The organism is Vibrio aquaticus, from assembly GCF_003970385.1.
Lineage (GTDB): Bacteria > Pseudomonadota > Gammaproteobacteria > Enterobacterales > Vibrionaceae > Vibrio > Vibrio aquaticus.
Genome location: NZ_RXZH01000002.1, coordinates 346,029 through 403,699, shown reverse-complemented (window position 1 = coordinate 403,699; position 57,671 = coordinate 346,029). Strand labels below are relative to the sequence as shown.

The following is a 57,671-nucleotide window of genomic DNA, read 5'->3' as shown; positions in this document are numbered from 1 at the left end:
TATCAACTCCATCATGCCCGCATTCATTTTGCTGAAATCCAGAATATCGTTAATGATGTGACGTAGCAGGTCACCGGAATGTGTCAGGTTGGTGAGCAAAGTGCGTTGTTCTTCATCCAATATGGTGGCTTGCAAAAGTTCGGCACTGCCTAATAAACCGTTCAGTGGTGTACGAAGCTCATGGTTGATCATCGCGACGAACTCTTTGGTAGAGCGCTCCGACTCTTCTGCACGAGACCGTGCTTCTTGGTTATTAGTTAATATAATCTGACGACTTATGGCGTTACAGAGTAACTCTCCGACCAACAGCATTTGGCTGACAACAAACTCATCACTGATTTCAACATCGTCTTTTAAGACGGATAACTCGCCGACGACTTGGTGGTCGACTTCAATCGGCAATCTAAGCAGATCTTCTTCCCATAGCGGATAGGGTTTGACCTGCTCGCTGACTGCAACAGCATCGTCACCGAACTGATAACTCATGACGGTAGAGATTAAACCTTTCTCAATCGTGAGGTTGGCTTTGGATAAAGCAAAAGAAGATTCTAACCGTTCTAACAAACTGGAAATTAAGCCATCATCGAGTGGACGACTTAAGAAGGCACGGCCAAAATGGATCAGCGCTTCATTAATTTGCTGTTCAAATTGAAGCTTGTGTAAATCTTTATGGGTTTGTTGTTTGAGCTGAGAGAGCACGAGTTCCAAATGTTGGTTGACTTCGTAGAGTTGAAGACTTTTCTGCTCCAGCAGGCGTTCTGCCTCTTTTCTCGAAGCGATCTCGCGCGCTAGCTTACGTTCTAAGGGAGACTCACCCGACATCGATTACCCTACCACGTTAACTTTAAATCGTACTTGGTTCCCGCCATCGTTCATGCAGCTCATTTCAATGGCCAGCTGCTCATTGAAAAAGTCGGCGCACCCTTCAAGCAATCCGAGACAAACATGAGACATACATCGCGCGCTATGATAATCAAACACTAGCTCACCTTCAGTTTCTGAAATAAAGTCAAATCTTGGCGGATTGGCTTCCGAGTAGAGTTTTTTGACCTCGATATGGATGTAGTCTTCAACCAAACGAATGAACTGAAAACTCGTTTTACATCCTTGTAAGCTATTATTAGATGGTAAGGAGTTGTATAAATTACTAAAAACGGACTGGCCGAAGACGCGTTGAAGGTCTTCTGGAGAAATACCGGTAGTCTTACTAAGCTGGACAATAAGCTTAACCAGATTGCGGTGGTCGTAACTTCCCACGGCAGTATAGACACCACTATCACCAGCTTCGAGCAAAACATTGTCTAATGTTTCTAAGCCAAATTTTTGCTCAACCAGATCCATAAACTCGGTAAAAATGATGCCTTTCATAGGTGACGCCATCCTTGCGTTAAATGATGTAGTAGAAAGCATGAGCCATATTCTGGGCTTTTTCAAATAGAAACAGGAGCTAACGTGTTGTCAGAGTTAAATAAAAATCACCTCATTCAACGATTTCAGCTGCATCAGACGGTTGGTTACCATCAAGAGGCATTGCGGCGCGTCTCACACTTGGATCATTCGAAACTACGTAAGGCCTCTGTTTTGATCGGTTTTGTCGAACGTGACCACGGGCTTTGCGTCATCTTCACCAAGCGCGCTCGCCATCTAAAACACCATCCAGGACAAGTCAGCTTCCCCGGCGGTAAATATGAAACAAGCGATATCGATTTGTCAGATACTGCCTTAAGAGAAACTCATGAAGAAATTGGGATCGGACGCGAGCACATCACGATATTTGGTCAAATGCCCGAGCTCGTGACCATCAGCCAATTCACGGTCACCCCGTACCTGGCTTTTGTCGATCCCACCTACACCGCTCAAATTGATGCCAATGAAGTAGATGAAGTCTTTGAAGTCCCAATAAGAATCCTGTTAGACAGACAGCAATTACACAGTCAACGATTTCGGATTAATAATTTTTCACATCGGGTCTTCGGCATGTCATATCAACACCACTTTATCTGGGGAATGACCGCCCAAATCATCGACTCGATGCAGAAACATATTATGCATCAATGTTAATAAAAATGACGAATGTACAATTTCCATTCACATTAGCTAAATTACTTATCAATAAGGCAAACGTTTTCTTTTGAAGTGCTCTAAATAATTTCATTGTTAAATTAGATAAACTAATGCCACGCATTAGCATAAATCACCAGTGGCACGGTATTTTCGTGACCAAAAACTCCTTTTTGACATATCATGTTATAAGTCATATCAATTCATGATTTAGATCTATTTTTTGTGCAAGATTTTTATGCAAAATTGCACCTGACTTATTTCCTGTTCCCAAAAATGAGTATCACAAAATGAATACTACAACTTCTGCGGCTTCGTCCGCACAAAATCCTAGTAAGTTCTCTTACAAGGACTTCACTTGGTGTCTGTCACTTTTCGGTACTGCCGTAGGCGCTGGCGTACTTTTCCTTCCAATTAAAGCAGGTGCAGGTGGTTTCTGGCCATTAGTTATCCTTGCTCTAATTGCAGCACCAATGACATGGTTCGCTCACAAATCTCTAGCTCGTTTCGTTCTTTCTGCTAAGAACCCAGACGCAGACATCACAGATACTGTTGAAGAACACTTTGGTAAGACTGGCGCAAACATCATCACTTTTGCTTACTTCTTCGCTATCTACCCAATCGTTCTTATCTACGGTGTTGGTATCACTAACACGGTTGACTCGTTCCTAGTGAACCAAATGGGTATGGAATCAATTCCTCGCTGGCTACTTTCTGGTGCGTTAATCGCTGCTATGACTGCTGGTGTTGTATTTGGTAAAGAACTAATGCTTAAAGCAACATCCGCACTGGTTTACCCACTGGTTGCAATCCTGCTAGCGCTTTCTTTCTACCTAATCCCAGATTGGAACAGCTCAATGATGTCAGTTGCACCTGATTGGTCAGCAATGCCATCTGTTGTGTGGCTAGCAATCCCAATCATCGTGTTCTCTTTCAACCACAGCCCGGTTATCTCTCAGTTCTCTAAAGAGCAACGTCGTGTTTACGGTGATGACGCAGTTAAGAAAACTGACGCGATCACTGGTGGCGCAGCAATGATGCTAATGGGCTTCGTAATGTTCTTCGTATTCTCTGTAGTGCTTTCACTGTCTCCAGAGCAGCTAGCAATGGCGAAAGAGCAAAACATCTCTGTTCTTTCTTACCTAGCGAACGTTCACGAATCTCCACTTATCTCTTACATGGGTCCTCTAGTGGCTTTCGCAGCGATCACTTCAAGCTACTTTGGTCACTTCCTAGGTGCTCACGAAGGTCTAGTTGGTCTTGTTAAATCTCGCTCTGGTGCATCAGTAGGCAAGATTGAAAAAGCCTCTCTAATCTTCATCGTGGTAACAACTTGGATTGTCGCTATCGTTAACCCAAGCATCCTTGGCATGATTGAAACAATGGGTGCTCCAATGATTGCAGCTATCCTGTTCCTAATGCCTGTATTCGCGATGCAGAAAGTACCAGCAATGGCTAAGTACAAAACTTCAGCACCTGTGCAAGTTTTCACAGCTCTTTGTGGTATTGCGGCAATTACTTCTGTAATCTACGGCGCTCTTTAATCTAGACACTTTTATAAAGTCTGATTAATCCAAGAATATAACGATAATAATAAGCCTCCCTCTCCCCTTGGGAGGCTTTCTTTTGAGGTAATCGATATGATTAGTGTTTTTGACATCTATAAAATCGGTGTTGGTCCTTCTAGTTCTCACACAGTAGGCCCAATGAAAGCGGGTAAAGAGTTTATTGATGATTTACGCTCAATGGGAAAATTGCGCGACATCACTAAAATCACCGTTGACGTATATGGATCACTATCACTGACAGGGAAAGGTCACCACACAGATATCGCAATCATCATGGGTCTTGCTGGCAATACGCCTGAGAAAGTCGATATCGATTCTATTCCGGGCTTCATTGCTCGCGTAGAAGAAACTGAGCGCCTTCCTGTTGGCATGCACTGTCACACAGTATCGTTCCCGAAAGATGGTGGTATGAACTTCCATACGACTAACCTTGAGCTGCACGAAAACGGCATGCAGATCCACGCTTGGATCGGCGACGAAAACGCGTACTCAAAAACCTATTACTCTATCGGCGGTGGTTTCATCGTTGATGAAGAGCACTTCGGCAAAGAAGAAGAGAACCCAATTAAATCTCCTTACGAATTCACAACAGCTGAAGAGCTAGTGAACCAGTGTAAAGAGAATGGTCTTTCTATCAGCACGCTAGTAATGAAAAACCAAGCGGCGCTGCACTCTGACGAAGAGTCTCGCACTTACTTTGCAAACATCTGGAAGACAATGCGTGAGTGTATGGACCGCGGCATGAATACTGAAGGTATTCTTCCTGGGCCACTACGTGTACCACGTCGTGCTGCAGCACTTCGCCAGCAACTGCTTACTTCAGAGAAAACCACTAACGATCCAATGTCTGTGGTTGATTGGGTAAACATGTTCGCTTTCGCGGTAAACGAAGAAAACGCAGCAGGTGGCCGCGTAGTTACTGCACCAACGAACGGTGCGTGTGGCATTATCCCTGCGGTACTGGCTTACTACGACAAGTTTATCCAAACGGTAACAGAGAAAGATTACATCCGTTACTTCGCCGCTTCAGGCGCGATCGGTGGTCTCTACAAGCGTAACGCTTCTATCTCTGGCGCTGAAGTTGGCTGTCAGGGTGAAGTTGGCGTGGCATGTTCTATGGCGGCAGCGGGCCTTGCTGAGCTTATGGGTGGTAGCCCTGAGCAAGTATGTATGGCGGCTGAAATCGCAATGGAGCACAACCTAGGTCTAACTTGTGACCCTGTTGCTGGTCAGGTACAGGTTCCATGTATCGAACGTAACGGTATTGCTGCTGTAAAAGCGATTAACTCGACTCGTATGGCGCTACGTCGTTCTTCGGCTCCTACTGTTTCTCTAGATAAGGTTATCGAAACCATGCTAGAGACAGGTAAAGACATGAACGCGAAATACCGTGAGACTTCTCAAGGTGGTCTAGCCGTTAAAGTTATCTGCTAAACATTACCGTATAAAAAAGCCCGAGTCCTGTTTCAGTACTCGGGCTTTTTATTATCTGTTAGAAAACTGAATTAGATAACTTGCGACGCCAACAAGAACCCGCCAAAAGCCAGACCAAACATCATCATAATGTTGCCGCCTTCTGCAGCATAACGCTCGACTAGGGTATTAGCGAGGCGAACCTTGTACACCATCGCCAGTGGTACAAACACAGCTAGAAAAACCAAGATAATACCAGCATAAGCTAGCACCGATAGGAACTGGTCAGCGGCAAGAATAGCGCCTAGCAGCGGCAGTATAAACGTAAGAACGTAGGTCACGAGGCGGTTTTGCTTAAACATATCTTTGTTTTGGTTGAACAGAGACATCGCCACACCAAAGAATGACGTTAACAAAGCTAAACCCGTGAACAAAGATAAGAACCCGCTGACCCATGGAGCATCGTGTTCAAAGCCAGACATCAACTCAGACACACTTGAGAACTGCGTAAGCTTATCTGCCGGTAGGTTACCGACCACCGCAAACAGCCAGCATAAGTAACACGCCAGCGGAATAAGCGAACCAATGATAACCATGTTGCGAAGCTGCTTATCACTGGCTTCCGTGTTGTAGGACACAAGGCTTGGGATAACGACCATAAAACCAAAGCTCGTGAACAGAACCGCACTGGTTTTAATTAAACCAACATGATCAGGATTACCAACTTGGCCTAGGTTCTCAAATGAGAAGGTAGGAAGCAGCACCGTCAGCGTCATCAGCAGGCTAACAAGCATCACAAAAAACAGAAGCCTGTTGAGCTTATCAATCACTCCCGTACCGCAAGCGACAATCGCACCAGATAGCAATGTGAAAGCAATTTGGCTTTGCATGAAGGTCAATGAAATCCCCATCGCACTTGCCGCTTGAACCAAGAGATCCGCGGCACCTAAGATGTAGGCCATCAATAGGCAGATAAGCAATGCGTACAACAAACCATTCGTCAGCAGTTGACCGCCCTTCCCTAACGTTTTTCTCGCAATCGAGTTAAGACCTAAACCGCCACCAGATTTAATCGTTGCTTCTAATAGGAGTAATGCGGAGTAAGTGGTGCCAAACCAGATCATTAGCATCAGCATTGTGCCGTACATCAAGCCAAACTGAGCCAGAACCATAGGAATTGCAAGCATGCCAGCACCCAAAGCGGTGCCCGAAATAATAAGGGCGCTACCCAATAATTTTGTGTTCATTTTCTTTAAAACCGTAATATTTGAAATAATTTAGACGTGCGAAAGCACAAACGTATTTGTTCTAGTTGGAATCAATACGAAAAATAAAATCGAGAAAATGAACGTGGCTGAAGAGAAGCCGAGCGAAGATACGGGGAGGATAAGAGAGTCGTTGAGGTTTCACATTGTGTAGAAACGGCTTGGTGTGGCGACCCTTCCGTTGGCTCCAAGATTGGAGAAGTAATTTTGAAAAGCATTAAGGTGTCCTAATACATCAGACAATCCTTTGGACATTCACAACACATCCTGTGTTATGTCATCTCAGGTTGAGATATAACCATATTATCGACTGGGCGAACGATTGCAACGCCCTATTTTCTATATGGCTATATTTTGGCCAAATGCTCATCCCTTTATTCGAATGTCTCAGTTGTGACTCGGCCTTTAATCTCGTTACCGGCATCTCGGATCAAATCAATTGGCGACATAATGACGCCCTTAACCGCACCTTGCGTCGCTTGCTTCGCGATCTCTTGGCTTTTATCCATAATCTGATCTGTTTTGACCGCTAGGTTATCGGCTTTAACCAAAATCGGCGGAATGTCTTCTCTTAGGGCCTGAGACTCTGCAACGATCTGAGGAACAGTCTGCTCACGATAGCCTTTGCTTTCGGTGATGACCGCAGGAATCACCGTTTCGCGGTACTGCTTGGTTTCCTTCAAGACAGATGGAATAACCTGCTCTCGATACAAGCTGACCTCTGAGACGATGGACGGAATTTTCTGATCAATCGAGGCGGCGGTTTTATTGGTATCGTTGACCGCGGCAGTCACACCATTCACACTTTCAATCACACTCGGCAATAAGGTTTCGAACGTATCCACGACTTCAAGCCACTCTTCAATCTGAAGGTTGGTTGAAAGCTCACTGACATCATTGAGAACCTGCGGATAGGTTTCTATCACTTCGCCAACTTTATTGGTCATGGAGTGAATCGCAAACCCTAAATAGAAAATTGAGATGGCGAGTAGCAGTTGAATTGCTGAACCGATCTTTGCAGCCATGAGTATCCCTTGTTGAAGCTTATCCTTTATTCGATCATAGCGTAATTTGGGCACAAAAAAAGCGAAGATAACTTCGCTTTTTTCTTTCAGGGACAGAGTGTTACTCTTCGCCTTTGTAAATACAGCCTGCTGTACACGTCTCTTTGATTTCAACTTTACTTAACAATGGCAAGCTTGGCTTCAGTTCGTTCCAAATCCACTTCGCTAGCACTTCACTTGTTGGGTTTTCTAGACCTTTAATATCGTTCAAGTAATAGTGGTCCAAACGATCATAGATTGGTTTAAACGCCGCTTTAATTTCTGAAAAATCGATAACCCAGCCTGTATGCGGATCAACTTCGCCTTCTACGTAAAGACGAACGAGAAAAGAGTGTCCGTGTAAACGACCACATTTATGGCCTTCTGGTACATGCGGCAAGTGGTGCGCAGCTTCGAACATAAACTCTTTGTATAATTCTGTTTTCATCTTGGATCTCAGGCTTTTTGTGTAGACAGGCGATTCTAGAGAATTACACCAATAGTGACAAGGCTCACTGAACAGTTGTTGTACAAGTCAACGTTTGCGTTACAAGATTTTCCGTAACACGACAAAAAAACGTCATGGCGCCAAAAACCCCGTTACAGCAAATCTACATCACATTTACATTCACACCACAGATACCGCAATCACATTCCTTAATCCCCCTCCTTTATTTATGGTTTTATATATCAAATGATATGCCTGTCTATTCTTATAAGAAGATATTAATCCAATAATGCGCCTATCTATAACAACGAAACTATTAATAACACTCGTCAGCGTTTTCAGTTTGGTACTCATTGCATCAACCACCTATCAATACTGGCAACAGCGCAACTTGATCAACTCAGTGCTCAGCGAGCAACTTCACGATAAAGCGAGCAACTATTTTGATAGCTTAAACATGATGATGCTGACCGGCACAATGGCTCAGAAAGAGACATTGCGTCAAAAAGCACTGGCTCAAGATGGCATCGAGCAAGTTCGCGTTTTGCGCGCTGAAGCCGTCAGTAGATTGTATGGCCCAGGCCAAGATAACCAAGCACCGCAAGATGACATTGATAAACGCGCGCTGGCTGGTGAGTTGGTCATCGAACCCATCACATCAGACTGGGGAACCGGCATTGTTGTCGCGCTGCCGATGAAATCGAGCGAAAACTACCGTGGGACTAACTGTGTTTCTTGCCACATGGCAAGTGAAGGTGAAGTGTTAGGCGCAATTCGTTTGGAATACAATCTGTCACACATCAGCAGCATGATCAGTCAGCGCACGATGATTGCCATCACGATCATGGGAACCCTCGGCTTTATTGGCTTAGTGCTCACGCTGCTATTGATCCGTAAGTTTATTGTGCGCCCAATCCAAACCACCTCTGGATTTATGCAAAGCGTCAGCGAAACGAAAGACCTCTCGTTAAGGCTCACCAACAAGCAAGAGGATGAAATTGGTCAATTATCTGGTGCGATTAACTCGTTTATGAACACGGTTAACGCAAGCTTGGTTCAAGTACAAACTACCTCGCATAACGTAGCAAGCAGTGCAGCAGAGCTTACCCGTGTTGCTCAAGTGACTGACGCTGCCGCCAGCAACCAACAACAAGAAACCTCGGACGTACAAGACAACATTGAGCAGATGCAGGCGCAGCAACTGCAAGTGGAACAAGCAACCGAAGACGCCTCTTCACTGATCACGCACACCACCACCATCGCAGAGCAAAGCGCCACTCAAGCGCACAATGCGAGTAGCGAAATCAAAAACCTCGTAACTGATATTGAGTCAGTAAAAGAGAGCATTGTTGAGCTTAACGATCAAACCAGCGAAGTCTCTTCAATTTTAGAGGTCATTAAAGGCGTTGCTGAGCAAACCAACCTACTCGCGCTCAATGCCGCTATTGAAGCTGCACGAGCTGGTGAACAAGGGCGAGGTTTTGCCGTGGTGGCCGATGAAGTACGCCAGTTGGCCAGTCGAACCGCCGAAGCAACAGGAAGCATAGAGTCAATCATCGCTCAGTTCCAAAAAGACAGTGAAGCCTCATTGCGCTCTGTTGATGGCGTTTGCGATACCGCACATGAACGTTCAAACAATATCGAGGCGCTCTCTTTAGCGATGTCTGATGTGGTGCAAGAAATGCAGCAAGCGCTTTCACACGCCAACAGTATTCAGCAGCAAACCAGTAACAACGCTCATTTAAGTCAGCAAGTTCAAAACAAGGTCCAAGTCATCACTCAACACGCAAACGATACGACTGAGTCCGCAAGCCAAACTCGCGATATCAGTATGAATCTCGAGCAATTGTCTGAACATTTAGAAGCGCTTCTGGCTCAATTTGCCCTTTCAGGTAAGAAATAGGCGAAATAGGCGCAAATTTGTTGGTCTAATTGAGAATAAAGGTTGAAGCCTAAGATTTGAAAGGTAATATGTTCCGATGAATCTGTAGAATTCAATCCAACCCAATGTTTGCTCATGGTTAATTGTTAGCCGACACAACATTGGGTTGAATTTTTACCTCAATGGAGAATATTTCAAACATGACTTACGCGCCTGTATCAGACGTTTTGAAGGGTAAGCTAGCAGTAGACAGTGAAGTAACTGTTCGCGGCTGGATCCGTTCGCGTCGTGATTCCAAAGCTGGAATCTCTTTCCTTGCCATTTACGACGGCTCTTGTTTCGACCCGATTCAGGCCGTGGTCCCTAATAATCTTAATAATTACGAAGACGAAGTATTAAAGCTAACGACTGGCTGCTCTGTTGAAGTAACAGGTAAGATTGTTGAGTCTCCTGCGAAAGGTCAAGACTTCGAACTCGCAGCAACTGACGTTAAAGTTGTTGGCTGGGTTGAAGATGCCGAAAGTTACCCAATGGCGAAAACTCGTCACTCTATCGAATACCTTCGTGAAGTTGCTCACCTACGCCCGCGTACAAACGTAATCGGCGCAGTAGCACGTGTTCGTAACTGTCTATCTCAGGCAATTCACCGTTTCTACCACGAGCAAGGTTTCTTCTGGGTATCGGCTCCACTTATTACTGCTTCTGATGCTGAAGGTGCAGGTGAAATGTTCCGCGTTTCTACGCTAGACATGGAAAACCTACCTCGCACAGACAAAGGCGAAGTGGATTACAACGAAGATTTCTTCGGTAAAGAGACCTTCCTAACGGTATCTGGTCAGCTTAATGGCGAAGCTTACGCTTGTGCACTAAGCAAAGTTTACACGTTCGGTCCTACTTTCCGTGCTGAAAACTCAAACACAAGCCGCCACCTAGCAGAATTCTGGATGGTTGAACCTGAAGTAGCGTTCGCCGATCTAGAAGATATCGCTAAGCTTTCTGAAGACATGCTTAAGTTTGTATTCAAAGCGGTACTTGAAGAGTGTCGTGACGACCTAGAGTTCTTCGCTCAGCGCATCGACAAAGAAGCAATCACTCGCCTAGAGCAGTTTGTAACTTCTGACTTCGCGCAAGTTGACTACACTGACGCTATCCAAATCCTTCTAGATTCTGGTCGTGAGTTCGAATTCCCTGTTGAATGGGGTATCGATATGTCTTCTGAGCACGAGCGTTTCCTTGCTGAAGAGCACTTCAAAGCGCCTGTAATCGTTAAGAACTACCCGAAAGACATCAAAGCATTCTACATGCGTGCGAACGATGACGGTAAAACGGTAGCGGCAATGGACGTACTCGCACCAGGCATCGGCGAAATCATCGGTGGTTCTCAACGTGAAGAGCGTTTAGACATCCTTGACGAGCGTATGCGTGAAGTAGGCATCGACCCAGAGCACATGAACTGGTACCGCGACCTACGTAAATACGGCACAGTGCCTCACTCTGGCTTCGGTCTAGGTTTCGAGCGTCTAGTGTCTTACGTAACAGGCATGGGTAACGTTCGTGACGTGATTCCATTCCCACGTACACCACGTTCTGCAAACTTCTAAATAGAAGTTACGAATAGCAAAAAGCCTCCAATTTTGGAGGCTTTTTTGTATCCGAAGTGCCTTTTGGTATCAGCAAACTCTACCCTTATTCTATCTCGTTGGTTTTCGCTGCATAGCGAATACTCATCCAACAGAGTGCTAACATCACGAAAGGTATCGCCGCTGCGGTGTACTCTGTCCAAGCGAGTCCTGCAAATGATTTGGCCAAGATCAAATGGCCTACGATCAGTAAAAGCGCGCATACAATTGCAATGCCTATCAAACGGAACTCGTGTTTAGTTCTTTGCTTTTCCATACCCTATCCCTTTTCAATGTGAATCTAGGTATTCAAGCATGAAATAACTGACCAATAGCATTACAGTTAGGCTGAAAAATCACCGAACAGTTAGGTTATCTCCTTCTTACTCAGCCACTTACTGATTTGATTTAACGCCATTCGAATCTCTGGTTCAAAGGCAAAAGAAACGTTCAACCTAATACAGTGCTGATATTGCTGTTGTGAGCTAAACAGTCTTCCATAACCGATTGAGACGCCGTTCTTCTGCAAGTGTTCATACAGCTCGTAGCTATCTATGTTCTTCGCTAACTGCAGCCACAAGAAGTAGCCACCGTGCGGATCATTGACGGTGCATTGAGGAGGGAAAGTCTCGCGGATATAGGTCAAATACTCTTGCTGCCTCTGCTGCATTAACTTTCGCAGTTTACGTAAGTGATTATCGTAGCTTTCGAATTGAAGATAATGGGCAATACCTTGCTGAACCGGGGAGCTGCCCGATAGTGTCGAAATCAGTTGCTGCTTTTGAAGCTGCTTGCTGTACTGGCCGTTCACCACCCAACCAATCCGATAGCCCGGGCAGAGTGACTTGGAAAACGAGCCACAGGTTAACACTCGATCTTCAGTGTCCCAAAACTTCAATGGCTTGGGTTTGTCATCACCGAAATAGAGCTCAGAATAGACATCATCTTCAATTAAAGTGACATCGTAATGATTGGCAAGCTCAACCAGCTTCTGTTTTTCCGTATCCGTTAATGTGGTACCAGTAGGGTTTTGAAAATTTGGCATCAGCCAACTCGCCCTAGCCCCCTGTTGAAAAGCCTTTTCTAACGCCACTAAATCAATGCCGTTTAAAGGTTCGATAGCCACAGGAACAACGGAAAGCTGAAGCCTTTTGGCTGCTTGTAACGCACCATAAAAAGCCGGGGCTTCGATTGCTATTGTCTCTTGCGGAGAAGTGGAAACTTGTAAGCTCAAGTTGAGCCCTTCCATGGCACCTGAGGTAATCACAATATCATCGGCCGTGACGTTTACCCCCTGATTCAAATAACGTTGAGCGATCAAACGGCGCAGGTCTTCATTGCCAGGAGGCATATCTTGAATGATAGATTGAGACGACATCTTGCGTCCGGCGCTGGCTAAATGGCGCGTCAAACTGTCAAAAGGGAAAAGAGAGGGATCGGGCAACGCTGAGCCAAATGCCGTGTCTGCTTTCATGTTCACCTGCAAAAACTCATACAGCTCATCATTATAGGCAGGTCGGATTGTCGGTTGTTCGGCTACCTCTACCCTGTCCATTCTCGGCGTTACAAAATAGCCAGATTGAGGCTTAGCCACCAGCCAACCTTCAGACTCAAGCAGTTGATAAGCTTGTAGCACTGTCGCCGCACTCACTGCGTAGTTTTGACTCGCCTTGCGCACTGATGGAATTTTCTCCCCTGAACGCCAAGTGTTACTCAGGATTTGTTGTTTAATATCGTCAGCCAACGTTTGATAGCGATTCATACTTCCCTCTCATCAATCACGGCAAACATATCATAACCCGTGCCAAATTCAGCGCCAGAGCACGAAACTCCTATAGATTCTCTTTAACGAACTCTGTTTGTTGAGTTCTGTCACATTAATTATTTAATGCTTTGTTACATTTATCCTTCTTTAGTGAACTCAATAACCTTACTAAATGGATAATTATAATGACTAAGTACAACGAAACTGATATTCAGTACAAAGGCGAAAGTAACGGCGTTCACAGCTGGACCTCACCTTCAGGCCAACCTTACTACTGGCACCCTGACTGGCTGCATATTGCTGAAGACGCAACTGGCTCTCATCCTCATCAAGATCTTGAACTGCCAGAGGGCGAGCAAGCAACTGAAAAACATGCCGTAAAAGCAATTCTGTCTCACTTAAACCAATGGGCGAAAGCTAAGCTTAACGCTAACCCTGATATCGAGACTCAAGCTCGTGAGTCTGAAATCAACTTAAAGAAATAACCTACTTTCGCAATCAGTAGTTAAGTTGCGCGCCACTGTACGCGCAACTTTTTCACGTTTACCCCTCATACATTCCACCCTATTAACCTTTTGACTAATCCCACAGTAGTACTAATGTTGTAAAAATGTACCCATATGGGAAATTTAAAGATATGATTTCAGGTCTTTTATAAACGACAGATATGGATATCTAGAAAGACTATGATGGAAACAGTGACGACATAAAGGCTAGATGATGGTGAACTCGAATTATAATGGGCCACTCACGCTTAAGTTGTATGCAATTGCAGCTCTGATTTTTGGTACCTATGGTGGGCGTGTATGCCCAATGCTTGAAACACTTTCTGCATGGGAAATATTGTTTCATGTCGGCGTTACCTTCTCTGCAGTTTTCTTGGTTCGACACTTTTTGTTAAACAACCATTCTTTCGTTCAAGAAAACCGACTAGCTCGTTTGGATGCGACACTATTTTTCTTCGCCAGTCTCCCGTTAGCCTTGTTTTACAACCTACAGTATGACTTCACTCTCGACAGCAATCTTAAGGTTCTGTTTGGGATGACGTTATTTGGCTTCTTCACTGGCTTAATCTTGCAGCTCTGCGCCAAATTGAATCAACTTAGTCAGTTATCAACCTCTCAACAGTACGAATTTGAATTGAGCGGTCAAAGACAATCGATGGTTCAGCAGATGATTTTACTCGTCAGCTTGCTACTGATCACGCTCACCTCGATGCTGACCATGATTGCAGTAAAAGATATCTTTTGGCTCGAACACAACCCTATGTATGTCCTCGATGGCACTGGTAAAATCAGTATCATCAAAGAGTTCATCTACATCTCGATTGTTCTTGGCGGTTATGCGGTGACCATTATGGTGCTTTGGTCTAAAGTCATGCGCAAAATCCTCCAGATCCAAGAAGCCTCTCTCATTGCCGTCACTCAAGGTGATACAAGCGCAAGAGTGCCGGTCTTCGAGCACAACGAATTAGGCTCTATGGCATCACTGACTAACCAAATGCTGAGCAGCCTTGAAAACAGTCAAGAAGAAGTCAAAACCACCCGTGACGTAGCGATTGTTAGCCTGTCAGCGCTGGCTGAGTCTCGTGACAATGAAACGGGGGCTCATATACTACGGACTCAAGAATACGTCCGTGCTTTGGCGCAACATTTAAGCCAGTTCAACCAATATCAACCCTTGTTAACGCCTGACTACATTGAACTCTTGTATAAGTCAGCACCTCTTCACGACGTAGGGAAAGTCGGGATTCCTGACAATATTTTGCTCAAACCCGGAAAATTGACCGATGCTGAATTTGAGGTCATGAAAGGTCACCCTCAAATTGGTGCAACAGCACTTTCTATGGCAGAGAAGCAATTGGGCAGTAACTCTTTCCTTCAATTGGCGAAAGAAATTTCACTCACTCACCACGAAAAGTGGGATGGCCGAGGTTATCCAAACCAGTTAAAAGGTGAAGAAATCCCTCTTTCAGGGCGTTTAATGGCGATAGCAGATGTTTATGACGCACTTATTTCCGAACGCGTGTATAAAAAAGCGTTCAGCCATGAAAAAGCAAAAGCCATTATTCTTGACGGTAACGGTAGTCATTTTGATCCAGCGCTTGTTGACGCTTTTCTAGCCATTGAAGACGAATTTGTTGCAATTGCTGATAAATATCGCGGTATGGAAGCCAAAGAAAATCAGCAAGAAATAGAGCTTCTCGAACAAGCGGCTCGAACCTAACCGACTTGTCGCAATACTCAACCCATTGAGCTATCCCCTAGTCTACTTTGCTAAGGGATAGTTGCATTAAATGGCGTGATTTTTTCACTGGGATAGCTAAAGCTTTATATTTCACCACTTTCTTCCCTCTGGCTGTTGTCTCAGCCTGATTAGACAGGTATAAATAACTCAGTTATATATCTTCCCCTTCGATTAACACGGATGACGATTATGTTTGAAAAAGTAGTTGCTGCTCCTGCGGACCCTATTCTTGGCCTTACTGAAGAGTTTAAAAAAGACACTCGCTCAGAAAAAATCAACCTAGGCGTTGGTATTTACAAAAATGAACAAGGTGAAACACCGGTTCTTGCAACGGTTAAGAAAGCCGAAGCTGCATTGGTTGAAACGGAAAAAACCAAATCATACTTAACAATCGAAGGTACTGCAGAGTACGCATTAGCTGTTCAAAAACTGCTATTTGGTGAAGACTCTGAAATCGTTGCGCAGCAACGTGGTAAAACAGCTCAAGCCCCGGGTGGTACGGGCGCACTTCGCGTCGCAGGTGAGTTCATCAAACGTCAACTAGGCGATGCTAAAATTTGGATCAGTAACCCAACGTGGGCTAACCACAATGGTGTATTCACCGCAGCGGGTATCGAAACGGCTCAGTACAGCTATTACAATGCTGAAACGAAAGACAAAGACTTTGCCTCTATGGTTGCTGATCTGTCTAAAGCAGCAGAAGGTGATATCGTTCTTCTACACGGCTGTTGTCACAACCCTACCGGTATCGACCCAACAGCTGAAGAGTGGGAAACACTGGCTAAGCTCATTGCAGAGAAGAAACTGCTTCCTCTATTCGACTTCGCTTACCAAGGCTTTGCAAAAGGCGTTGAAGAAGACGCTCAAGGCCTACGTATCTTTGCTAAATACAACAAAGAAATCCTAGTAGCGAGCTCGTTCTCTAAGAACTTCGGTCTGTACAATGAGCGTGTTGGTGCCTTCACTCTTGTTGCAGAATCAAGCGAAGTAGCAAACACGGCGTTTTCACAAGTTAAAGCGATCATCCGTTCTATCTACTCTAACCCACCAGCTCACGGTAGTGCTGTTGTAACGCAGATCTTAAACAATGCTGAACTTCGTGCAGAATGGGAAGCGGAAGTTGCCGAGATGCGTGACCGCATTCAAGAGATGCGTGAACTGTTCGTTCGCACACTGAAAGAGCAAGGCGTAGACGCTGACTTTAGCTTCATCGAACGCCAAAACGGTATGTTCTCATTCTCTGGTCTAAGCAAAGAGCAGGTTAACCGTCTTAAAGACGAGTTTGCTATCTACATTGTAGGTTCAGGCCGTATCAGTGTTGCTGGCATGACTAAAGCGAACATGCTGCCACTGTGTAAAGGTATTGCAGCTGTTCTGTAATAGTTAACGTTAATAACGAAAAAGAGCCTGTAAATAAACCAAATGCCAGACAGTTAAAAAGTGACTGGCATTTTTTAATCGTTATTCTACTTCACCAAATGATAGGCTTATTGACCCCAAACTATCAACTGACATCAACTTCCCAGTCAGAGTCAATTTGCGCTGTGGTATATGTCCAATCATATTGACTGATTAAGCGCTTGGTCAATTCTAGACCGAGCCCAAAACCAAGGTATTCTTGCTCAGATTACGGTTTACAATCGAAAGCTCCTTGCCTTTCTGGACAATTCCTACTTCCCCATTTTGAGTATGATGAGATACGTTCATATCAGACTTGTTATCACGAAATGACATAAGCCTTCAGGAAGTTCGAGCCTTGAATCGTCTGTATTCACTTTATGTCGTCTCCACTTGCTGTGTAAGCCCACCAGCGTGAACTTGTTTAGACTTACCTTCTTGGCTGGTTCAACCAAAGCAGGGTCTCTGTGAGATCGGTCATGGTGAAACCCGCACGTTCGATTCGATCTAGTACCACGAGTTGTTTTTCCGACGGAATGCCTTTTGAGATCATCTTACACAGCAATTCCGAGTTGTTTCGGGTGACAGCTATCGGCGTTCTTAACTCATGGCTAGCATATCCAAGAAAACTCATCTCTCGTTCTAAGCTTTCTTGTACAGACCAGAGTCTTGATTGAATCAGTTAAGCCAAGGAATTTCTGTCTTTTCTAAATCGTTTTGCGATTTTTCTTGGATTCTTGTGCATTTTCAAGTTTAGCTTGTGCACTTGCTAATGGCGTCTCACGCAGCACTAATGGAAAGTTCGGTTCAGCTGTGAAACCAGAATGTTTCCATTCTGAATGCGCTTGCTCTTCTCAAGATTCTCTTGATATTGGGCCACTGTTGCTCGCGTAGACGCGGTGCTTATTTTTGCATTGTCTAACTCTTCAAGTGTACTTAGATCCACTTGATCATTCTCTAGCACCAAGGTTTTATTGTTTTCCAGAATGGCTAAGCGGCGCTGCTCAACCCTCTAGTGTTTACATATTGTCGATCTCCTACTTTTGCTCACGTATTAGCGCCAAAGAAATTGTTAAGAAGTCTAAAAAACGTTGTGTTTATTATTTACACCAAAAAGCAATGGACATTGACATGGGAATACATTAATAATATGCAATACTGTAAGATTTAAAATATGAGGAATATACAGTGAGTGCGTTGATTTCTCAGTACCCCTCGGTATTGACACAAGCTATCCCTACCGTAGGGGCCAAAAAAACGGATGTTTCACCCTTAATTGAAGCAGAGTCTCTGTTTATAGAAGCTGATGGGCACTTGAATGTAGAGCCTAAAAATATCGAGACGCATATAAGTTCACTATCTAAGGCTCACCAATCTCAAACTGACGGACTGGTGTCTATGATGTCTGTTATGAAGAGTCAATCACAACCATCTGGTGGCATGGGTATTATGAGTACTCCATCGCAACAACCAAGTGGCATGAGTATCTTAAGTTCTCCGTCGCAAACATCCGGTGGCATGGGTATTATGAGTAGTACAACCCTCGCCGAGTACGATATAGCAAAAAAATTAGCTGATAGCGTAATGGACCAATCTCAATTAGTGTCTGATATATCTGCGTGGACTCAAGGGGGAAGTGCAGTGATCAATCCCATGTTGGATATAATGCTAGATGATCTGCTGGCCACGCCGTCTCTAACACAGACTGAATACGAAGATATAATGCAACTAATGATCTTAGATATGGCACACAACGAGGCGGCCTGGGGGCTCGATATCGGTGGTATGCTAGGTCTAACTGATGCGCAATTGGAAAAATACACGGGAAACATTACTGAAAACTTTGGTAGCGGGGCTCATGCTAAGTATCAAGGTATTGGATCTGAGTCACCTGAAGATATCATTAATTGGTTTCTCGATGACCTCGTCCACACACTATCAAGTGAGGTGGGTGGAAAAATAGCAGTTGACAGTGTTACAGCTCAGGTTATAGATTTTTTTTCGAGTTCAACAGCGAATTCTAATGCGCTAAGAGTCGCTGGAACAAATTACTTGGACACATCGGGTGACGTTAACCTTAGCATACCAAACGTTAGCTTTTCTGAGCAAGGTGCAGCCGTAGAAAAAATATCTCCGGTACATAAGTTGTATATTCTCGCAGGCGCAGCAGCTGAAGGGATATCTGAAGATGAATGGTCGGGCCTACTCACAAATGATGCAGCATATATTGAAAACTTACTCAGTGTCGCTGACGGCGAGTTAGATGCTTATATTGTTGCAAAATTTCCGCATGGTGGCTCATCTTCACCAGGCTGGTCGTTTGATACAGGGGGCCAACTAGATTTCAACCAAGGAGCGAATGCTGGTATCAAAAGTAGTCATCTTGTTTTACATTTTGAAAACTTCCCATCTCGTGAGCTCACTGAAGACGAAATAGCTGAATTGAACCGAGTCGGTGATGCAACAAAAGTAATACAACAAACATTAAAATATTGGTTACAAATTATGAAGGATCAGAGGCTAGCTTCTTCAAGAAATATCTAAGGCCAAAGGCCAGTATAATAAGCTTATGTTGGTTTTTACATTAACACTTCAAATGATAATATTAAAACATTAGTTATTATGAAGAAAGAATAACGATAAGTAGACCCATATCATAGCGGTAGAGTTGTACCAAACTGCCTATAGGCATGGGAATTTAGTAGCACGTTTTAAATATGAGGAAGTAATATGAGTTTAGTGGATCAGGTTCTATCTGTCGTACTTACTAGAAGCAGTTCGAAAGAAAACCCTACAAGCCATAAATTGAGTGAAAATATCGATAAAATAAAACAAAAGATAGCTGACAACGACAAGGAAATATTAAAACTTGGGGAAAAGCTCAAGGCTCAGGACAAACTAATACAGAGACTTGAAGGGAACGATACACATAGAGTTTGCTTAGATCCAAAAACAAGAGCCAAACGAATTAAGTTCAATCAAACTGGATATGACATAACACATTCGAAACTACAAAAGCTTCTTGAGAAAGATGATAAATATCAAACGCAGTTGAAAAAATTGCCCCTGTAAATAATTCTGTGTAACTGCCTGGGTTACATGTATTCAGTGAGTCGGTCTTCGAACATAATCATAAATCGGTTTAGAGCTTGTCGCCAGTTTCTAATTGGCATCGTCCACTTCTTGGAAGCATCTCGGATAGCCAGGTAGATCACCTTTCTAGCTGATTCATCCGTTGGGAAGAGTTTGCGCTTCTTAATCGCTTTTCTAATAACGCTGTTGAGAGATTCAATGGCGTTAGTCGTGTAAATTGCTCGGCGAATATCCTCTGGGTAATTAAACAAGGTGTTGAGGTTGTCCCAATGTGCCGTCCAGGACCGGCTGATCTGAGGATACTTACTGTCCCATCGGTCAGAGAACTGCTCTAGAGCCAGCAGAGCTTCATCTTCTGTGGCTGATTGGTAGATTTTCTTCAGGTCAGTTGTCACCGCTTTGTAGTCTTTCCAAGGGACGTACTTAACTGAGTTTCGCACCATGTGGACGATACAGAGCTGTATTTGCGTCTCTGGGAATGCGGTGTTGATAGAGTCAGGAAAGCCTTTTAACCCATCAACGCAAGCGATAAGGATGTCTTTTACCCCACGGTTTTGAAGCTCAGTCAGCACGTTAAGCCAGAACTTGGCACCTTCCGTTTCAGAGAGCCACATACCGAGCAGTTCTTTTTGGCCTTCCATGTTCACGCCCAATGCAAGGTAGACAGCTTTGTTGATGACTTGCTTATCTTGACGCATCTTAACCACGATACAATCGAGATAGACGATAGGGTAAATTTCGTCGAGAGGTCTCGACTGCAATTCAATTACTTGCTCAAGCACCGAGTCGATTACTTTTGATATTAGCGTAGGAGAGACATCGGCATCATACATTTCCTTGAACGTTGCAACGATTTCACGTGTGGTCATGCCTTTCGCGTACAAGCTCAATATCTTGTCGTCCATGGATTGAAATCGAGTTTGGTGCTTGCGTACGAGTTGAGGTTCAAAGCTGGCTTCACGGTCGCGAGGGACGTCGATATCGACTTCTCCATCATCGGTGATGATTGACTTACCCGAGTAGCCATTGCGGGAGTTGGAGCTGGTTCTGGATTGGTGTTTTTGATATCCAAGGTGCTCATCGAGTTCAGCGTTTAACGCCGTTTCAACGGTCACCTTGGTTAACATTTTTCGGAAGTCATCAAGATCAGATTCAGTCTTAATTGACTTTGCTGCTTCACGAGCAAAAGCTTCGAGTGCTTTCTTATCCATATTGTCCATCCTTAGCCTTTAAGGCTTAAGTTTAGACAGTTACACAGAATTCAGGACACTCTCAGATTATTTACAGAGTCAAATACCGCCATTATCAGGACTTCTAAGCCTTATTTAGGATTCTTTAAAACTGTAATCCATGTTTATACTATGCGTGCCTGGGGATATCGGCGCCTCAGATAGGCCTTTACAACGGTCAATGACGTTTCTATATTTTCCTTCAAATTCTCGAAGCTCGTTCATTTGGCTACTAGAGAGTTCAGACTCACGACTGGCCATTAATAGTTGAACATCAGCCAAATTGTATTCATATGTAGCCTGCATAGTCTTAGTTTTTTGCACTTGTGTCAGCTGCTTGTCCATTACTTGCAGTGCTCTGTTTATAGGCAAAATATTTTCAACAGAATTAAGAGCAGCCCTAGCTTTTGCCGCATTTTCCGTACCAGGATCAACCTTAAAGGAATTTCGTACTGTTTTAATATTTGTCCTTAACAGATCAACCGAATCCATTAAATCCTTTTTATTATTTATCTCTTTAGGTGTGGTTAAAGAAATATTACTAATTGTTCCACTCATTTTTGTACTCCTACGAAGGTATTATAAATTACTGTTCAATCTCATTTACACCATCAATTGCTACTACGAACTCCCCATCTAAGTTTAATAGCGTTCCTTCAGCGACCAATTGATTACCGCTTTTAAGCTGAACACTAGATTGAGAGAAATTTTCAATATTTTTAATTTCACCTGATTGTAAATTATTTAGCTCATTTAAAGATAGTTTGCAGTTTGCAATAACAATATCAATATCAATATCAATATCAACATCAATGTCCATATTTACCCCGGTTGTGATAGTGAAATAATAGTACGACGTATTTCCTTGACTTCTTCTTGTGTCGAGGTAATTGTGGTCATTTCATTTTTAAATTCTTGTTGATAAGTATCTATATCAACTTGAATCTTGTCAGATAAAGCAGTCATTGATGCATTCATCTGTTGTAGCTGAGCATAATTAGGCGTTTCTTCTCCAGCTGTAATTTCAGTATAGTCCGCAGAAGGATCGTCTAATGCAGTGCGAATTTGTACTGTAAGCTGATTCAATATAGCTTCAATTGCACCCCCATCAGTCAAGTCAACTCTCTCACCATTGTCACTCGGGTCTGTACTTGGCAGTGCAAGAACCATAAGTTCGCCCCACAGCTTATTAATTTCAGCAATAGCTGAAGATAAAGTAACAATCTGTTGTGATAAGTCTTCCGCTACTAAGGACCGTACATTTTTATGCTCAGATAATACATCATCAATCATTGTCAATGGACAGTTGTTAACTGAACCGAAAAGTACGTTACTCATTATTCACTCTCACCTATATCATAATTATAAACTCTATTAATCTTACCAGATTTAAAAACTATTTTATCATCTAGTATCTCTTGGATAGTTCCAAATAACGGTACCTCACTTCCTATCCAATACTTTCTTTTATCATCGAAAATATATGATTCAGAAGTACTTGAATAAAAAATAGAATAAAAGAACGCTTCTCTATCGATATGCTCAATAAAATTGTGAGATTCTTTTAATTTCTTGCCATTTAAACTCACACCCTTAAACTCAATTACGTCAGAGGCAGCTTGATAATCAGAAACCAACCATGTGTCGCCTACTAACTTAAACGTTATACCTCTGGAACCAAGCGCCTCCATTACTATATTCTCCGCCCGGTTATCATTAACTATAATTTGAGTAAAGTCAGCGAGCTCAACCTTCTCATATTCCACGTTTTCATTATCGAAACTCGAGATAACAGAAATATAAAGATTTTTAATTCGATCATGGCTACTTTTTGACACTTCACTCATAGCTTTAGCAGGCTCAGATAAATAAAGAAACGCTTCTGATGACGGTAATTTTAGAACTCCATCAGAAAAATATCCTCCATTGAACAAACTGAAAGAAGATGCCAACTTTTCTGACCTCTTACTAAGCAAATAGTTATTCACTTGAAAGTGAGTAAGAACAGTTAAACTCATAAAGATGCAAAAAAAAGGCATCATAGCCTTAAATTTACTCACACTTTCCTTAGGATTTCTATCACCTGAAAAGTATACGAAAAATTTCAAACCATGGGCATTATAAATAAAGTTTGACTTTATCTTCTTAGCCTTGTTTTTTTTCTTCAATCCATAAAGATTAATAACGCCGGACTCAATCTTAAACTCCAGGTTAGTGTCATTGGCTAGAATTTCTGGTAAGAGGAGGACGTTGTCATTCTCTGATGACTCTTTACCCGACAGCGTCAAATATTCATCAATTGGAAGCTGCAAATTATTAAACTTCCCACCGATAAACTCAATAAACCACATCACATAACACTTCATCAATTAGATTAGTAAATATATTTTGACTTTTATCGATTTCCTTCATTAAAACCCGCACATCCACTGTATTTGGTATAGATCGAATAAAATAAATTGTATTTCCATTTAATGTAGATAAGTAACCATCTTTCGTCATGGAGAAATCGCCATTAAGCTGCAGAGCTTTCTTCTCGTCTATATGTTCCTCCAAAGGCTCCTTTGGCTCACAGATTAACAAGATTTGGTCTTTCTCATGTACTTTGTTTCCATCTTCGACTGAACAACTGACTTTATCATAATGACATTTTAGTACATTTCCATTTGTATAATTCGAATCTCCCATATTCATGAGCCTTGATATTTCGTATATTAACAAGCTATATCTAGAATTATTATTCACTTTTTACCAACTCCACTCTTATGATGAAACGACGCTGATTAACACGCTCCTCTGGAGAGCTTAGTTTATTTTCTACCGTACCAATTGACGACATTTTCACTCTATCTAGTCCATTTTCCTGCAGGAATTCATGTATTGTATTAGCACGCTCAGAAGCGAGAGTCTTGTTCTTTTTATATGGACCAGATGAATCAGCAACACCATAAATTTCAATTCTGCTAATAGGAAAGCTTACTAACTCCTTTGCTATACCACGTAAAACTTCAATTTTTTCAGGAATCAAAGCTGTTTCATTAACTACAAAAAGGTCACTAAATGAAAGCTCAAATCCGCCATTTACATCAGAGCCAACTTCATAATTATGATTACTACTCAGATTAATATTTTTTTGACTATTCTTTACTACGTATTGATCGATTAGACTGCTTTCATTTCTATCGATAATCGCTGTATCTGTACTAGTTTCGTTAGTAGGGGTTGAGGTTGAACCATACAAAGTCTTATGAGATATATAGTTGTCTAAAGCCCAGAAATTTTCGTTGCACTCTTTAACTTCTTGCATTCCATACGTATTAATGTTCGCAATGTAGAAAGCTTGTGGTGAATTCAATTGTTTGATTTCTATACATGCGAGCTGATGGGGAGAACCTTCTGGAAATACTGGTTCCTGACGTACCCAGTAACGCGTACTTTCGATATCATGACTGGTTACGTAAACTAAATTATAGATGTCTAATCGCCAATCGTGCTCAAAAGCTATGTAACTATCTTTGTACGTCGAAGCACAACCTTGTATAAGTGCTATAACAAATAAAACGAGACTATTTATTTTCATTTTGGTATCGCTCTAATGCATCTAATATAAATGCAATTTGTTTGTAAAATTCTTGTGGTATCTCTGCATTTCCCGTTTTCATAGACTTATAAATTGCTCTTGTTAAAGGAACATGTTCAATTACCGGAATATCTCTATCAATCAACTTCTGTTTTTCATGTTGTGCGAGAGAGTCAGTACTAATATTTAAGACATATGGTGTCTTACCGGTTGCCCAGTCATAACTTATCGGTATAAGAATGTGTGTTGGATTAGCAAGTGCAAATGTCGGCTTTCGAGATTTCGACATTGGCTCTTGCATTATATCTTTCATCAACCGCTTACGTTCAGATTTAACTTCAGGGTTCCCTTCTGTATCTTTCATTTCATTCTTTAATTCTGTGAAAGTCATCCGGTTCTTTTTCTTGAATTGAAAATCCTCAAATGTGAAATCAACAATACCGACCACCGTACCATATATAAAAAATATCACACATAGACCTATAATGTAAGACAATAATTGATAAATATAATATGTTTTATTATTAATATTACTTAATCGATCCAACTCCTCTGTCCCTATTACATCAAATATGTACTTTAATATAAATAGGAGCATCAAAGCTTCAACAAGCTTTTTAGATGACCTTGCAATCCCATCCGGCCCATAGTTATTCTTAAAACCATTAACTGGGTTTACTTTTTCAATTTTAAATTTTATCTCACTTGTGCTGAATATACCTTTCTTGATAGCAGTCCAATTTATAACACTTAGTACTATTTTTAGAAATAGAAGTACAAATGAAACGCTATATAAACCTTCCATTAGCATCGTCGTTACATTAGCGACATTATCCGACAAAACACTTTCGAATATATAGTTCCAATTATCGAAGATAAAATACAGGAAGTAGGTTGTTATTAAACAAAACCCAACAACATCGAGTGTTGGCTCAACAAGTTCACTTTTTGGTATTTGTCCCTTCTTTTTGAGGTCTAATAGCTTTTTAGCGCTAGGTGGAAATACCTTAGGTTCTGAACTATCATCAGACATTTGGCAAACTAATCGTTTCTGTACTTACAATTCTACTTTGATCTGTAATGTCTGAATAGCTACAAACATTGATCGTAAATATAAAATCTTGTATAAACCTTTTCACTATCGATAATTCTGTTGGGTTGACAAGAATTGTTGGTCTAGAACCAAACTGCTTCGTTAAACGTACGATCTCAGCTTTTGTCTTTTCACGCAGAGAGATGAGTTCTTCAAAGTCTTCATTTTCACCAGTTACAAAATCTGTTATCAACTCCGTGACAAAAGGACTAAAAATAGCAACATATATTCCGCCTTCTTTTGTTATCAGTCGAGAGGTTATATCATATTTTGCTTGTTCTCGAATTCTTTGAAACCAATTATTAGGATCATTATCAATCCTTGACCAATAAATAAGTGATTCGAAAAAACTAACCTGGTCCAAATAAAATTCTGGAGAACGTATCATCTCTTTTAATACGTCATGAACTCGGTTGATACCAATCGCCGACTCTAATTCAGATTTCATTACATCGCTTTTAACAGCTAACCCATCAACAATATTCGAACTAATTTGCAAATTATATTTATTTACAAACTGACGGTAAATGAAGTAATTAGCTATAGACGATATATTATCCTTAAGGTCACTGTATTGTATAAATATTTCATCATCAAGGATGCTCACTAATTCTTGAGAGTTACTACTATTAAATGAATAGACATGTAGGTTGGAAATATAAACTTCAATATCATTTTCGATTTCTTTATCGATAATAATTGCAGGAGTTCCTAATTTTTCTTTCCACAGTTTACTTTCTATGTCATCTAAACGCTCTTTAATGACTGGCTGAACATCTGCATCTTTGAGTACAAACTTTAGCGACTCATAGATACCGCTTCCTTTTGGTTCAAAATTCACTACAGTTTCACTTGAACTCTTCGAATACCAATGGAGGTAAAATGAAATCCCTCCCAAAATAATAGCTATAATAATAGCGATAACAGATAAGCTAGGTACAAAAATTGCCGTAATAAGAAGAATCATGGCACAAAAAGCGATAACTAACCAAGTATCTGTAATTTGAGTCGCAACTTGGGAAATATAGGATTGTTTTTTTTCTGATTGCCCTTTAATTCGAGTTAGATACACACCACAAGCAACAGACAAGAGTAGACTTGGTATCTGTGAAACTAATCCATCACCGATAGTTAGTACTGAAAAAAGATCGACACTTTCTCCAAGTGATAGGCCAAACTGGTTAATACCAACATAGATGCCACCAAAAAGGTTTACAAGGCTGATTAGTATCCCTGCAATAGAGTCACCTTTAACAAACTTCATGGCGCCATCTAACGAACCAAAGAGCTTGTTCTCTGTTGCTAAGTTTGCACGTAGAGTTTGTGCTTCTTCATTAGTGATCAGACCACTCTTCAAATCACTATCGATCGTCATCTGTCGCCCAGGCAACGCATCAAGTGAGAATCGAGCCCCTACTTCTGCAACCCTTTCACTACCTTTTGTCACCACAAGAAACTGAACAATTGTGATAATGACGAAGATCAACAGACCAGAGATCAAGTTTCCATCCATCACAAAATCACCGACAGTCGCGATTACATTGCCCACATCTTCATTTGCTATAATGTTTCGCGTAGTTGCAATTGATAATAGAAGTCTAAATGTGGTTAATAGTAGAACAAATGTAGGAAGAAAAGTTACCTTCAGTGGGTCACTGTTGTCCAACATTATAACTAAAAGTAGAGTTGAAGAAATAAAACTAATTAATATTAGCCCATCAATTATCATTCCCGGCAATGAAACAAGTATAACTACTGGTAAGAGCAACGCGATGAGTATACTGCTTAAGTTAAACGATTTAAATTTATTCATACTTCGTTTAAATTACCTAATGATTCTACTAACTTCGATACGACATCACTCGTATCGATAGTAAGAATCTTATTGTCATTCATAATAGTTAAAATCGAGTTTTTCCCTTCGCTCTTAATATCAACACTTTGAATTTCATCTATATCATTAAATTCATTCTTCAAAATATTGATTAAGAATAATATAAAGTCCTCATTATCACTTAAAGAGTGTAAGCAAAGCCTGACTCTATTTAAGATTAATTCCCTGAGTTCTTCCTTAAATTCGTTTATCTGTTTTCTTTCTTCTTGGATGAGGTTATTAATAGCCTCATAAGCTCTTTCGGACCATTCATCTTGAATAAGTGCTTGTTCAGATTGTGCATTTTCGAATAGCGCCAATACCTGTTCGTTTAGCACCTCTTCTTTTTCGTTAACAATGTATGCAACTTGTTCCTCTAGCGCTTCCTGAAGGCTCTCAATTTGATTATCTACTCCTTCAACTAACGACTGTGCGGTATAGTATTGTTTGAGCTCTTCAACCTTTATCAGGTTCGAGTGCCTTTTAGGTTTCCTCATTATACTAGGAACACCAGTAAACTCCTTATCAATAACTATATACATCGCTTCGCCCTTAATTTTACAGTTCTGCGTACTGATTGGAACTTAGACTACAACGTTAAGAGATGTTTGTCTAGTCTTAAAATTTGTGGTTTTCCCTACAATTAGCCTGCGGGATAAAGTCTCTCCCATTACGTGCGCTCAAGGTTTTATCGACTCTAAATTTGCATTGGCAATGCGTTCCTAATAGACAGTTGAGATTGAATACAAAAACGAATCTAAACGCTCAATGCGCAATATTGTAATTGCTTCAACAGATCTTAAATCCTTTGGGAAGGGCGAGTGGAAAGTTAAAAAGCATGGTTGTGATAAACGTAGGGCTTCGCACAAACCACAGCACACATTAACGACGTTACCTGTGGTGCTATCAGGACAAAAATCAGATTCGTCAATATTGATCTAGTAAGGCTCTCCTAACATTATTGAACCCACTTCTCAGAAAGATTCATTCAGTGTCAGCGAACGATGATTACGACAAAAGTTGCCATGAAGTATCGTAAAATAAGGCTGTAAACCTCTTGTCCCCCTAGAAAAATGCTGGTGCGGGGACAGCTACTTAACGATATGAATTTTTCTGTGAATGTCAAAGCGGCTTTCCTTGAAAGCCGCAATGAATCTTAATAAAGTTATACAAGATCAGCCAACATACAGTTCTGAGTCTATTCCCACGGTTCGTGGTATTTCACCTTCGTCAGATTGGAGATTTCAAGTTTCGCCTTGTAGCCTTCTCCAACAACTTTAAGATCAGAAAGTTTTGGTAATCTATATTTCTGATTTGAACGTTTTTTGGCCCAAGCATCTAATAGCAGTATCTTTTCTTCATTTCTTGCTCCAAACTGACGTTTATACTGAGCTATTCCCCCGACTTTTTTGAATTGCGCCTTTTGCTTCCTGTCCACTTCGTCCAACAAACGTTCTTTTAACTCATTAAGTTTACTTGGATCATTTCTAGCTTCTTGAACTATTTCAGGAAGCCTTACAGGAACAACAGTCACCTGGGTATCAGAAGCGAGGACTCTAGCAATAGGGGCTGCCTGCCGCTTACCAGTCATTTTTACTTGGCCTGTTGGCCTAGCGGGCTTACCCGCTCTTGAGACCGCCTTTGATGTTTGAGGACGTTTAACTACAGGCTTACCTGGATCTACAACGTACTTTGGTATTCTAATAGACGCATATTCACCTTCACTGTCTAGTAGATTCTGTAGGTTCGCATCTATCGCAGGCTCTGGCTCTTTGAGCTCTGGCTTTTTAACCTCTGGCTTTTTAACCTCTGGCTTTTTAACCTCTGGCTTTTTAACCTCTGGCTTTTTAACCTCTGGCTCTTGTGGCGACTTAGGCAGAGAAGGAAGACTCATGTCAAAAACGACAGGCTCTTCTTGCGCCGACTTAGACACAGGAGGAAGACCCATGTCAAGAACGACAGGCTCTTCTTGCGCCGACTTAGGCACAGAAGGACCATTCATGGTAAAAACGAAAGGTTCCTCTGACTCTGGTTCAGGCTGTTTTTCCTGCGGGATTCCCATATATACAGTTTGATTATTAGCCAAGTTAATTTGGAAAACCTGAGTATTCATTGAGTTAATATTATTAATTACAAAATTAACCTGTGGTGGAACTTTCCCATTAAGCTGTTGACCTGCTGCCTCTCTTAGATCGTCTTCACTCACTACTTTGCTAGACAAAATCTTAGTATTTGGATCGAGCCCGGCATGCTGAAGGAAGTAGTTGTTCGTAATAATATTAGTTGTGTGTGTACTATTATCTACATTGTTATTTGTTACATTATTGCTATTGTCTACATTGTTATTTGTTACATTATTGCTATTGTCTACATTGTTATTTGTTACATTATTGCTATTGTCTACATTGTTATTTGTTACATTACGGCTGTTATCTATGTTGTTATTTGTTATATAATTATTTTGCGTTGGACTGTAAGTAAAAATAAAGTTTTTTCCGTCACCTTTACCCTTATCTTTAACCCCTGTATCATCTGTTTCATCTGTTAGATCTTCAATCACCACAGGTTTGGTTTTCGGTTCTTCATTAGGCTTAGTATCAGGTTCTTCAGGCTTATCGTCATCGCCACCGGAAAAATATACATGACCACCGTACATGGTAAGAGCGCCTACATTAAAGAAGACTAAGAAAAACGCAGTAGGTAATAAAGATATACCCATTGTAGGAATAGCAAGCGCAGCACCTAAGGCTAAGCCAGCGCCATTAACGGCCAATTGCGTTTTTATTTTCGAGCTGTTAGAAACTTTATTAGAAAGATGTACTTCCCCTGGCCTTTTTGTTTCTTCTTTTTTTGAACGATCTGTCTCTTTTGTAGCCTTAGTTTTAATCTTTTTATCTTTAGCGCTACTTGTTTTCGATTTTTTCTCGACTTTTTTTACTTTTTTTGAGCTAGCTTTTGGTGACTTACTTTCTTTTTCAAGCATAAGCGGGGCGAATGTCGACTCATCAAGCAGAGGCTCGCGAAATTCGGCTGAATTTGGGCTAATTTGTTCTTGCCCAAGTGGAGGAGATGATTGTGTTGGTGATACTAAAGGAAGCGTACTCGTAATACTATTAGGTTTATTTATATCAGATATATTCGGGCTATCACCTAACTTTTCGGTTGAGGCGGTTTTTGCGACGGTTAGGGCCTGTTCTATCATTTTAATCTTACCAATGTATTAACATTATATAATTGCCTCATTATTTCTTCAGAATCATATAATTCAGGATTTACTGCGATAATAAGGAACCCATCAACACGAATAAAATACCCATTAAGACGTCCTTGAATCTTCGTCAAGGTATCTATCACTTGGCCGGTATTACTAGTATGTACAAGTGTGATAAATGGGAAAAAAGGACATAATATGTGTTCTAAGCACTCTTTGAACACATATCGTTCGTTTCGCTCCAACAAAGCCAAAAAAGAAATTACATAATCATCGCCCATCGTTCGCTTTCCTTTTAACAAAAACAACGTCACCTGAATCTAAATCCCTAACTTCATCCACGTTAAGTGTAGTTTGAAATTGGGTAATGTTTGCATAAAGCATAAGATTTGGCGGTAAATTAGGTTGTCTTCTTAAAGTGAGAAGATGTGTATCTATTTCCACTTCATTTACATTAACGTAACATGGGATCTGGATGTCATCGGCAGAAATAAGAGTCGCTAATACGAGTGATAAAAGATTAAAATCATGGTGTTCGACCTTTCTAATCAGTTTAATACCGTACCATCCAAAGTACCTTTGAGTTAAGTAGCTTATATAGTCTACATCAAACAACTTAGCATCGATACTGAACATGTTCCATACAATAGAACCATCAACATATACCGATATATTTATTCCATCACGTATAATCTGAAACTCAAAAAGTTCTTCAGTAGTACTTTTATTTAATATATCACTAGTATACCTTATTCTGCCAAAATCAATTTTTAATATACCATTATCTAATGACCGGCCAGCCATAACGTTGATATTACTGAAAACTTCTCTTCCTATATTAAGGCGAGGTTCAAAATTAACTATATTCTTCATTACTACCTTTTCTTCGAAAGGAGGGCTAAAACTTCTCTACTCATTGAGTAATCGTGTCCAGTTAAACAATCTTTGATGCATTCAGGTGTCGCGTCTACAAAATTAAAAATTAATTCGTAAAATTCATTTGATGGCATGTTGTAAAAGTCTTTATTTTGAGCCAACTGAAGAGTGAAAGTAATATTATGAAATTCATTGTCTAATAACCCGCGACATAATATTTTTTCTGCACTCTCATCTGAATAATCTCGTAATAAGGCAAACCATTCAATCAGTCTTCTTTTGTCGACTTTTTGCTCTACATCTATTGAACCATTCCAACTTAGTCTACTTAACTTAGAGACAATTAATGCATAAGGATCTAGTTTATTTTTATTAAGATTAAAGTGTGATATTCTTCCCATTAAATGCCAACCAAACGAATATTCTAAAATGAGTGAGTTCGAACTATTTTATATATTGACAAAATTTCAGCAATGTTATTATCTCTTGTCAATAACTCAGATAAAATATTACTGTCTGAGTAATTTTGATTTACCGTGTCTGGATATTTATTTAACGTCATATCAATTTCATCTTTCATAAACTTAGGGAATAATGATGTATTTATACGAACTGTTTCCAATACCCACTTTTGTGAAATTGATAAATCCTTCATTTCAGGAAGTTGATCTGCTGTTCCTTTCCAGTCTTGAATTGCATGCCTTTGCAGACTTAAAAACTGACGAATAGCACGGTGTTGCTGGCGTGTAGTCTGATCGCGATCCACGCTAATGATGCGCTTTTTTTGTTCTTGGCGCTTATTAGACCTTTTTACATCTTTTACACGCTTAGGAGTATTAGAGTCATCAGATGACTTTGGCTTAGTAACTTCATTGACGGATACTGTCCGCTCTGTTCGCACTGAAAATGAAACTGACTGCATAATAATTGAGATGAGCGTTTATACGCTCATCCCCTCCACTAATTATCGGTTGGTTACTGCATTAGCTCGTACGATTACATCCAACATCTCATTTAGTGCTTTACTTTCGGAGACCAGATTAGAAATGAATTGGTTTAATTGCTCATCCAGTTGCATCTTTAAGTCTTTCGTTGCTTGGGCTTCGTCTTGCTTACGAACTTCGCTCGCATGCATCATCTCACTTGCATTACCAATCAGTTTATCACCTCTCGCGGCTAAATCTGATATTGCAGAGTACTTAGCTGAGTTTGCTCTGGTTAGATCAGCCTGCAATGTGTTCTGATCACTGGTGGATAAATCGGCTAACTTGCCAGGCTTCCCATCAGGGGTCTTTACATGTTCATCTCGCGCAGCTTTACCAGATGACACCTTTGCTGCACAACAAATTGATCCTCCCATTGCAGCAACACCACTAGCTAATCCAATACCGAATTTCACCATTGCATCCTTCGCCTTGTCGCCAGCAATGGCTTCTGCAAACTCGTGTGTCGCTACTCCAGCTTCAATTCGATCGTGCATCATTTGGTTTCGCAATTCTGAGGACGATGCAATAATTTGAGAAAACAGTGCAAGTAGATCACTCATGGACATTGTCTTTTTTCCGTCTGAGCCTGAAAGAATGACGGATTGCATATTATCAGAGACCGTTAGGTCGCCGCTTTCATAAGTCCGTAACTGCTCACCTAAAGCTAAAAACTTTTGTTCCTGAGCCCCCATCTTCTGGTCTGATGGCAACATCGTTGGCTCAGCTGTATTAGTAGCCATTACGTTACTTGGTGCTGGAAATGTGATCATATTAATATTCCTTTATTTACAAATGGATTTGTAAGTTTCTTTTTTGAAATTCACTGAAGCTCGAGTTGATATTAGCTAGTGACTCAAATGCTCGAGAAGCAGCTTTCATTGCTTCATCCAATGATTTAATAATTTCGCCGATTCGAACCTCAAAAGCTTCCTGTTTTGCCTTTGATATGGTTAGGTCTTTTTGAATGGCAGATGATTTCAAAGAAAATCCAGTCTGCACAGTTAGTGTTCCTAGGTCTGCGGCGGTAGCGAAGGACTCTAAACGTGATATAATTTTCTCACTGCCACTTAAAAGTTCGTCAATGATTTTAACAAACTCATCAAATGCCGACTTAGTGAAGTCAACAGCCCCATCAGCAACCTTGCCTAAAAAGCGACCAATTGAATTAATTTTATTCATTATCGGCTGCATGACGTCCATTATATTTTGGGTCGCCTTCGACAATTTATCACTAATTGTCGTGATAGATTTGATCGATTTTAATAGCTTCAGAACGTTATTCAAAAAGTCCATTATGGTGTCTACTACCTGTGATGCCGCTTTAGCAACCTTGGCAGCTACTGCTGCTGCTGTTGCTGCTGTAGCTGATGCTGATACACTGGTCGTTGCAGTTGAGGCTGCACTAGCAACAAAGGATGTGAAGGCACCTACCTTCGTGGCTACTGCTTTGCCTGCAGCTGTAACCAACCCTTTTGGATCAAAACTTGCAATCGCATTAATAACACCAATAGCGATGGTTAGCCCCATAGTCACCCATGCCCTCGTATCTTCAGGGACATTACATGCCTTCATTATTGCATCCGCAGCTTTAGGGATGACGAGTGAGGCAACTAAACCGACAATCATAACAGCAGCAACAGTTTGACAACCTGGGACGAGTGCTAATAGCCCTGCTAATAAAAAGCCAATCGCTGTTCCGATTTTTTGAAATATATTCGATATTTTATTTGACCTTTCTTGGGATTTCATATCCTCCATTCGTTTATCAAGTTCTTGGATTTTATTATCTCTCTGAACTTCAATCATTGTTTTCTTTGTTTCATTGTTATCTGCTGAAGTACCAGACATTGATTGAACGACAAGTTGCATCTGAGCTTTTACGATTCGCCAAAGCTCTGTCAATTCAACACTGCTTCCAGGGAGCGGCTGAGTTGGCGATTGAACGAAGCTACTGACGTCGGTGTCAGCCAATTTATTAGCACTTGTATCATCGCCAATATCAAAAGGCGTTATTGTTGGAGCAGAATAAATTTGCATAATGTTCCTTTATCATTTACTAAAATAATATTCTAGCCTTGCTATCTATGGTCAAGCCAAAAAACAGGCCCCAGATAAATAAGGGTTCAGTTGCGATTTTAAATAATCGTACCTAGTTTGGTAAAATGTATTCAATGTGTCTTTTTTCACTACCATTAAAACTGATACAGCATCATCGTGCTGTTCCAACTTATAGTGACAAAGCGAAATATTTATAAATACTTCATCTAGGTGGCACGTTGGGAATGACCTTAGAATTTTTAACGTATCTAGTGCTTGCTTATAACGCCCCTGCTCTAAGTATATAGACGCTAGACAACCTGGCCCTCGATGATCGTATGGGTTAAGAACCGTATATGCTTGAAAAAGAGTCTCAGCTTCTTTAAGTTGATAACTATTATAGAGTTCTTCACCAGTCTTATACATTAATTTAAGTTGATGAATTCCAATATTTTTCTTTTTTCTTATTTGATGAATATTGTTTTCGAAAACAGATATATCAAGTTCTTCTTTGAACTCCTCAACCATTTTGTTCAGGTCTTTCTCTGAAATACGAGAGCTTGGCTTCATTTTTTTAATCCCTTTTTTATCATCATTATAAGGTAAGTTAACCTAGGTTTATTATCTACAGATAGTGATCTACTGGGCGTTGTATAGCCTAACCTACATGATATGGCGACTGCTATTTTTTCGCTATATATTGATAAAACTTCAATTCCAAGCTCTACAACGTCTATATTATTCACCATATCATCGCTGACATTTGAAATTATTACAGTTTTGCTCCAAAGAATCTCTTTATTGTTTAGTATGTTTCTAGATTGCCTAATGTAATTAGATCTTTTCTCTGAAAGCAAGGCTTCACTAACTAAAAAAATAAACCCGATCTTTCTGAGCATGAGCAACATTTCCCGTTTATTAAGTGAAAATATAAACAACACTTCATCTTCATTTAATTTTGTTAAGGATGTATACTCTTCTTGAGATAGTTTTTTCTTTGTTAGTGATTGATGCAAAAATAACTGATATTTTTTATTTTCATCCCAACTTCTATACCTCATTGACTAAATAACTCACTGTCAATTTATCACTCGGTTTAATTACACCGGTCAAGAATTGTTTGATTTCTCTTTTTCTACTCTCTGTTATAGGTTCTAAGGAAAGGATAATAACTGAGTATTGCTTCTCTTCATCACCACTAGTGACAACTTCGACTTTTAATATTCCAGGTATTACGTTTAGTTTATTAGACAACTCTCTACTGCTCAAAAGATTACTTTTTATTGTTTCTAATTTGCTTAGACTGGAAAATTTTGACTCGAGCAAATCATTGAGATCTAAGCTCTTGTAATAAAAATTAAATTCAGAAAGTAGCCTTCTCGCATTCATTTCATGCTCGGTGTTAACTTCAATATGATACATTTCTTTTTCAAAAACGATCTTAGACTCAATCCCTTTATTTTCGAGCAGAACTATAGCTTTATTTGCAACATCACCTGTTGAAAAACTTCCAACTCTCTGTCGGTCAATGTTGTCGCAGCCAGAAATAATCAGGAGGACAAATATCCATATATATTTCATTTTATTGAGCCTTCATTACATCATTTATTGCGTTCGCTGATTTAGATGCGATTTTAGAGACCGTTTCCTGATAGATCGTGTAGTGAAAAACTGATTGTTGAATAGCTAATGTATCAGCCATACTAAACTCACCTTTAGCCGCTTGCGCTTGCTTAACTGCCGCCATTATATCTTCAAACCCGCTACCAACATTATTTACTGTGGTTTCCATGACTGAGAGTTGTACATTTTCAGTTCCAAATACAGACACGATAGCTACCTCATCAATTTTCTATATTGCATGAGTTTACGATACGCCAACCCATAAAGAATGTCAAGAGACAGTACCTGCTTTGTAATCTTTTATTTACAATTCTAACCAACAGACTTGATACTGACGTTACTACTAGAACGTGGGATATAGGGTAAACTTACGGGACTAGATCTCAGTTAGCGGTGAATGAATCTGTTAAGGCCAATTGATCTATTCAGATTTGAACGGCCCTTTGCTAACCCTTACGTAACCAGTATTAATGAACGTTCAAAAGTCGTTCATGTAAAATACAAGAATAGATTGAAAGGCTCACTTCGTTACATCGCAATTGATTCAACAGGTTTGAAAATCTGCAGCGAAGGAGAATGAAAAGTTAAAATGCTTGGAGTTGATGGAGTAGGGCTTAGCGGAAACTACATCTGGCCGTTGATGTCGATACTCATAATGTGTAACTATCAAACCGTGAGCAATTACAGCAATGCATACCATAAAGTTCCGGCATTGGCTAATCTACTTTGAACATATAATGCTTAATGGTTTCAAGCAGCCATTGATAAGCTGGTAAATAGGCTATCAGAGCAATCGTTCGATGACATATTTGGGTTTCTATCAGTCTTAATTAGGAAAAAGTAACATCATTACTGAGTGTTCAGTCAACTCTTCTCGAAACCTTGATGATATACTTTGTCTCTTCAGGCAAGTCTGGGAGTGGAAGTGGAAGTAATATTATCTTAATCTACAGCTAGGTTGCCACGACAAAAAATCACTTGAGTTAGATGTGGGCTAAAGGTTAACTGAGGCAAAAAGCTTCGATATCTAGCCCTCAAAAGTGAGTAATTACGCGTTTTGTATGAGAAAGATACTGTCGCTCACCTTAACTACAAGATTCATAGACAAATTTTCGGTGAAGATAGCGTCAGTAATGAGAACTTGACGTAACAATTTCTCATAATAATGAAGTAAGAGTGTTAAATAAATACGTTATAGTGATGCCCCTCCTTCACCAAATTCGTTGTATCAAAGACATTGTGGAATTCGTTAAAAATCACATCAGATAAAGCATCAAAATCGTCTATATTTTCATTAACTATAACGTCAAATATCTGCGCTATTCCCTCACCAGACCATATTAGGTGTAAATTTTCCTTTAATGCACTTTTTATTTCGTTATGACTGTATTGACGCAATGGTTCAGGTTTAAACTTGGTTAGCGCCTCATCGATACTAGCATCCAGTTGAGATTCATAATTCGCTTTAATATTATTTATTATATCTTCAGTACTAACTTTTTCTTTATCTGCATATTTTACATCGTGATTAGTATCAGTAAGAATCGCTCTAAAAAAACACATACCATCGCTAGTAACTTGGACCTTTCTTCGCTGTGGTTCACTTGCATCAACTATAGACAATAATGAATCTGCATCAAAAACACCGTTATTGGGTTTATTGTCCCGCCACCACTGCGGTTTTTCATTATACGCATCAAATTTTTTTACACTTTCCTTGACGGTATTAGGGATATCATCGAAGGTTTGATCATGAATTTTTGTGCTTGCTAGCAATAGTAACTTAGGGTGAGAATCTATTACTTCTTGAGTAGTAACACTACTTGAAAAGTCAGTAATTAGCTTTTGACATCCAGCGCGTACTGTATTTGCTATTTCATGCGTTACTCCATCTCTCACCATCAATAATTTGCAAAGAAGGTCTTGGGAGTATGAAGCTATTTCTCCATTTCCTAAAGCTAAATTCTGAAGAAGCTCAATACTTTCTTGTGAATTTTTCTTTGAGAGTTCAAATAAAGCATTCAGATGTTCTTTTACTGTTTCATTGCCTAGTTTAAAATCTAGTTTTTTTTTGTCATTACTAGCAAACAAAAGCTCGGAAACAACTTTATTGTGTTCGCCTACTTCATATATTGATCGTGACGGTGATATGCTTGAGATGACTGAACTCATTACTACTCCTTAAAACGATATTATTTTACCTGCTTCGCTTCAGAATTAGGCAATGACATACACTTTTTTAACAACATCCACATTAAAAGTACTACTCATTAGTGTTGCCGGATTATATATCATACAGTGGAAAAATAGCGTCAAAAACAGCATATTTATTGTAACATTCTCTACGGTAAATATGCCGTTGATAGGGAAAGAACACTAAAAGTCGAAGTCTTCATCTTCTACATTTTCAATCTCATGAAGGCCTAGATCAGTATATATTTTAACCGCCTTGTCATGCACTTTGTTAGCATCTAAGTCATTAACATTCACATGTTCACCATCAATCAATTCGTCTAATATGGATTGAAACATGGGTGAGTTATAATCAGCAGCTGATATGTCACGCTCAGTAGTTGAAGCAATGCCGATAACATTGGCATTATTTATACTGTTTAGTATATTTCTATGGCCGTCGAAATGTTGTTGAGAATCAACATTAATCTGCTCTCCGTTCTTTACTGAGTTAACATTTTGATTAAAATCTTTTGTTACTTCGCCTGTTGAGTTGGTATCTAGAGGAGTAACACGCACTGGCATTACCGTGTTTAATTGGACCATATTTTTTCCTTAATTTTTGGAGGATTAGAATATAGGTTCTTATCTATACTAATTAACAATTCATTGCATGGATAACACATATCGTCTGTTAGCCCTAAAAGACTGACATTAATTTATGATGACCACTTGATCATATCTACAAGATTTGGAATTTGGTCAGCTAATGGCTTATCGATATCATGATTTAATGGAGATAATACTCTACCGTATGTTAGCATTTTATCGGCATCTTTCTGATACTCAGGTTTTATATTATTATTAATCCATCTACTAACATCGAGGCGCTTCATATCAACTGTAGTGAGCCCACCTAAATGACCTCGGTTTGAAGAAACAAATTTACCTTGAGTTGATTCAATCATAGATACAAGCAGAGCATAGTTATCAGACTGAGCCTGTCCTGCTTCAGCCCATTTATAACTAGCAGAGTTAATCATCGAATTTAAACAATCTGGTCTATATATAGGCGTATAGAGTATCGGATATATTTCATTACCACCACTATCAACACGATTGCGATCAGAAAATCCATCAGTATCTATATGACGGACCATATTCGTGCCATCTTTGATCGTCATATTTTCTGGTTTAATATCATTTGCAAACACGCGGTCTTGATGCATAGTTTTTAGATCAGCGCATATTTGCTTAAAATCTCCCAATGGCACCTTTTCCCCATCCAAAATTTTAGAGTTAAGAGTTTCACCTCCATTTTCAGCAATAACTAAATCAGGGCGTACAAAGACACTATTCGTTACAGATGGGTATTTAGTTAATGTATTGGTAGAGAACTCGTTAAATTCCTCTCCATCTCGTTCACTGGAGTCATCAGTATTTACTTTCAATTGAACGAAACGATCATCAGCTCTATCTAACGACTTAAATGAACCAGACGCTTGATTATTAGGCTCACCTTTTGGGGTTAATCCAACTAACTTATTATCAGAGTTATAGAAATAACTTGTTTCATCAGGCTTGGTATTCGAATCAACAGACTTCGACTCACGCTTAAGCTCTTTGAACCCAACTTCATTTACGGGCTTCTGTTTAAGAATTTGTTGGTGAGTTTTCCAAGCCTTCTGAATAACGCTTGCCATTGTATTTTTACATTTAATATTTCCGATATTATTTACAAACTCTGGTGTTACCTGTGAATTAGATTTCGGCTGAGCAGCATTAATATTATTTGATTGTAGTAATATAGCTGGCATTCATCACCTCCCCATCACCGAATTACATGTCAGCTAACGCTAGAGCCGCATTATTTAATGTAGTTAACGCTTCCGAAAGATCTTTACTCAAATCGCGACTCTCACAAGATACGTTAATCATTATGACTAGATTTTCACCTAAAACGTTAACAACCACATCCTTATTTTCAGTAAGAATCGAGATTATTTTTGAGGCGTTAAGTTGTAGTGAATTCTTATTTCTAAAGGGCACCTTAACTCCAGTATAAATAGCATCATTCTCTTTACTTAAGTATATTTCACCACCTTTCGTAAGCTCAATTGCTACTGGGCCGTCATCATTAATTCGACTTAACTTACCAGCAGGCACACCTAAAGTATCTACTAAACATTTAAACATTGTTTGTCTAAAATTCATAATCTAATTCCTTTCTTATAATCCAAAAAATAAACTCTGAAAGCGTTCATATATGCCTGAACCTTGTTGAGAGATCAGTAACATAAGAACGATTAACTTTGCGACGAGAGGCAAACCTGGGTCTTGAATACTTAATACTGTTTGTATTAATCCTACAGTAACCCCCGTAATTACGAAGGCTACTGAAAATAGTAGAATAGAGTCTTTCAGTAAGTCAAAACAAGCTGCTGTAATATCAAATACGCTCATCTTCGATCTCTAACTTCTCACTTCTTTTTCCGTAGCTAACTGAAACACTACTCTGTCTAAACTCAAAAAGAAAACTCTTCTTCCGATACGTCACTACATAACTATTTACCTGCTGTATCTGACTAAATACTTCATGGGATATAGCTGCATTCATTGTAGGTATTAGTTTCATTTCAGCAATAGGCGTCGAAATAATATTATTTGTTGAAGAAAATGATAAATTAACCGATTGGTTTTTCACCGCCTCTTTTGGGTTGTTCAGAGAACTAGGTGTTGTCGTTATGTTATTTATATGTCTCTTATCATCGACATCTAAGGGGCTTTTTATTTGTGAGCCGAATCGATTACTATCAACAACTGACTTCAGTAATTCTTCTCCATTGCTTTTTACAGTTGTTATGGATAAATTACTACTTTTACTGTCTGTGATCAATTTTGAAGAATCAATACTTCTGCCATCCATAGTCGGTTTTTTTGTATCATGAACCTTACTATCCGTGTCTGGCTTTAAGGTATCACCACCCTTACCTACCGTTATTATTTTCGAAGAATCAATACTTCTGCCATCCATAGTCGGTTTTTTTGTATCATGAACCTTACTATCCGTGTCTGGCTTTAAGGTATCACCACCCTTACCTGCCGTTATTATTTTTGAAGAATCAATACTTCTGCCATCCATAGTCGGTTTTTTTGTATCATGAACCTTACTATCCGTGTCTGGCTTTAAGGTATCACCACCCTTACCTGCCGTTATTATTTTTGAAGTAGCAGCGTCTTCAGTAATACCAATTAATTTCGAGTCACCACCTGTTTTTTCATCAATAGATAGTTTTATGCGCTTAAAACTATGTTTTACTAAACTTGGAAACTCGCCTTTATTTTGTAATATCTCTGAAGATTGCGCTTTACTTTCCTTGAGTGAGAGCGGGTCAGACACAGATGTAGACTTATCACCCACCCCAATATAACTGCCGCCCTCATTATGAGTATTAGATTTCTTTACATCAACTTGTTTTCTACTTGAGGCAAAATGAATATCACTGAGTCCTAATTTTGATAATAGATAACCATCGTCACTTAAATGCTTTCTACCTACAAAGGGTTTGTTTTCACTAGAGTTTTGTTGAGATTCACTTTCTGGTTTTAATGATGACTGGGTATTAGCCAGTACTATTTCACCATCTTGTGAAATTAGACCTTCGAAATTTTCATCATTATTTCTAAATCTTAAAGTTTGTGAATTATTCTTGTTTAAAGTTTCTTTATTAAATTCATCTTTGGTATTATTTAATAACTTTGAAGCTGGATATGATTGCTTACTTTCAATGTTCATGATCCTTTACCCCGCGTAGTTATGTCTAACTTCAACCAATGCATCTTTTCGCTTTTCGAGAGAAGCTTTTAGTAGTATGTGACTTTCGATATCCTGATCCACTTGTTTAATTTTCTGGCTATTAACTGAAGCATCAAAGAAAATAGATTCGATATTCGATTTCAATTTTTCCCTTGAGCCAAAATACCCTTTCAAATTATCAACATAGTTCTCGATATTGAGTTCTTTTAATTTAACCTGTTGGAAATTTATTTCATTCCAAAGTTTTTGGTCTAAATTAACCAACTTTTCTTTCTCTTTTTTTAATTTTGATAATATCCGTTGGTATTTAGCAATTTTTATATCGACGATACTAATAATTTGACCAAATTCTTTCCATTCCTTGGAGGGTTTCTTCATACTCGACACCATCAAATCCCTGCTTCAAAAATTCCATAATCTTTGGATAACAACTTATAGCTAAATCAGTTTCATGATCATTTCCTTCTTCGTACTCTCCGACTCTTATTAATAGTTCAACATTATTATATCTATAAACTGAATCTTTCACTTTTTCAGAGAGGGCAGTGTAGACAGGATCTTGTACTTTATTTTGTAATCGACTTTTACTTTTTAACACATCAATTGCGGGATATCGTCCTGTTGAAGCGATCTGTGTCGAATAAACTAAGTGCCCATCAATTAAAGATTTCACTTCGTGTGCTATTGGATCAGCATCAATTTCCTTTTCAATCAATACGGTGAAGAAACCTGTCACTGAGCCATTGACAGAATTACCACAACTTTCAACTAGTCGTGACAATGATAGCGATACGCCTATAGGAATACTGTCACTAATTGGTGTTTCATCTAGCATCGCTTGTGCCCTAGCAAAACGAGTAAGGGAGTCAAAATATAGAACAACCCTTTTCCCTTGCTCCATAAAGTGGCGTGCGATCGATACAGCAACTAACCCAGATCTTACTTTTTCGAGAGGATTAGCTTCTGAAGTTGAGACTAAAGTGATAGATTTTTCTATTACCTGGGGACCGATTTCACCTTCTAAAAATTCAACAACTTCGCGCGCGCGTTCACCTATCATAGCAAATATAACTACATCTGCTTCCATATTATTTGCCATGATGGATACAGTTGTTGTTTTACCCGCCCCCGCTGGGGCAAATAAACCTACACGTTGACCAATACCAACAGTAAATAAGCTATCAATAATTTTAATTTTTGTTGGATAAACCGTTTCAATTGGAGCCCGTTGGTTTAACGCAAGAGGTTCAATGACAATCGGTAGCTCTTTGTACTCAATATCTTGACCTAAATATTGTTCTCCATAAAGACATTCGCCATAACAGTTGATAACCTTACCGATTAATGCATCCTCATTGAGTGGAAATGTAAATCTCTTTTCCGTAATCTCAATTTTAGCTCCAATCTGAATAGTCGCTGGTTCAAGTAGCTTTATCTCTACGTTATTTCCACTAACTTTAGAGATCTCACCTCGAATTCTATTGTCACTAATTGAGTGGATAAAGCACTCTTGGCCAATGAACGTATCTTTATCTACAATTGAAGTTACCGTATCTCCATAAAGCTCTCTAACTTTATAATAAGTTCGTATCATTTAACGACCTCGTATGAAACAGATATGTATCTCTTATAGTACCTTTTTTGATCCACTTTATTTTTAAACAATTCACCAATTAAAGGAATTGAAGAGATAATAGGAACACCAGTTTCAGTCGATGTCGTACTTGTCGTTTCAAAACCGCCTAGGATAACTGTTTGGCCATTTTTTATTATAACCTCTGATTTGATCTCTTGAGAGCTTACATTAGGTAAGGTTGAGTTTGTTCTTTCATCGAAGGCTTCTTCAAGATAATTTACGGATGCTCGCACGTCTCCAGATGGCAGTATCCTTCCCGTTATATAAAGCCCATTCTCAGCGACTATTTTCTCAAGCTTGGTTTCGTTTTCTGATACAAGGCGAACACTGGCAGTATCACTTTTACCAAAGTGACTTCCTAAGTTTTCAAGGGATAATATGTTAGTGCTATAAACAGACCTTGCTAAACCATTAATATAAAGTGCATTAAAGTTTTTTAAGTATTCAGTCGTATTTTCGAAAGGAGGCACAACTATATCATATATACCTATACCACTATTAATCCAATCGCTATCAACACCAAACTCTTGAGTTCTGTCTGTAGCGACATCATAAACTCTTAAAGAAAATATTATTTGACTTTTTCTTTCATCAATTAGTGAGGCAATCCTACGTGCAAGCCTTATTTCTTGAGGGTTCCCTCGTACTAAAAGTGCATTACTTTCTGGCAGAGGGAAAACCTTAGATGTTGTCTCTTCTTCTTCGAGCTCTTGCTTATTCTCTTGTGTAAGTTTTAATCTATAGGTTTCTAATATCTGATCACCATCCGTCACGTTCTGGAATCGACCAATATTTTGAATAGCATCATCGATTAATGTTGCTGCTCCCGGAATCATTACATCCGAACCGAAGCTATTTAAATCTCTATCCATTACTGAATAGTAAGAAAAATCAATTCTAGCTAACTCAAGATTATTTTGATTATCAAAAAACTCACTTTCATCTAGAACGTTCGCATAATATTTTACATCTTTATTGAAGCGACTTGTACCCGAAAAAATTAGTACTCGATTATTATTCCTGGTCATAATACCGAGATCTTTACTCATTTTGAAGGTTCGATTGAGTTCTTTAAATAGAGTAGCAACACTCATATTTCTCGGTTTAAACACCATGTTTGAATATTTAGAGTTTGACTCAACAGTTAAAGTCCCCCCATATTCATACCAATCAAAATCAAATACACTTGAAATTTTGTTAAGTATTATACTTCCTTTTCCAGATAAGTCTTGAGTTATAACTTCGTTGTTCGATTCTTTATCTAGATGATTAACCAGCTTTAAATTCATATCTTCAGCGATTGCTTCCAATGCTTGATTCACTGTGGTGTCTGAATTTTTTAATATGATATCAGCACTCAATATTGGACTAAACAATAAGGATGCTATCATTAAAACTTTACGCTTCATCCATTGTTTCCTTTAGCCTTTCCTGCGATTCTTTTATATTATTAATGCACTGTTTGACTATATTTTCATTAATCACCTCTTCCAGAAGTTTCTCAACACTAACCAAGTCTTGATTCAAGGTTAACACACCTCCTTCGTTAACACTTAATGTACCTTGATGCTGAGGGTCAACTTCAAATTTATCAGTACCTCCCTCTGCACGACTTTGAAATTCCATGGACATGAATTCTTTATTTACAATACTCATTTACCTATCAACCTTTCATATACATAATTAACATCACTAAATAGCCATGCATTTAGTGCGATAATTACTGCAATAGCTTTTATATCGGATGTGACAAACATCGAAAATGAAGCTTTCTTAAAATAGATGTCAATTAGTGCGAATGAAAAACTTACCATTAACATGATTATTATATATTTACCTGATAACATCAATATAATTGACAAGCAGTCAATTATGAATGAATATAATTCTTCAAAACCAGGTGCTATATTAACTTCATAACTTTGTTCTATAATCAAAACTAAAGGTTCAAATATTGCTCCGCTATCAAGTGCAATCATTAAGAAAACAAGAGAGCTCATTTGTGCTATCGAATCTGTTTCCTCAATAAATCTTTTATCTTGTACTGATTGTTCATTTAACAGAAGTAACTGCTGTATGATTCCTCCTAGCATCCCTACTAAGAAATATGGTACTGATGAAAATATTGCAAAAATTGCTACCGTGATCACCCATGTAAAGTCTACTGTTGGAGCAAGCCCGCCACTCGTCCAAAACATAGCTATTACAGCTGAAATAGCTAATGACGATATGTTATTTAAATATAACCTTGTAGGGTTAAACAACTTTAGGAATAAAAAAATTCCTGAAAACAATATCCAATCAGGGAAGAGTACCCTATCTATCATCATTGCATCACGGTAAATAAAACCGTCCAACTATCAGAGAAATAAAATACCGACAATTTTAACGGAGTTGATACTACTGTTGGTGATAACATCGTCATACCAACACCACTTAGTATTACAGCCACCAGGAAGTCAATACTTACAAAAATTATATAAAGTTTCAGCCCTAATTCAAAACCTTTATATAGGTCATATATTAAACTCCCTATAAAATATTTAAATATTTTGTCTTCTGGATTAAATTGCAAAGGTAAATCTACAATTTCAAGTAGCTTTTTCGCCTTGATTTCTGATTTTTCAAATAACTCTGGAAAAAACTCTTCTGCACGAGTTACTATTGAGAACAGTGCTAGTTTATTTGAATCCTTTAATATTTCTTTAGATTCTTCTTTCTCCTCGTTAGACATTTCCGCATTAAAATACGGTTCAATTCTTTCCAACCCAAGTTGGACTTCAGGCCAAATACTATTTAGTGCCATCAGTCCCGCAAGTAGGTTAACGACCATACCTGGCGGGATCTGCTGAGTTCCTATAGCGTTTTTTATAATATTTAAAACTATACTGTATTTTATAAACCCCGAAAAGCAAATAAAGAATGCTGTCGATAATAACACTATAACGAGTAGCGTTACTAAGTTAACACCGGCATATGGGTTGTCAGGGCTTAATAGGGTTATCAAAGAAAAACTCTCAGGTTAAATATTTCTTGCCGAAGACATGATTGCATCTTTGACGGATTTAATCGTACTTGTTGATGTTTGGGCTGCGATATTTTGCTCACCCATCAAGTGCTGTAATTCTAATGAGTCTGATGTAGAAAGAATCAGCGTACCTGTAGGGTCTGGTACAAAAACACCAGAAGCATTAATAGTACCAGTATGATCTTCCAGAAACGTCTCTACTGCGTCGTCTGCTTTCTGTACGGCTGAACCAAGATGATGATCCAACTCACCTGTAGTTAATGACATATCTATTTCCTCAATATTATCGTAGATGAATTCTTACTATACAGTCATATATACTGTATGTAAACAATGGAAATTGACTTTGTTTACTTATAGACCTGTTTTTCTATCTATGTGTCATTTCAAAATTGGAGCACATCTAAGTTCATACATAAGCTTTAGCTCTCCCCCCTTTTGTATAATTTTATAAAAAAAGCACCTGAGCTACTGACGTATAATGCGGCATAATAAAAAAAGCCTGCAATCAGCGTCGATTGCAGGCTTTCACTATTCTTAAGCTTAAGCGAATTTATAACACCTCTCGAGCAACCAGACTTAGCAATAGGGTTTTTCGTTCAATGCCCATACCTTTCTTGTCACTCTGCTATTGTCTTTTCGTCGTCTGCAATCGCGCGTGCTGCGTTACGCTGAAAGACAAATTTGTCGGCAAGGCGGGTTATATCTGGTTGAATTGTCGTTTCATTCTGTCTCATTGGATTAGGCTCTCAATAATAAAAGTAATTTTCCGAGGTTCTACATTATTGAGTTCCATTCTCCGGCTAGTACTCTTAATGCGCTCTTGCTTTAGTCATGGTTCTCTCGGTATCGAGCTACCGTCGCTCGCGTAGATGCGTGCTAGTCTTCGTGTTCTCTAAGGCTTCAAGCGTGCCAAGATCCACTTGGTAGCGCTCTTGCACCAAGATTTCATTGTTTTCAAGAATAGCTAAGCGGGGCTGCTCAATCTCAAGCAGTTGTTGATTCACACCAATCTCAAGCCAAACATGCATAATATTTGGAGTTAAAAGGTCTTTGCTTTGTAGGCTTGCCTCTATTGCGGCGATGTCTTTTTGAGAAGCCGTAGTGGTTGCGCCGGTGCTGTCGCTAGGTACTGCTCAAATTCCATAATGTTAACCAGGCCAGTAAGCTGATTTGTTTGCTGAACGTTAACCTTAAAATTAGGTAACTCGGGTTGCTGATACTTCTAAATCAGCAATTCAATCGATTGGGTTCGGTTGTTAGTGGCCTGAGTCGCAAAATTTGCATCACTTGTCTCAGCACAGCCGGTCACTCCTAAAAGTAGGCCTCTCATCATCAAAGTGATTAGTGGATATCGAAATGTCATTGGTGCCCTTTCCCGCAAACTTAAAAGTCAAAACTAAGTTGCAGGAAAGATAAATTAACCGAGGTTAAGAACGGGTTAATAAACGTTGGCTATTTTTATCGTAAGAACTTGTACCAATCATGATAAGTTGGTGTTCAGATAGTTGCGTAGAAAAAATCGCTTAGAGTAAAACATATATTACTGCTAGCTGATTGCCCTAGCTACAAAATCTGTATGCGATTTTAGTTAGCAGAATGATCAGGTATTTATTCTGGTTGGTATCAAAACAGGTAACGAAGAGATATGCCACCTTCATTTGTCGTCGCATTGCCGGAGATTTCTGCGGTTTGATAATCCCCATCTCGGTGGGTATAAAACGCTCCGACACTCATTCGGGCATTAAACTGGTAGTCTGCTCTTAAATTAAAAATGGTTTCTTCAACCAAATCACTGTGGTTAAATTCGCTTTTTCCCGCTAACTCCCAATTCTTATTCAATGCATACTTCAATTCTGCACTCGCGCCCCACATCATTTCGTTGTCTTTGAAGAGCTCTTGGTCCGTAGCATCATTACTTTGAGAAGCCCATAAGTACCCTAGCTTCACGCCAGCGACAATATCGAGCTTAGGCATCAACGGATAGCGATAAGCAACACCTGGCAACAAGGTATAGAGCTCTGTCGTAGTGTCGTTTGGATGTATGAATTTCGCAGTGTAGTCGAGTGTCGCAAGAACACGGTCTGTCCAAAGGTATGTACCGCCAATCGAAAGTGCAGTCACATTGTTGTTCACGCCTATATTCTCATTGAGAGAACCTGCACTCAGATCAGCGTAAACATAGTCATACTTTATGTCATTCGTCTCTGCTGCTGCCTGTGATGGCAAAGAGACAAAAAGTGCAAGAGGGGCTAGCATCCAACCAAATTTTACTTCCATTTTAACCTCGGTATTTCCCTAACAGCGTGGTTACCTAAATCAGATTCAGGACAATGACTAAAAATATAGCGCAACTCGGCATCAACTCATGGATGAAATCGTAAGATTTTTGATCAACCGCTAGCAAATGACCTGATAAATGCACAATAAATCAGCAATCTAAATCAAGCTCGCTGAGACTTAGTGAGTTTTTGGCCTACCGATAGCAAAAAAGATCTCCGAGGAGATCTTTTTATTTAATTGGTTAAATTGAATGACGCTATCAAAACTTGATAATGAGCTCATCTTGATTATTGGTGTCTATTTCAGCGTCAAACTTAGCGCGGACTCTATCAAGTTGCTCCACTTCTAGTTCATAGGGCATGACCAACTTAAGCTCTTTAACGCCTTCTGTCTTGGCCAATTTTAGTAGCGTTATTATGTTTGATTCATCGCTACGACTTGCAGACAATGATTTCATTGCCTGATCCCACAAGCGGTCTTCAACTGTAATCGTCTCTTTGATCGTGTTTTTCCAAGCTAAGCTGAAAATCGGTGCGAACGTACTCATTGCTTCCAAGAATGTCCATTTCTTGCTGCAAGAAGCTCCGAGAAAAGAGGTATAGTCGAATACAACACTTGTCTTGCCTAGATGTTCCATATCATCCCCCGTAATGTCGGCAACACAGTGTATTCAATATCCTTCATATGGTTTTATATAGCAATAGGATATAAAACAATCGTCTTTTATACCCATAATTCTGTTTAAAACGCTATATAAAAACCGAGGATGTAACAAATGATGAACAACAACATACTGATCGGTATCTTTCATTTAATATTTTGACTACCGAATAATGCTATTTGATGTCGACTATTTTACTCGCTTTCTTGTACTGGATTCGCCAACCCCGCCACTTGGGTAACTCCCAACGTTTTGGGTAAGTTTTACGTAGACCATCACGGTGGACCACGTACACCAGCTTTTTACTCGGGTGGTAGTCAACATCCAAATTGAGATCGCCCAGCAGCAGTTCAAAAGGATAATCAGCGGCAAAGTCGTCATACTCCCAATAGGGGATCCCTTCAAACGGAAAATCCTCTTCATTAAAAAGCTCTAGTTCGTCAATGTGTTCAAGCTCTAGAAGCTCTAACTGCTCTCGGAACCAAGAATCAAACGTTAACGATCCGTCCCTCTCATTCCCTTCACCTAGCCCAAGCGAGACGTATATTTTCCAATGTTCAATTTGACGATGTCTTAACTTAGCAAAGCCGGGCATGACCTTCTCTGACTTCACTGCGTCGATCATCGGCCCAATCGCTAATGCACCTTTTGCCTGCTCATAACGCTTTGCAATCACTTTTCCAGCGTAAAGCAGCTGCATTTCCACTTGGTGTACGCCGTCTTCTTCTATCGTAGCCCCTTGTTGCCACTCACCTACAGGAAGATCCACAAGCACTTTGAGGTCAATCGGTAACGTAAACGTCGCCAAATTCAACGTCTGTTTCACGCCTCTCCCCGGTAAGCTATGTGTATCCAATACAATCGCCGCTTCATTCTTAACGTTAAAGCGACTTTCTCTTCCTAACGTGACTTCCATGTTGCCATTACTCATGGCGTCTCTGCGTTTTTCACGTCGAACAAAAATCAGTTCAGGATGAAGTACAGCAATGGCTTTAACCAACTCACTGTGTCTATAGCGAGATGCCACTTCAAGTTGTGGAAGTTCGAACGCTTCCCTCATTTGCGCCGATAATGCCCGAGCCTCTTTGAGTACATCCGCATCAACATTCACGCCTGAAAACAACTCGCCTCGCAGCAACCCAATCGCTAATTGCCCATCGCAGCCCAAAGGCTCTTCGAGTGCGAGTTTCTCTTGCTGCTCTTCGCTGTTAGACCGTCGAGACAAGTTTGCTGGAGTCGCTAAAACAGCCGTCATATCAACCATCGCTTCTTTAAGTGCCTTCGATGGCATACGAGTCACTAAATCAGCGTACAAAGCATCAATTGGTAGCGGGTAAATTCGCTTGCCATGCTCGGTCGCTAGGCCTTGTGAATCCACCGCGCCCATGGATGAAAGTATCTCATTTGCTTGCACTAAGGATTTACTCGGAAGAGGTTCGAGGAAAGCCAATGACTTCAGTGAACGACCGCAACTTGCGGCAGCTAGCATAGCCTCTGTGAGTGACTCTCGATGCATTTCTGGTGGTGTTACGGCCGCTAATGCAGCGTGCTCTCCATAGAGCTGGATACAGATCCCTTCCATCACTCGACCCGCTCGGCCCGCTCGCTGTTTTGCACTCGCTCTGGAGATGTGTTTTAAACTTAATGCGGTTCGGCCGTTTCGTTGCTCTGTGCGACGCTCTAACCCCGAATCAATCACAGCGGCAATATTGGGGATGGTTAATGAGGTTTCAGCAACGTTGGTCGCTAGAACGATTTTTTTATACGCTTGTTGGTTCAATGCTATGTTTCGTTGTTCGTCGGTCACCGAGGCATGCAACGGCACAGTTGTTACACCATCAACAGATGACAAGGCCGATAAACATTGAGTGATCTCTTTTCGTCCCGGTAGAAAAACGAGAATGTCGCCCTCAATATCGAGCAGAGATTCCACTTCTTGCTTTACTCGCTGGTCGAGATTGCGGATGTCCGGCAGCTGCCGAGAATCGAGCGCGCGACACCCTACCGAGACGGAAAAGTTCCGACCTTCCGCATGAAGACGCTGTGCACCGATATATTCCGCGAGCTTTTGCCCCTCTATGGTCGCTGATGTCACAACCAAGCGATGGGCCTGAGTCTCTTTCATCAAAGCAACGAGCAAGTCCGTATCCCAACGGCGTTCATGAAATTCGTCGACAATAATCGTCTCAAAGTCCGCTAATTGGTTTTCTGCATACCATCGCAATGCGACGCCTGGAGTGACAAACACAACCTGCGTGCGCTCGTCAAAACAGGTTTCAAGCTTGATTGCATACCCGACCGATTGACCTACAGACTCTTGCTTTTGCTCGGCGAGAAACTGCGCCAACGAAGTACAAGCGATTCGTCTTGGTTCAATCACTAACACGCGTCCTTTCTCTGCCGCCCAAAGCGGCAATCGAGTCGATTTTCCCGATCCGGTTTCGGCCTCAACAATCAAATGTGAGGTCTCCAATAAGCGAAGGAATTGCGGTTTAAGAGAATCGATTGGCAAACTAGACATGGACTTCTGTATTGATTGAGCTAAAGCACAAAATTATATACGCAAAGTGTGCCAGAATGCAGGAATATTCAGTTTACAATACGACAACGAATCCCTATCATTTTCATGTTCCTGTTCCCAAAGGTCTGTCGACCCTAACACCTTACTAAAGGCACATGATGAATAACGATAAACGCCCTCTATATATCCAATATGCAGGCCCGGCTCTTCTGAGTACTCCGCTTCTAAATAAAGGCAGTGCTTTTACTGCCTCTGAACGCAGCTCATTTAACCTAGAAGGTCTGCTACCAGAAAACACTGAAACTATTCAGGAACAAGTAGAACGTGCCTACCAACAATATCGCAACTTTGAAAGCGATATGGATAAGCACATTTACCTACGCAACATTCAAGACACGAACGAGACGCTTTTCTACCGTCTAGTTCAAAACCACATTTCAGAGATGATGCCGATCATCTACACGCCAACCGTTGGCGCTGCATGTGAAAACTTCTCTAACATCTACCGCCGTGGCCGTGGCCTATTCGTTTCTTACGCTAACCGTGACCGCATTGATGACATTCTTAACAATGCATCAAACCACAACGTTAAAGTCATCGTTGTAACCGATGGTGAGCGTATTCTTGGTCTGGGTGACCAAGGTATCGGTGGTATGGGTATTCCAATTGGTAAGCTTGCTCTTTACACCGCTTGTGGTGGTATCAGCCCAGCTTACACGCTACCTATCGTACTTGATGTGGGTACAAACAATCCGCAACGTCTTGCTGACCCAATGTACATGGGCTGGCGTCATCCTCGTATTACTGGCGCTGAGTACGATGCGTTTGTAGAAGAGTTCATGCAAGCGGTTCAGCGCCGTTGGCCTGATGCGCTAATCCAATTCGAAGATTTCGCGCAAAAGAACGCAATGCCGCTACTTGAGCGCTACAAAGACCGCGTATGTTGTTTTAACGATGATATTCAAGGTACAGCAGCCGTTACTGTGGGTTCACTGCTTGCGGCATGTCAGGCAGCGGGCAGCAAACTTTCAGAGCAACGTGTGACCTTCTTAGGTGCGGGTTCTGCAGGTTGTGGTATCGCTGAAGCGATCATTGCTCAAATGGTATCTGAAGGTATTTCTGACGAGAAAGCGCGCTCACAAGTCTTCATGGTTGACCGTTGGGGTCTGCTACAAGAAGGCATGCCTAACCTATTAGACTTCCAGCAACGTTTGGTGCAAAAGCACAAAAATACGGCCAAGTGGGAATCAGAAGGTAACGGCTACTCACTGTTTGATGTGATGCGTAACGCCAAGCCGACTGTCTTGGTGGGTGTATCGGGAGCTCCAGGTCTGTTTAGTGAAGAAGTGATCAAAGAGATGCACAAGCACTGTGATCGTCCGATTGTTTTCCCACTATCAAACCCAACAAGCCGCGTGGAAGCAACACCAAACGACATTATTCGTTGGACAAACGGTGAAGCACTTGTTGCAACGGGCAGCCCATTTGACCCAGTGGTTCACGATGGTAAAACTTACCCTATCGCTCAGTGTAACAACAGCTATATCTTCCCTGGTATTGGTCTAGGTGTACTGGCTGTTCAAGCGAAACGCGTAACTGACGAAATGCTAATGGAATCAAGCCGAGCGCTAGCAACTTGTTCACCGCTGGCTATCAACGGCCAAGGTGCACTACTTCCACCACTAGAAGCGATTCACTCTGTTTCTAAGAAGATTGCATTTGCTGTTGCTAAGAAAGCCATTGAGCAAGGTGTGGCGCTAGAAATCACGGATGAAGCGTTAGAGGAAGCAATTGATGCATCATTCTGGCAGCCGGTTTACCGCAAGTACAAACGTACAGCCTTCTAAGCCATATAAATGAGACATCAAGCCCAACGAGCAATCGTTGGGCTTTTTTTGTGGCTCCTCACCCAAACAGCCTTTGTGGTATGCTCTTTTCAGCAGAAATAATGAATGAAAAACGATGGAATACTTGAACCTACTGGGCCGCTATCTCGTCCCATACCTAAACGAAATATCGACCGCACTCATCGCTTGTGCTCTTGTTGTTGCGGGCGGTGAAATCAATGCACTATTGAGAAAAGTGTTAAGGCCTTACAACTTTGTGATCCGAACCTTTGCTTTCATATTGATTAATGCGTTTGGTTACGGCTTAATCATTGTAAAAGCAACACCTTACCTATCTCGGACACTGCGAACTCTTGAAACTGGCATCATGTTTTCTAGTGTAGTTCTGTTTTTTGTATGTATCGGTTTATGGGCTCAAAGGAATAGACAAATCTAGTGCGTAGATTATTTCACCGCAAACAAAGCTCCTTTTTAGGTTTCACATTATTGAAGCGAGCATTGGTTGCTTTACCTGTTCTTGCCATCATTTTGGCTGCCACACTGTTTGTTATTGATCGGTGGGTTTCGTTTCAGGCTCAAGACCGCCTTTACACTAACATCGAGCAAGTCGATAACTTCGACGTTGCCGTTGTATTAGGGACCAGTAAATACCTAGGCAAGATCCTCAACGAATACTATAGCCATCGTATGGGGGCTGCGATTGAACTTTATGATGAAGGTAAAGTGGAGCACTTTCTGTTAAGTGGAGACAACGCCCACCGCTCATACAATGAACCTTGGACGATGAAAAGAGACCTACTGAACGCAGAGGTGCCGGAAGAAAAGATATTTTTAGATTATGCCGGGTTTCGAACACTCGATTCCGTTGTTCGAGCGAAAGAAATCTTTGATACCGATAACTTTCTGATTATCACTCAGAAATTTCACTGTGAACGCGCACTCTTCATTGCGAATTCTCACAACATCAATGCGCGATGTTTTGCCGTTCCCGGCCCTTCCCGTCACTCAGGGTTAAAGGTGCGCGTCAGAGAAGTGTTTGCCCGAGCTAAAGCGGTATTGGACATTTACATCACTCATACCAAGCCTAAATTTCTTGGTCCTAAAGAGCCGATCCTTACCTCTAGCCAAGCCACTTTAGTTGGGGAAAAGGTACTTGAAGAAAATGCAGTTGAAGAAAGCGCACTTGAAGAACCGGAACGCAACGCACCAATTAGTGACTAACCACCACGCGGTTCCTTCCTTGTCGCTTAGCCTTATAGAGTGCTTCATCTGCGCGAGTTAGCATCTCATTCACGCGCTCATCACCTAACGACGCAACGCCAATACTGGTGGTTAACGGATCACCATGAACCCAAATGTGTGACTCAACTCGTCGGCGAACCTGCTCTGCTAGTTGACTGATTTCTTCAATGTCACGACCCGGGCAGAAAACGACAAACTCTTCCCCACCCCAACGAACTAAACGCTCACTTGAGCTGAGTGTGCTCAACACAACCATAGTGAACTCGCGTAGAATATCGTCACCCATAGAGTGACCATAGAGATCGTTGACTGACTTAAAGTGGTCGATGTCGAGATAAAGGACGGAAAGCCGCTTACCGGTCGAATCTGCATACGCTGAATCAAGCCATTCCCTAATCGAGTGCCGATTCATTGCTCCGGTTAGCGCATCACGGTTTGCCAACTCTGCGAAATGGATGTTTTGCTCTTTCAGTTCTTTATTTAGACGGCTCAAGTGATCTTGACGAAAATGAGAACGAAGAATCAGATTATGGCTGCGGCGGATCTCCACGACGCTATAAACAAGCGCCATACAAACCCAAAATGTCAGAAGACTAAACGCCAGGTTCTCAGCTGAAATGTAGTGCCCAACCAATTCAATGCTATTGATGGTCATCTTAAATTCGCCTTGAGAATGACCAGAGCCCGTGGCCAATTCAAGAAGAGTGATGTTGGTATATTCTGGGGCTGAGTGTTGAATAGGAATCTGATTGTCGGATAACCACCATGTTAATACTTGGAGGTTAGCAATAGGAATGTCGATGTCGCCATTGCCGACACCTGGGGAATACTCCAATCCATTGTATTTCAGTGTGTATTCATTGTCTGGCTTTGAATAAGCCGCGTTATAGTTACGCATGTAAAAACGTAGGCTCGCCGATCGTTCTGAATCTAACTCATCAAAATCGATATTAAGACGAACCGTGTGGAAACTCGAAAAGTCTATCCCTTTGTAGATCTTATCGGTCAATTGAATAGAAACGCCACAATATGGCCAAGCATAGTCTGGAGTTTTGCTCAGTTCACAAGACAACGTGGCTTGTTCGCCTTTGTACGCTAGCTCAGATGTTGACGATCCCCCTTGAACTTGGTCATTGGTCGCTAAAAAGCGAAAGTGCTCTGGGGAGATACGATAGACGAGGCTACCACCGTGTAACCAATACAGTTGCACGATAAGTATAGTGATGATCACTAATCCAAAGATAACCTTATGAATGACTTTCAAGACCGCTTCCTAGAGAACAATAAAACAACTTACAGAACAGGTGACCAATAAATAATACAACGTTAGTTCAATTTTATCTCTTTTTAATAAGCAATTACTCACTAAAAATTTGATTCGCGTCATAAAATTTCTTTCATCTCATCAATCTTAGTTCATATAGCCAAATCTAGGATTCCTATGCCACCGTCGGTAACGACTAGACATCACGCTTGCCCCCTTTATTTGTTATACTGCAAAAAATCGCCACTCAATGTAGGCGAGTATAATAATCAATAGAATAAGAGCACTGTCATGTCTTTAATTGCTAAAGGTACGCTAAGTAAAATGCGTGCCTCTCTAGAAGGTACCGTTCAGTATCGCTTACCCGTGGGTGAGGAACTGGTTGATCTCTCGCCGTTTATAGGCCAATCACTCACACTGACTCATACTGGTAACATTTTTTGTAGTTCTTGCGGCAAGAAGACCAAAAAGAGCTACTCTCAAGGTCACTGTTTTGTCTGTATGAGAAAGCTAGCAAGTTGCGATATGTGCATCATGAAGCCAGAGACTTGCCATTATGAACAAGGGACTTGTAGAGAACCTCAGTGGGGTGAAGAAAACTGTATGGTTGACCACTTTGTCTACCTATCAAACACCTCAAGCTTGAAAGTAGGTATCACTCGTCACACCCAGATCCCAACTCGTTGGATCGATCAAGGTGCGACTCAAGGTCTGCCAATCTTTAAGGTTAAGACTCGCCATATTTCAGGTCTCATCGAAGTTGAGCTTGCTAAACACATCGCTGATAAAACCAACTGGCGTACTTTGCTGAAAGGTGATGGCGAGCCAATGCCATTGGAAGAACGTTTTGCAGAGTTGTTGCCACTGGTAGAAGATAAAATCGCAGAGAT

General features: G+C 40.5%; 60 protein-coding genes (2 of these 60 cut by a window edge). 14 read left to right on the top strand and 46 right to left on the bottom strand.

Features of this window, described 5'->3' with window-relative positions; translation table 11 throughout:
- A protein-coding gene (locus EJ063_RS07745) for an ATP-binding protein (RefSeq protein WP_126573634.1) crosses the window boundary here: on the bottom strand, positions 1-822 show its 5' portion. Its footprint begins 876 nt before the window's first position; the window shows 822 of its 1,698 coding nt (coding positions 1-822); it begins with the start codon at positions 820-822; the stop codon falls past the left edge of the window.
- A 3-nt stretch (positions 823-825) separates the two neighbouring features.
- Positions 826-1,368, bottom strand: a complete 543-nt coding sequence (locus EJ063_RS07740; protein WP_126573632.1) for a heme NO-binding domain-containing protein — start codon at positions 1,366-1,368, stop codon at positions 826-828.
- A gap of 84 nt (positions 1,369-1,452) precedes the next feature.
- Between EJ063_RS07740 and EJ063_RS07735 the strand changes: the two genes are divergently transcribed.
- The 3 genes from EJ063_RS07735 (at position 1,453) to EJ063_RS07725 (ending at position 5,063) form a co-directional block, all read left to right on the top strand.
- Positions 1,453-2,061, top strand: coding sequence for a CoA pyrophosphatase (locus tag EJ063_RS07735; RefSeq protein ID WP_126573630.1), 609 nt, complete (start codon positions 1,453-1,455; stop codon positions 2,059-2,061).
- A gap of 290 nt (positions 2,062-2,351) precedes the next feature.
- Positions 2,352-3,605 carry an aromatic amino acid transport family protein gene (locus EJ063_RS07730; protein WP_126573628.1) on the top strand — a complete coding sequence of 418 codons (1,254 nt, stop codon included), beginning with the start codon at positions 2,352-2,354 and terminating at the stop codon, positions 3,603-3,605.
- Between the two features lie 96 nt (positions 3,606-3,701).
- The gene (locus EJ063_RS07725) at positions 3,702-5,063 is read left to right on the top strand and encodes an L-serine ammonia-lyase (RefSeq protein WP_126573626.1); all 1,362 of its coding nucleotides are present in this window, start codon (positions 3,702-3,704) and stop codon (positions 5,061-5,063) included.
- Positions 5,064-5,134: 71 nt separating this feature from the next.
- Here EJ063_RS07725 and EJ063_RS07720 read toward each other — a convergent pair whose 3' ends face one another.
- The 3 genes from EJ063_RS07720 to queD all read right to left on the bottom strand — a co-directional run bounded on the left by EJ063_RS07720 (position 5,135) and on the right by queD (position 7,798).
- A complete protein-coding gene (locus tag EJ063_RS07720; RefSeq protein ID WP_126573624.1) occupies positions 5,135-6,289 on the bottom strand; it encodes an amino acid permease in 1,155 nt (384 codons plus the stop codon).
- 392 nt (positions 6,290-6,681) lie between these two features.
- Positions 6,682-7,332, bottom strand: coding sequence for a hypothetical protein (locus EJ063_RS07715; RefSeq protein WP_126573622.1), 651 nt, complete (start codon positions 7,330-7,332; stop codon positions 6,682-6,684).
- A gap of 100 nt (positions 7,333-7,432) precedes the next feature.
- Positions 7,433-7,798, bottom strand: coding sequence for a 6-carboxytetrahydropterin synthase QueD (queD, locus tag EJ063_RS07710; RefSeq protein WP_126573620.1), 366 nt, complete (start codon positions 7,796-7,798; stop codon positions 7,433-7,435).
- Between the two features lie 289 nt (positions 7,799-8,087).
- Here queD and EJ063_RS07705 point away from each other — a divergent pair, with 289 nt between their 5' ends.
- On the top strand, positions 8,088-9,701 hold the full coding sequence (locus EJ063_RS07705; protein ID WP_126573618.1) for a methyl-accepting chemotaxis protein: 1,614 nt from the start codon (positions 8,088-8,090) through the stop codon (positions 9,699-9,701).
- Between the two features lie 179 nt (positions 9,702-9,880).
- The gene (asnS, locus tag EJ063_RS07700) at positions 9,881-11,281 is read left to right on the top strand and encodes an asparagine--tRNA ligase (protein ID WP_126573617.1); all 1,401 of its coding nucleotides are present in this window, start codon (positions 9,881-9,883) and stop codon (positions 11,279-11,281) included.
- Between the two features lie 85 nt (positions 11,282-11,366).
- Here asnS and EJ063_RS07695 read toward each other — a convergent pair whose 3' ends face one another.
- Together EJ063_RS07695 and EJ063_RS07690 are read right to left on the bottom strand one after the other, a co-directional pair.
- Positions 11,367-11,576 (bottom strand): hypothetical protein, encoded by a 210-nt coding sequence (locus EJ063_RS07695; protein ID WP_126573615.1) that lies wholly within the window; start codon positions 11,574-11,576, stop codon positions 11,367-11,369.
- A gap of 90 nt (positions 11,577-11,666) precedes the next feature.
- Positions 11,667-13,061 carry an aminotransferase-like domain-containing protein gene (locus tag EJ063_RS07690; protein ID WP_126573613.1) on the bottom strand — a complete coding sequence of 465 codons (1,395 nt, stop codon included), beginning with the start codon at positions 13,059-13,061 and terminating at the stop codon, positions 11,667-11,669.
- Positions 13,062-13,249: 188 nt separating this feature from the next.
- Between EJ063_RS07690 and EJ063_RS07685 the strand changes: the two genes are divergently transcribed.
- The 3 genes from EJ063_RS07685 (at position 13,250) to EJ063_RS07675 (ending at position 16,691) form a co-directional block, all read left to right on the top strand.
- Positions 13,250-13,549 carry a hypothetical protein gene (locus tag EJ063_RS07685; protein WP_126573611.1) on the top strand — a complete coding sequence of 100 codons (300 nt, stop codon included), beginning with the start codon at positions 13,250-13,252 and terminating at the stop codon, positions 13,547-13,549.
- Positions 13,550-13,784: 235 nt separating this feature from the next.
- On the top strand, positions 13,785-15,290 hold the full coding sequence (locus tag EJ063_RS07680; RefSeq protein WP_126573609.1) for an HD domain-containing phosphohydrolase: 1,506 nt from the start codon (positions 13,785-13,787) through the stop codon (positions 15,288-15,290).
- A 210-nt stretch (positions 15,291-15,500) separates the two neighbouring features.
- Positions 15,501-16,691: an amino acid aminotransferase gene (locus tag EJ063_RS07675; RefSeq protein WP_126573607.1), complete on the top strand. Its 1,191-nt coding sequence runs from the start codon at positions 15,501-15,503 to the stop codon at positions 16,689-16,691.
- Between the two features lie 448 nt (positions 16,692-17,139).
- On the opposite strand, the gene EJ063_RS21245 is transcribed toward EJ063_RS07675, so the two are convergent.
- A complete protein-coding gene (locus EJ063_RS21245; protein ID WP_244225164.1) occupies positions 17,140-17,343 on the bottom strand; it encodes a histidine kinase dimerization/phospho-acceptor domain-containing protein in 204 nt (67 codons plus the stop codon).
- 554 nt (positions 17,344-17,897) lie between these two features.
- On the opposite strand from EJ063_RS21245, the gene EJ063_RS07665 reads away from it, so the two are divergent.
- Entirely contained in the window at positions 17,898-19,253 is a 1,356-nt protein-coding gene (locus tag EJ063_RS07665; protein ID WP_126573605.1) for a hypothetical protein, read from the top strand.
- A 186-nt stretch (positions 19,254-19,439) separates the two neighbouring features.
- Positions 19,440-19,781 (top strand): hypothetical protein, encoded by a 342-nt coding sequence (locus EJ063_RS07660; protein ID WP_126573603.1) that lies wholly within the window; start codon positions 19,440-19,442, stop codon positions 19,779-19,781.
- A 23-nt stretch (positions 19,782-19,804) separates the two neighbouring features.
- Here EJ063_RS07660 and EJ063_RS07655 read toward each other — a convergent pair whose 3' ends face one another.
- From EJ063_RS07655 to EJ063_RS07480, 37 genes are all read right to left on the bottom strand, one after another.
- On the bottom strand, positions 19,805-21,013 hold the full coding sequence (locus EJ063_RS07655; protein WP_126573601.1) for an IS256 family transposase: 1,209 nt from the start codon (positions 21,011-21,013) through the stop codon (positions 19,805-19,807).
- Between the two features lie 114 nt (positions 21,014-21,127).
- Positions 21,128-21,589, bottom strand: coding sequence for a hypothetical protein (locus EJ063_RS07650; protein WP_126573599.1), 462 nt, complete (start codon positions 21,587-21,589; stop codon positions 21,128-21,130).
- A gap of 28 nt (positions 21,590-21,617) precedes the next feature.
- Positions 21,618-21,851, bottom strand: a complete 234-nt coding sequence (locus EJ063_RS07645; protein WP_244225163.1) for a FliM/FliN family flagellar motor switch protein — start codon at positions 21,849-21,851, stop codon at positions 21,618-21,620.
- A 2-nt stretch (positions 21,852-21,853) separates the two neighbouring features.
- Positions 21,854-22,369, bottom strand: a complete 516-nt coding sequence (locus EJ063_RS07640) for a hypothetical protein (RefSeq protein WP_126573597.1) — start codon at positions 22,367-22,369, stop codon at positions 21,854-21,856.
- A complete protein-coding gene (locus tag EJ063_RS07635; RefSeq protein WP_126573595.1) occupies positions 22,369-23,382 on the bottom strand; it encodes a hypothetical protein in 1,014 nt (337 codons plus the stop codon). The genes EJ063_RS07640 and EJ063_RS07635 overlap by 1 nt, the downstream gene beginning before the upstream one ends.
- Positions 23,369-23,719, bottom strand: a complete 351-nt coding sequence (locus tag EJ063_RS07630) for a hypothetical protein (RefSeq protein ID WP_126573593.1) — start codon at positions 23,717-23,719, stop codon at positions 23,369-23,371. The genes EJ063_RS07635 and EJ063_RS07630 overlap by 14 nt, the downstream gene beginning before the upstream one ends.
- A 49-nt stretch (positions 23,720-23,768) precedes the next feature.
- On the bottom strand, positions 23,769-24,611 hold the full coding sequence (locus EJ063_RS07625; protein ID WP_126573592.1) for an OmpA family protein: 843 nt from the start codon (positions 24,609-24,611) through the stop codon (positions 23,769-23,771).
- The gene (locus EJ063_RS07620) at positions 24,598-25,644 is read right to left on the bottom strand and encodes an EscU/YscU/HrcU family type III secretion system export apparatus switch protein (protein WP_126573590.1); all 1,047 of its coding nucleotides are present in this window, start codon (positions 25,642-25,644) and stop codon (positions 24,598-24,600) included. Before EJ063_RS07620 ends, EJ063_RS07625 begins: the two co-directional genes overlap by 14 nt.
- The gene (locus tag EJ063_RS07615; RefSeq protein WP_126573588.1) at positions 25,637-27,517 is read right to left on the bottom strand and encodes an FHIPEP family type III secretion protein; all 1,881 of its coding nucleotides are present in this window, start codon (positions 27,515-27,517) and stop codon (positions 25,637-25,639) included. The genes EJ063_RS07620 and EJ063_RS07615 overlap by 8 nt, the downstream gene beginning before the upstream one ends.
- Positions 27,514-28,119, bottom strand: coding sequence for a hypothetical protein (locus tag EJ063_RS07610; protein WP_126573587.1), 606 nt, complete (start codon positions 28,117-28,119; stop codon positions 27,514-27,516). The genes EJ063_RS07615 and EJ063_RS07610 overlap by 4 nt, the downstream gene beginning before the upstream one ends.
- A 656-nt stretch (positions 28,120-28,775) precedes the next feature.
- On the bottom strand, positions 28,776-30,779 hold the full coding sequence (locus EJ063_RS07605; protein WP_126573585.1) for a hypothetical protein: 2,004 nt from the start codon (positions 30,777-30,779) through the stop codon (positions 28,776-28,778).
- Between the two features lie 279 nt (positions 30,780-31,058).
- A complete protein-coding gene (locus tag EJ063_RS07600) occupies positions 31,059-31,661 on the bottom strand; it encodes a hypothetical protein (protein ID WP_126573584.1) in 603 nt (200 codons plus the stop codon).
- Positions 31,662-31,663: 2 nt separating this feature from the next.
- Positions 31,664-32,065, bottom strand: coding sequence for a hypothetical protein (locus tag EJ063_RS07595; protein ID WP_126573582.1), 402 nt, complete (start codon positions 32,063-32,065; stop codon positions 31,664-31,666).
- Positions 32,066-32,088: 23 nt separating this feature from the next.
- Positions 32,089-32,586: a hypothetical protein gene (locus EJ063_RS07590; RefSeq protein WP_126573580.1), complete on the bottom strand. Its 498-nt coding sequence runs from the start codon at positions 32,584-32,586 to the stop codon at positions 32,089-32,091.
- A 42-nt stretch (positions 32,587-32,628) separates the two neighbouring features.
- Positions 32,629-33,420: a type III secretion system protein gene (locus EJ063_RS07585; RefSeq protein ID WP_126573578.1), complete on the bottom strand. Its 792-nt coding sequence runs from the start codon at positions 33,418-33,420 to the stop codon at positions 32,629-32,631.
- Between the two features lie 16 nt (positions 33,421-33,436).
- On the bottom strand, positions 33,437-34,687 hold the full coding sequence (locus tag EJ063_RS07580) for a type III secretion system translocon subunit SctE (protein ID WP_126573576.1): 1,251 nt from the start codon (positions 34,685-34,687) through the stop codon (positions 33,437-33,439).
- A 51-nt stretch (positions 34,688-34,738) separates the two neighbouring features.
- Complete coding sequence (locus tag EJ063_RS07575; RefSeq protein WP_208640362.1) at positions 34,739-35,257, bottom strand: tetratricopeptide repeat protein; 519 nt, start codon at positions 35,255-35,257, stop codon at positions 34,739-34,741.
- Positions 35,254-35,748 (bottom strand): hypothetical protein, encoded by a 495-nt coding sequence (locus EJ063_RS07570; protein ID WP_126573574.1) that lies wholly within the window; start codon positions 35,746-35,748, stop codon positions 35,254-35,256. The genes EJ063_RS07575 and EJ063_RS07570 overlap by 4 nt, the downstream gene beginning before the upstream one ends.
- Positions 35,738-36,268 carry a type III secretion protein gene (locus EJ063_RS07565; protein ID WP_126573572.1) on the bottom strand — a complete coding sequence of 177 codons (531 nt, stop codon included), beginning with the start codon at positions 36,266-36,268 and terminating at the stop codon, positions 35,738-35,740. Before EJ063_RS07565 ends, EJ063_RS07570 begins: the two co-directional genes overlap by 11 nt.
- Before the next feature lies 1 nt (position 36,269).
- Positions 36,270-36,479, bottom strand: a complete 210-nt coding sequence (locus EJ063_RS07560) for an EscF/YscF/HrpA family type III secretion system needle major subunit (protein WP_126573955.1) — start codon at positions 36,477-36,479, stop codon at positions 36,270-36,272.
- 1,010 nt (positions 36,480-37,489) lie between these two features.
- Positions 37,490-38,482, bottom strand: coding sequence for a hypothetical protein (locus EJ063_RS07555; RefSeq protein ID WP_126573570.1), 993 nt, complete (start codon positions 38,480-38,482; stop codon positions 37,490-37,492).
- 204 nt (positions 38,483-38,686) lie between these two features.
- Positions 38,687-39,088: a hypothetical protein gene (locus EJ063_RS07550; RefSeq protein ID WP_126573569.1), complete on the bottom strand. Its 402-nt coding sequence runs from the start codon at positions 39,086-39,088 to the stop codon at positions 38,687-38,689.
- Between the two features lie 113 nt (positions 39,089-39,201).
- Entirely contained in the window at positions 39,202-40,299 is a 1,098-nt protein-coding gene (locus EJ063_RS07545) for a serine/threonine-protein kinase (protein WP_126573567.1), read from the bottom strand.
- A gap of 22 nt (positions 40,300-40,321) precedes the next feature.
- Positions 40,322-40,696, bottom strand: coding sequence for a type III secretion system chaperone family protein (locus EJ063_RS07540; protein ID WP_126573565.1), 375 nt, complete (start codon positions 40,694-40,696; stop codon positions 40,322-40,324).
- A 15-nt stretch (positions 40,697-40,711) separates the two neighbouring features.
- A complete protein-coding gene (locus EJ063_RS07535) occupies positions 40,712-40,945 on the bottom strand; it encodes a flagellar biosynthetic protein FliQ (RefSeq protein ID WP_126573564.1) in 234 nt (77 codons plus the stop codon).
- Positions 40,932-42,278 carry a hypothetical protein gene (locus tag EJ063_RS07530; protein ID WP_126573562.1) on the bottom strand — a complete coding sequence of 449 codons (1,347 nt, stop codon included), beginning with the start codon at positions 42,276-42,278 and terminating at the stop codon, positions 40,932-40,934. Before EJ063_RS07530 ends, EJ063_RS07535 begins: the two co-directional genes overlap by 14 nt.
- Positions 42,279-42,284: 6 nt before the next feature.
- The gene (locus tag EJ063_RS07525; RefSeq protein ID WP_126573560.1) at positions 42,285-42,677 is read right to left on the bottom strand and encodes a hypothetical protein; all 393 of its coding nucleotides are present in this window, start codon (positions 42,675-42,677) and stop codon (positions 42,285-42,287) included.
- Positions 42,631-43,893, bottom strand: coding sequence for a type III secretion system ATPase VscN2 (vscN2, locus tag EJ063_RS07520; protein ID WP_126573558.1), 1,263 nt, complete (start codon positions 43,891-43,893; stop codon positions 42,631-42,633). The genes EJ063_RS07525 and vscN2 overlap by 47 nt, the downstream gene beginning before the upstream one ends.
- Entirely contained in the window at positions 43,890-45,344 is a 1,455-nt protein-coding gene (locus EJ063_RS07515; protein WP_126573556.1) for a secretin GspD/PilQ domain-containing protein, read from the bottom strand. Before EJ063_RS07515 ends, vscN2 begins: the two co-directional genes overlap by 4 nt.
- A complete protein-coding gene (locus EJ063_RS07510; RefSeq protein WP_126573554.1) occupies positions 45,334-45,591 on the bottom strand; it encodes a hypothetical protein in 258 nt (85 codons plus the stop codon). Before EJ063_RS07510 ends, EJ063_RS07515 begins: the two co-directional genes overlap by 11 nt.
- Positions 45,588-46,265, bottom strand: a complete 678-nt coding sequence (locus tag EJ063_RS07505) for a type III secretion system apparatus protein VscT2 (RefSeq protein ID WP_244225162.1) — start codon at positions 46,263-46,265, stop codon at positions 45,588-45,590. The genes EJ063_RS07510 and EJ063_RS07505 overlap by 4 nt, the downstream gene beginning before the upstream one ends.
- Positions 46,262-46,942, bottom strand: coding sequence for an EscR/YscR/HrcR family type III secretion system export apparatus protein (locus tag EJ063_RS07500; protein ID WP_126573552.1), 681 nt, complete (start codon positions 46,940-46,942; stop codon positions 46,262-46,264). The genes EJ063_RS07505 and EJ063_RS07500 overlap by 4 nt, the downstream gene beginning before the upstream one ends.
- Positions 46,943-46,957: 15 nt before the next feature.
- The gene (locus EJ063_RS07495) at positions 46,958-47,230 is read right to left on the bottom strand and encodes a hypothetical protein (RefSeq protein WP_126573550.1); all 273 of its coding nucleotides are present in this window, start codon (positions 47,228-47,230) and stop codon (positions 46,958-46,960) included.
- A 587-nt stretch (positions 47,231-47,817) separates the two neighbouring features.
- Positions 47,818-47,970: a hypothetical protein gene (locus tag EJ063_RS20880; RefSeq protein ID WP_158675994.1), complete on the bottom strand. Its 153-nt coding sequence runs from the start codon at positions 47,968-47,970 to the stop codon at positions 47,818-47,820.
- A gap of 619 nt (positions 47,971-48,589) precedes the next feature.
- The gene (locus tag EJ063_RS07490) at positions 48,590-49,243 is read right to left on the bottom strand and encodes an outer membrane beta-barrel protein (RefSeq protein WP_126573549.1); all 654 of its coding nucleotides are present in this window, start codon (positions 49,241-49,243) and stop codon (positions 48,590-48,592) included.
- 262 nt (positions 49,244-49,505) lie between these two features.
- The gene (locus EJ063_RS07485; protein ID WP_126573548.1) at positions 49,506-49,883 is read right to left on the bottom strand and encodes a transporter; all 378 of its coding nucleotides are present in this window, start codon (positions 49,881-49,883) and stop codon (positions 49,506-49,508) included.
- 199 nt (positions 49,884-50,082) lie between these two features.
- Positions 50,083-52,428 (bottom strand): helicase-related protein, encoded by a 2,346-nt coding sequence (locus EJ063_RS07480; RefSeq protein ID WP_126573547.1) that lies wholly within the window; start codon positions 52,426-52,428, stop codon positions 50,083-50,085.
- Between the two features lie 158 nt (positions 52,429-52,586).
- Between EJ063_RS07480 and EJ063_RS07475 the strand changes: the two genes are divergently transcribed.
- From EJ063_RS07475 to EJ063_RS07465, 3 genes are all read left to right on the top strand, one after another.
- Positions 52,587-54,275, top strand: a complete 1,689-nt coding sequence (locus tag EJ063_RS07475; RefSeq protein ID WP_126573953.1) for an NAD-dependent malic enzyme — start codon at positions 52,587-52,589, stop codon at positions 54,273-54,275.
- A 115-nt stretch (positions 54,276-54,390) separates the two neighbouring features.
- The gene (locus EJ063_RS07470) at positions 54,391-54,711 is read left to right on the top strand and encodes a DUF3392 domain-containing protein (protein WP_126573545.1); all 321 of its coding nucleotides are present in this window, start codon (positions 54,391-54,393) and stop codon (positions 54,709-54,711) included.
- Positions 54,711-55,496 (top strand): SanA/YdcF family protein, encoded by a 786-nt coding sequence (locus tag EJ063_RS07465; RefSeq protein WP_126573543.1) that lies wholly within the window; start codon positions 54,711-54,713, stop codon positions 55,494-55,496. Before EJ063_RS07470 ends, EJ063_RS07465 begins: the two co-directional genes overlap by 1 nt.
- Here EJ063_RS07465 and EJ063_RS07460 read toward each other — a convergent pair.
- Positions 55,486-56,781 (bottom strand): GGDEF domain-containing protein, encoded by a 1,296-nt coding sequence (locus EJ063_RS07460; RefSeq protein WP_126573541.1) that lies wholly within the window; start codon positions 56,779-56,781, stop codon positions 55,486-55,488. The genes EJ063_RS07465 and EJ063_RS07460 overlap by 11 nt on opposite strands.
- Before the next feature lie 291 nt (positions 56,782-57,072).
- Between EJ063_RS07460 and EJ063_RS07455 the strand changes: the two genes are divergently transcribed.
- Positions 57,073-57,671 carry the 5' portion of a DUF2797 domain-containing protein gene (locus EJ063_RS07455; protein ID WP_126573539.1) on the top strand. The gene runs 226 nt beyond the window's last position, so the window shows 599 of its 825 coding nt (coding positions 1-599); the start codon lies at positions 57,073-57,075; the stop codon falls past the right edge of the window.

Coding starts and splice junctions, on each gene's coding strand:
- EJ063_RS07605 (WP_126573585.1), bottom strand. CDS start 30,779: ATGATAGAACAGGCCCTAACCGTCGCAAAAACCGCCTCAACCGAAAAG.
- asnS (WP_126573617.1), top strand. CDS start 9,881: ATGACTTACGCGCCTGTATCAGACGTTTTGAAGGGTAAGCTAGCAGTA.
- EJ063_RS07635 (WP_126573595.1), bottom strand. CDS start 23,382: ATGTGGTTTATTGAGTTTATCGGTGGGAAGTTTAATAATTTGCAGCTT.
- EJ063_RS07740 (WP_126573632.1), bottom strand. CDS start 1,368: ATGAAAGGCATCATTTTTACCGAGTTTATGGATCTGGTTGAGCAAAAA.
- EJ063_RS07655 (WP_126573601.1), bottom strand. CDS start 21,013: ATGGATAAGAAAGCACTCGAAGCTTTTGCTCGTGAAGCAGCAAAGTCA.
- EJ063_RS07730 (WP_126573628.1), top strand. CDS start 2,352: ATGAATACTACAACTTCTGCGGCTTCGTCCGCACAAAATCCTAGTAAG.
- EJ063_RS07525 (WP_126573560.1), bottom strand. CDS start 42,677: ATGAAGAAACCCTCCAAGGAATGGAAAGAATTTGGTCAAATTATTAGT.
- EJ063_RS07475 (WP_126573953.1), top strand. CDS start 52,587: ATGAATAACGATAAACGCCCTCTATATATCCAATATGCAGGCCCGGCT.
- EJ063_RS07480 (WP_126573547.1), bottom strand. CDS start 52,428: ATGTCTAGTTTGCCAATCGATTCTCTTAAACCGCAATTCCTTCGCTTA.
- EJ063_RS07505 (WP_244225162.1), bottom strand. CDS start 46,265: ATGATGATAGATAGGGTACTCTTCCCTGATTGGATATTGTTTTCAGGA.
- EJ063_RS07580 (WP_126573576.1), bottom strand. CDS start 34,687: ATGCAAATTTATTCTGCTCCAACAATAACGCCTTTTGATATTGGCGAT.
- queD (WP_126573620.1), bottom strand. CDS start 7,798: ATGAAAACAGAATTATACAAAGAGTTTATGTTCGAAGCTGCGCACCAC.
- EJ063_RS07720 (WP_126573624.1), bottom strand. CDS start 6,289: ATGAACACAAAATTATTGGGTAGCGCCCTTATTATTTCGGGCACCGCT.
- EJ063_RS07510 (WP_126573554.1), bottom strand. CDS start 45,591: ATGAGTATTGTAAATAAAGAATTCATGTCCATGGAATTTCAAAGTCGT.
- EJ063_RS07540 (WP_126573565.1), bottom strand. CDS start 40,696: ATGAATTTTAGACAAACAATGTTTAAATGTTTAGTAGATACTTTAGGT.
- EJ063_RS07530 (WP_126573562.1), bottom strand. CDS start 42,278: ATGAACATTGAAAGTAAGCAATCATATCCAGCTTCAAAGTTATTAAAT.
- EJ063_RS07585 (WP_126573578.1), bottom strand. CDS start 33,420: ATGATCACATTTCCAGCACCAAGTAACGTAATGGCTACTAATACAGCT.
- EJ063_RS07535 (WP_126573564.1), bottom strand. CDS start 40,945: ATGAGCGTATTTGATATTACAGCAGCTTGTTTTGACTTACTGAAAGAC.
- EJ063_RS07595 (WP_126573582.1), bottom strand. CDS start 32,065: ATGGGAAGAATATCACACTTTAATCTTAATAAAAATAAACTAGATCCT.
- EJ063_RS07675 (WP_126573607.1), top strand. CDS start 15,501: ATGTTTGAAAAAGTAGTTGCTGCTCCTGCGGACCCTATTCTTGGCCTT.
- EJ063_RS21245 (WP_244225164.1), bottom strand. CDS start 17,343: ATGAGTTTTCTTGGATATGCTAGCCATGAGTTAAGAACGCCGATAGCT.
- EJ063_RS07625 (WP_126573592.1), bottom strand. CDS start 24,611: ATGAAAATAAATAGTCTCGTTTTATTTGTTATAGCACTTATACAAGGT.
- EJ063_RS07555 (WP_126573570.1), bottom strand. CDS start 38,482: ATGAGTTCAGTCATCTCAAGCATATCACCGTCACGATCAATATATGAA.
- EJ063_RS07565 (WP_126573572.1), bottom strand. CDS start 36,268: ATGAAATATATATGGATATTTGTCCTCCTGATTATTTCTGGCTGCGAC.
- EJ063_RS07640 (WP_126573597.1), bottom strand. CDS start 22,369: ATGAGTAACGTACTTTTCGGTTCAGTTAACAACTGTCCATTGACAATG.
- EJ063_RS07650 (WP_126573599.1), bottom strand. CDS start 21,589: ATGAGTGGAACAATTAGTAATATTTCTTTAACCACACCTAAAGAGATA.
- EJ063_RS07550 (WP_126573569.1), bottom strand. CDS start 39,088: ATGGTCCAATTAAACACGGTAATGCCAGTGCGTGTTACTCCTCTAGAT.
- EJ063_RS07600 (WP_126573584.1), bottom strand. CDS start 31,661: ATGAAGAATATAGTTAATTTTGAACCTCGCCTTAATATAGGAAGAGAA.
- EJ063_RS07630 (WP_126573593.1), bottom strand. CDS start 23,719: ATGGGAGATTCGAATTATACAAATGGAAATGTACTAAAATGTCATTAT.
- EJ063_RS07485 (WP_126573548.1), bottom strand. CDS start 49,883: ATGGAACATCTAGGCAAGACAAGTGTTGTATTCGACTATACCTCTTTT.
- EJ063_RS07705 (WP_126573618.1), top strand. CDS start 8,088: ATGCGCCTATCTATAACAACGAAACTATTAATAACACTCGTCAGCGTT.
- EJ063_RS07620 (WP_126573590.1), bottom strand. CDS start 25,644: ATGTCTGATGATAGTTCAGAACCTAAGGTATTTCCACCTAGCGCTAAA.
- EJ063_RS07495 (WP_126573550.1), bottom strand. CDS start 47,230: ATGTCATTAACTACAGGTGAGTTGGATCATCATCTTGGTTCAGCCGTA.
- EJ063_RS07515 (WP_126573556.1), bottom strand. CDS start 45,344: ATGAAGCGTAAAGTTTTAATGATAGCATCCTTATTGTTTAGTCCAATA.
- EJ063_RS07490 (WP_126573549.1), bottom strand. CDS start 49,243: ATGGAAGTAAAATTTGGTTGGATGCTAGCCCCTCTTGCACTTTTTGTC.
- EJ063_RS07545 (WP_126573567.1), bottom strand. CDS start 40,299: ATGCCAGCTATATTACTACAATCAAATAATATTAATGCTGCTCAGCCG.
- EJ063_RS07660 (WP_126573603.1), top strand. CDS start 19,440: ATGAGTTTAGTGGATCAGGTTCTATCTGTCGTACTTACTAGAAGCAGT.
- EJ063_RS07610 (WP_126573587.1), bottom strand. CDS start 28,119: ATGTATATAGTTATTGATAAGGAGTTTACTGGTGTTCCTAGTATAATG.
- EJ063_RS07645 (WP_244225163.1), bottom strand. CDS start 21,851: ATGGACATTGATGTTGATATTGATATTGATATTGATATTGTTATTGCA.
- EJ063_RS07560 (WP_126573955.1), bottom strand. CDS start 36,479: ATGGAAACCACAGTAAATAATGTTGGTAGCGGGTTTGAAGATATAATG.
- EJ063_RS07725 (WP_126573626.1), top strand. CDS start 3,702: ATGATTAGTGTTTTTGACATCTATAAAATCGGTGTTGGTCCTTCTAGT.
- EJ063_RS07690 (WP_126573613.1), bottom strand. CDS start 13,061: ATGAATCGCTATCAAACGTTGGCTGACGATATTAAACAACAAATCCTG.
- EJ063_RS07685 (WP_126573611.1), top strand. CDS start 13,250: ATGACTAAGTACAACGAAACTGATATTCAGTACAAAGGCGAAAGTAAC.
- EJ063_RS07615 (WP_126573588.1), bottom strand. CDS start 27,517: ATGAATAAATTTAAATCGTTTAACTTAAGCAGTATACTCATCGCGTTG.
- EJ063_RS07590 (WP_126573580.1), bottom strand. CDS start 32,586: ATGCAGTCAGTTTCATTTTCAGTGCGAACAGAGCGGACAGTATCCGTC.
- EJ063_RS07680 (WP_126573609.1), top strand. CDS start 13,785: ATGGTGAACTCGAATTATAATGGGCCACTCACGCTTAAGTTGTATGCA.
- vscN2 (WP_126573558.1), bottom strand. CDS start 43,893: ATGATACGAACTTATTATAAAGTTAGAGAGCTTTATGGAGATACGGTA.
- EJ063_RS07715 (WP_126573622.1), bottom strand. CDS start 7,332: ATGGCTGCAAAGATCGGTTCAGCAATTCAACTGCTACTCGCCATCTCA.
- EJ063_RS07695 (WP_126573615.1), bottom strand. CDS start 11,576: ATGGAAAAGCAAAGAACTAAACACGAGTTCCGTTTGATAGGCATTGCA.
- EJ063_RS07470 (WP_126573545.1), top strand. CDS start 54,391: ATGGAATACTTGAACCTACTGGGCCGCTATCTCGTCCCATACCTAAAC.
- EJ063_RS07570 (WP_126573574.1), bottom strand. CDS start 35,748: ATGAGGTATAGAAGTTGGGATGAAAATAAAAAATATCAGTTATTTTTG.
- EJ063_RS07575 (WP_208640362.1), bottom strand. CDS start 35,257: ATGAAGCCAAGCTCTCGTATTTCAGAGAAAGACCTGAACAAAATGGTT.